Consider the following 57,243-nt stretch of genomic DNA (forward strand, 5'->3'; position numbering starts at 1 on the left):
CCGCTACTCGAACGAATGGCGGCAGCGCGCAATGGCTTACCTGGAGCTGGCGCAGCAATTCCTGCCTGCCGCATGAGGCTGCCATGAAGTCTGCGGCGCCCGCATCATGAAAACTCCGCCAGCGCCGTGAGGGAGCCGCCGCCATGCATGCGCCGGATGGCTTCGGCGAACAACGCAGCACTACTCAGCAATGACAGCTTTTGCCGCGCCGCGCCTTCGCCCAGGCGAAATGGCGGCACCGTATCGGTGACAGCGATGCGCTCGATCGCATCGCCCTCCAGCACCGTTGGCGCATCCGCCGTAAACAAACCATGGCTGGCAGCGGCATAAACCGTTGCCGCACCCTGCGCGCGACACGCGCGGGCGGTACGCACGAGGGTATTGCCGGTGCTGACCAGGTCGTCGACGATGAGCGCGATTTTGTCACGCACCTCGCCCACCAGCAGCTCGCCGCTGACTGTCCCGCCGCTACGGTATTTCTCGGCAAAGGCGGTACCCACAGGCTTGCCTGACTGATGCGACAGCAACTGGCGAAAACGCTCGACACGCTTGATCCCACCGGCGTCGGGCGAAACCACCACGGTTTCGCCCTCGCGCAAAAGCGGCAGGAAGTAATTGACGAACAGCTTGTTGGCTTCGAGGTTTTCGGCACGGATGCGAAAGGCATTCTGATACGCCGCGAGATTATGCACATCCATGGTCAGCACGGCATCGGTGCCGACCGCCTCGAACAGGGCCGCCAGATACCGCGTCGTCACAGGATCGCGCGGCTTGGTCTTGCGGTCCTTGCGCGCATAGGCAAGGTAAGGGACCACTGCCGTCACGCGGGCTGCGCTGGCATCCTTCAGGGCCCCGATAAAGAATAGGAGGCGGCAGAGCTTGTCGTTGCCGCTCTGGCGCGAATCGCCATACAACGAATGGATGACGAACACGTCACGCCCGCGCACATTGTCCAGCGGGCGCGCCTTGTGTTCCGCATCTTCGAATTCGCGTTCTTCGTGGGCGCTGAGGGGAATCCCAAGGTAGGCTCCGATACGCTCGCCGAAATCCTGGCTTCCCTCCAGCGCGAACAATTGCAGTTCGCTATCGGTATCCTTCATGCAAGCCGCCTCTTTCATTGCCGTCTGATGCCAATCCCATACTATGGCATCCGACGCCTGCGGCAAAAGCGTGCTGTGGCAAACCTGTGCGCTATATCAAGCCCGGCGTTGGGCAGCGGTCTTGTGATCTCCAACCCGATGAAGACCGCGCGGAATCAGCGCAAACGTGCGTTGCTGTCGAGTTGCCGTCGCTTGGGTTGTTCATGGCGCAATTTTTGCAAATCTGCCATTGCGCGGTTGGCGAGCGTGCGCGTGTTCAAGTCGCTTGACGATGCCAGTTGGGCAACCATGCGAATCGCTGAATCGAGCAGTCCGGCATGTGACATGCGGCGACGCTCCTTGACCGGACTCTCCGGATTTTTCTCGCGGCGCAGCGTGTCCATATTTTTATACCGGAATTAAGTTGTTTTTATTATAGCAACTATTGGCAACTAGCAAGAATTATTGTGATTGTGCTGCCTTCACGCGATGCCCGCACGGTATCGGCCCTGCCCGATACGCGGCCTGGCATCGCGCAAGCAGGTCAGGCATTTACCAAGGTTAAATCTGGCTTTCTTGCCAGCAAACGCCTCTCCACCGCCAGATCATCGTGTTCGAAAGCTTCAGCGCATCCCCGGTCGCAAAACCGGCGACCATCGCCCAACTGGTGATCGCAATACCAGCAGGTAGCGTTGGCTGCAGGAAACTTCGGGGTGGCATAACGATATTGTTGTTCGTTCATTGGTGTCTCCAGGAATTTTTTTTTGTGTCGGAGATGCAAGGTTACGGCGTGCGAAAACGAAGGCCATGATTTAAATCAACAGTCTGCCTTGACAGAAACGCGGAAGCCGGCAAACGGCAAATCGTCAGCCGCTGCTTATAATGAAAAATAATCTGGATGAATGACCGACGCAATCAGGGAGATTTTGCAGTCAGCAAGGAGCTTGCAATGGCAACAATGGATACTCCCCATACTGAGCGGCGCCACGTGCCGGATCGCCGTGCTGCGGCCACGCGGGGCGTGCAGACAACCGCCTGGACATCAACCCTGGATTGGGTCGCCATGGCGCTGATGATCATTGGCGGTCTCAACTGGGGCTTGGTCGGGTTGTTTGATTTTGACCTGGTCGCCTTCCTGTTCGGTGATCAGAGCCTGGTATCACGCGTCATCTATATGGCCGTTGGCTTGGCATCGGTCTATTCGCTTTACCTCGGCAGCAAGATGGCGGGTACCCAGGCATAAGCCCGGCGACACGCAGTCGGCTGCCTGAATGCGGATCGCCGGCGCGTGCGCTACCCATGGCAATTACCTGCGCAGTCAGCCATGCCAGCGACGCCGCCGGCAGCCAGCCGATCCCCATGCCCAGCCACCAGCCGTATTGCGCTATGCCAAAGATATAGGAAGCAAGAAATGTCAGGAGCGCAACAACCACCGCTAGCCGCCCGGCCATGGTGGAAAGATTGGAAACGGTGTACTGTGCGCATAGCCGGCAACTGCGCAAGACCGGCGCGGTTGCGACAACAGCCTGGGGCGCACAAAGTGATCCCTGCCAGTGCGTAGATTTTTTCATTGATGCCTCCCTTTGCCAGCCAGACAAAGCTGATGCAGTCAATGAGAGTGCATGAAAGGCAGAAAGTTTTCTTTAATTCATTGAGCAGGCTCAGTCGATTTGACTGCCGCTCGAGCAAAAGGCGAGGAAGCTTCAGCGATGCCTTGCAAACATCACTGTTGTCAGCAACACATTACAAGTAGGTGTGGATTGCCCAGGCGATGATGGCAATGCTGGATACGGCCGATGCGGCGATGCACAGCACTGCCTGGAGTTTATTGTAATTAAAATTTTTTCGGTCTATGGAGTCGACAAGGCCGGTCTCAGCTATCGACTGAATATTTTTCTGCATGACGCCTCCCTGAATCACAGCAACAATGGTGTTGATGATTATAGGCACTGATTTCGGCAGGTCAATAATCCAGTAGGCAACATTTCTCCCTTTATTTTCACCTAAATACGGCAAACTGGACCGCTTTATACTTTCCGCAGTATATTTATTACTTGCAGACCAACATTTTTTCTATAATTCAACCACTGCTGACGGGCTCTACCCGCTTGCAGATTTCTGGCGACTGTGCCGGTTCGGGCAACACCTTCTTTTAATCATGCCTACAATTTCCCTGCAGCTCCTGCTCCTCTGGCCTTTATCCGTCGTAATTGCTGCCTTGCTGTCCGTCATGGTCTGCGTTGCCGTCATTAATACCAGGACGAAACGACAGCAGCGCCAGGTGACCCTGCTCAATACCGTCATCCGCGACTATTTTCGCCACAGTGGCGTGGAAGTGAGCGTGGACAGTCTCCAGCGCGGCCCGGGCAATCGCTTCACAGCCTTTGTGGAATCCGAACCGATGAAGCGTTTTCGGCTTTCCCACATCATCGAAATGACCTTGCGCGCGCATATCGCGAAAACCTGCGGTCTCGAACTGGACAAAATCTATTGGCGTTTCCCCATCCGGGAGGCGGCAACCGCAGCAACAGGGACTGGCGCCGACAAGCCTGCCGACAAGTCAGGTGACGACTATATCAATGAAGGTTTGGTGAACTACCGGGATTTGCCGAAAGTCGATGTCAGTGAAATCCCCTGGGAAAGATTCGAAGAATTTGCCAACAGCGATCCCAACGCTCCGGCTGTCGCCGCAGCTTCCCCAAGCCAGTCCCGCTAGGCATCCCATTTCATTGCTGCCCGTGGTTTAAATCCGCGCGGCGCCATCACCACGTCCACGTTGTGCCCTCTCTGTGCCGGAGCAAGCTCTGCTTGCCGCGCCGATGTTGCTGCATGAACCATGTTCGCCTGCCAAGGTCGAATTCTCACTCCCCGCACATGGGCCGCCATCCCAATAGCATTTCCGAATGGAACTTCACCCTCGCATGCAGAGCACTGGCCTGGATCTTCACACGATGGATCCGGCGACCAGTCAAGCGCCAGCACAATCGCTGGATCCCCGCCCTGCAGGTCTGCCTGCCGGTGCCGATCCCTGGCACGCTGCCTGCGTGGGCATGCCGGATGGCTTTTTGCTGGGGGAAGTGAGCAAAGCCGCCAACCCGGGCAGCGAAGTGCGATTGCTCGACATGAACGAGACGTTCCGACGCCAGTTCGGCCTCGAGCCGCAAGGCCCCGCCACCGGCAAGCCGGCGAGGATGGGACAAGTGCCGGCGTGGCTGCGCCATTGCGCGCAAGTTGCCTGGACACAGGAATCCATGGTGATCGACCATCACGATCCGGCCAGTGGCCGCCAGTACGAGTTACGCGCCTACAGTCCGGCAGCAGGGCAGTTTGCGATTCTCGCACGCGACATCACGGCGCAACGGCAGGATAAATCAGACCTACTCGAGCGCGAAAGACACTGGCTGAATATCCTCTCCGGCTTGCCGGGCATGGTCTGGGTGGCGCGACCGGATGGCACCATCGAATTCATCAGTCGCCAATGGCTCGCCTATACCGGCCAGGATCCGACGGGCCAGCAGGGCGTCAACTGGAGCGTGGTGCATCCGGATGATCTCGAAGGTGCCAAGGCGGCATGGCGCAACACGGTACAGACCGGCCAGCCCTGGAACGTCGAATGCCGCTTTCGCCGGCACGACGGCCAGTATCGCTGGTTTTCCTGGCGCGGTACGCCGCTGCGCGACGATGGCGGCAACATATCGCACTGGTTCGGCGTGTGCTCGGATATCGACGAACTCAAGCGCGCCCAGGAAAAGCTGAAGGAAAGCGAACGCCGCTATACCACGCTGTTCAACAACCATACCGTGGCGATCGCGCACTATACGATACAGACAGACGCCAACGGGCAACCGGTCGATTATCTCGTCAACCGGGTCAATCCTGCATACGAGCGTATTGCCGGGATGAGTCATGCTGCTGTCGAAGGCAAAAAAATCACGGAAATCTTTCCTGACATCCGGAATAGCGCCTTCGATTTCATCGGTCACTTCGGCCGGATCGCACTGGGAAGCGGCGAAGGCAGTTTCGAAACAGTGTCGCCGCACCCTGGCGGACGCTGGGTCTCCATCTATGCTTACAGCCCGGCGCCCGGCGAATGTACAGCAATGTTCTTTGACATTACCGAACGCAAGCAGATGGAACAGGTGCGCCGGGAAACCGAACGTCGGCTGCAACTGGCGGTCGCGATCGCCCACCTCGGCTTCTGGGAATGGGAAGTCGTCAGCGATAAATGCTATTTTTCGCCCACCTGGAAAAAGCAGCTGGGCTATCAGGACCACGAAATCGCCAACCTGACTGAAGAATGGCAGCAACGCCTTCACCCGGAAGACCGCAAGCGGGTGCAGGCCGAAGTGGCGGCCTACCTGGCGCACCCCTCGGCGGATTACCGGCTGGAATACCGGCTGCGCCACCGCGACGGCAGCTATCGCTGGATGATTGCCAACGCCGTGCCGCTATCGCGTCACAGCAGGGAAGGCATCAAGCTCATCGGCACCCAGCTCGATATCACTGAAAACAAGCTGGCCGAACAGCGCGTGCGCGAAGCCGCGCAGCACGACCCCTTGACGGGCTTGCCCAACCGCGCCCTGATTTTCGAATACGCCGGCCACCTGGTCGCGGCCGCACAGCGCAGCCGCAAGCAGGGCGCGGTGCTGTTCATCGACCTCGACCGCTTCAAGCCCATCAATGACCTGTATGGCCACGAGATCGGCGACAAGCTGCTGCAGGAAGCGTCGCAGCGGCTGCTCAATTGCGTGCGCGCAGAAGACCTGGTGGGTCGCCTCGGCGGCGATGAATTCGTGGTGGTGCTGCCACACGCCGACGAGGAACATCCCGCTGCCACCGTTGCCCAGCATGTGCTGGAGGCACTCTCTGCGCCCTTCGAGATTGACGCCCTTGACCTGTCGGTCTCCGCCTCGGTGGGCATCAGCTACTTTCCCCAGCACGGCACCGATGTCGATACCCTGATCCATGCGGCCGACATGGCGATGTACCAGGCCAAGCAGGGTTGCCATGGCAGCGCCCAGGTGTATTCCAAGGCCATGAATGCGCGCTTCGATGCCGCCACGTCCATCGAAGCGCGGCTCAAGCGTGCGCTGGCGCGCGGCGGCCTGGTGCTGCATTACCAGCCCGTGATCGACATGCAGACCCGGCGCCTGACCGGCGTCGAAGCGCTGCTGCGCCTCTCCGGAGATCACGGCGAAATCATCGGCCCGGACCAGTTCGTGCCGGTTGCCGAATCTGCCGGCCTGATCGGCATCGTGGGGGAATGGGTCGCCACCGAAGCTTGCCGGCAGCATGAAGCCTGGTGCAATCAGGGCTTGCCGCCGGTGACGATCGCCATCAATGTCTCGGCCCTGCAGTTCCGGCAGCGCGGCTTTGCCAGGAAACTGACCGACATTATCCTGGACTCGTCGGTCGATCCGGCAAACATCGAACTCGAAGTGACCGAGAGTACCGTGATGGACAGCATGGAAGATGCAGTGACAATATTGAACAACATCCGCGCCGCCGGCATCCGCATCGCGCTGGACGATTTCGGCACGGGCTACTCCAGCCTGAGTCACCTGAGCCATCTGCCGCTCGACAAGCTCAAGGTGGACCAGTCATTCGTTCGACGCCTGGATCACGACCGCGCCAGCCGTGCCATCACCGGCGCCATCATTACCCTGGGGCGCACGCTCAATCTGGAAGTCGTCGGCGAAGGGATCGAATCGGAAGAAGCGCTGGATTACCTGCAGCAGAACGGCTGCAACCAGGCGCAGGGATTCTTCATCAGCCGGCCCCTGCCGGCGGCCGCCTTCGCCGAATGGTATCGAGCCCATCTTCACTAGGAGGCAACGCGGATTGTGACTGGCTGCATCCGGTCCGGCGCTCGCTCAGGAAGAATACCCCTGGCCGCCCCGCTCCCGTTCAACGGCAGCCAGATGCGCCTGCAGGGCCACCACCGCTGCGACCTTATTGGAAACCGTTGGACTGTCGTAAAACTTCGCCAAGGCATCCTGGATCGCGTCTGCGCTGCGAATAGCGTCCTGCGTCTGCATCGGCAGGCGCTTGCCGGCCTGTTCTGGCTGCGTGTACATGGTGTCTCCGGATTATTTGAGGGATGAATGCGGCAACCTGTAGCTGTCGCATTGCAACAGTGTCAAAAATCCCGGAACCTCAGGTCTTGATTTTTCTCAAATATTATTCTCATGAGTGCGCCACCCCACACAGGAACACCCTGCGCATACAATAGCGGCTGTTACACACTGGAAGTACCCCATGAACGCACCAGAAATTCGTCCCGGCCAATCGATTGAACTGCTGAAAGAACTGCACATCCTGACCCGCGACGGCAAGATGAACCAGGATAGCCGGCGCAAGCTCAAGCAGGTCTATCACCTGTACCACTTTATCGAACCCCTGCTGCAAGAAGTGCGCGCGGCGCATGGCGATGTCAGCCTGGTCGACCATGGCGCCGGAAAATCCTACCTCGGATTCATCCTGCATGACCTGTTCTTCAAGGACCAGCCCGGCGCCTCGCGTATCTTCGGCATCGAAACGCGCCAGGAGCTGGTGGAAAAATCGCGTGCGCTGGCCCAGCGCCTGGGTTTCTCCGGCATGGAGTTCCTCAACCTTTCGGTCGCCGAATCGATCGCCACCGACAAGCTGCCGGCCACCATCGACATTGTCACGGCGCTGCATGCCTGTAATACGGCAACGGATGACGCCATCCGCTTTGGCTTGCACAAGAAGGCCCGGTTCATGGTGCTGGTGCCGTGCTGCCAGGCCGAAGTGGCTTCCGTCCTCAACCGCAACAAGGGCAAGTCGCTCGGCAAGAATGCGCTGACGGAAATCTGGCGCCATCCCCTGCATACCCGCGAGTTCGGCAGCCAGATCACCAACGTCCTGCGCTGCCTGCAACTCGAGGCGCACGGCTACCAGGTCAGCGTGACTGAACTGGTGGGCTGGGAGCATTCCATGAAAAATGAACTGATCATCGCCCGCTACCAGAACCTGCCACGCCGCCGCCCGAGCGAACGCCTGCAGCAGGTGCTCGAAAATCTCGGCCTGGAAGAATTGGGCGAACGCTTCTTTGCGCCCACGCCTGCGGCCCCCTCGGCCGAACAGGCTGGTGAAAAATCTGCCGGGTAAGTTGTACCGGCGGTTTTTCACTGCTGACCCATTGCGCGGTGCAGCATGTCGCTCTGGCAGCACAAAAACAGGCCACAAGATCCTCTTGCGTGAAAATCCTCTGCAGCACCTGTGCTGCGGGGATGTTCATACGCGCCCGGGCAGACTATGATAGCGGGGAACCGGCGCGCCCGAGACACGCGCCAGAATGGCTGGCAAGACTACGATAACAACTAGGAGCACCATGCAAACGGCAGAGCACGAATTCACACGCGGCAGCGGCAAACGCATCAAGATCGTCAGCGCCCAGGACGCGGTCCGACTCATCCATTCCGGCAATACCGTCGCCACCGGCGGCTTCGTCGGCATCGGCGTGCCGGAAGAACTGCTGATCGCGCTCGAGGATCTCTACCTGTCGAACCAGGGCGAGAACGGTCAGTCGGCCGGGCCGCGCGACCTGACGCTGGTGTATGCCGCCGGCCAGGGCGATGGCAAGGAAAAAGGCCTGAACCACCTCGGCCACGACGGCCTGCTCAAGCGCGTCATCGGCGGCCACTGGGGGCTGGTGCCCAAGATCCAGCGCCTCGCCATCGACAACAAGATCGAGGCCTACAACCTGCCGCAAGGCGTCATCTCGCACCTGTACCGCGACATCGCCGCCAAGCGCCCTGGTCACCTGACCCGCGTGGGCCTGGGCACCTTCGTCGACCCGCGCAATGGCGGCGGCAAGCTCAACGACAGAACCAGCGAAGAGCTGGTGCGCGTGCTGCAGATCGATGGCGAAGACAACCTGCTGTACAAGGCCTTTCCCATCGACGTTGCGCTGATCCGCGCCACCACGGCAGACCCCGACGGCAACCTGACCATGGAGCGCGAAGCGCTGACCCTGGAAATGCTGTCGCTGGCAATGGCCGCGCACAATTCCGGCGGCATCGTCATCGCACAGGTCGAGCGCATTGCCGAGCGCGGCACGCTCAATCCGCGCCAGGTCAAGATTCCCGGCATCCTGGTCGATTGCGTGGTGGTGGCCGAGCCGCGCCACCACTGGCAAACCTATGCCGAGCCCTACAACGCCGCCTACAGCGGCGAATTGCGCGTGCCCTCCAACACCCTGAAGGCAATGCCACTGTCCGAACGCAAGATCATCGCGCGGCGCGCCGCCTTCGAGCTCTCCGCCAACAGCGTCGTCAACCTCGGCATCGGCATGCCCGAGGGCGTGGCTTCCATCGCCCACGAAGAGCGCGTGATCGACCTGTTGACGCTCACGACCGAACCCGGCGTGATCGGCGGCATTCCCGCCTCCGGCGTCAACTTCGGCGCCGGCGTCAATACCCAGGCGATCGTCGACCAGCCCTACCAGTTCGATTTCTATGACGGCGGCGGCCTCGACATCGCCTTTCTCGGCCTGGCCGAAACCGATGCCGCCGGCAGCGTCAACGTCAGCAAGTTCGGCGCCCGCCTGGCCGGCGCCGGCGGCTTCATCAACATCAGCCAGAATGCCAAAAAAGTCGTCTTCGTCGGCACCTTCAGCGCCGGCAAGCCGACCATCACCGTGCGCAACGGCCAGCTGCACATCGAAGGCAAGGATGGGCCATGCAAGTTCGTGCAAGCGGTCGAGCACATGACCTTCAGCGGGCAACTGGCGCAAAAGCTCGGCAAGAATGTGCTCTACATTACCGAGCGCTGCGTATTCGAGCTCACTGCACAAGGTCTGGAACTGGTGGAAATCGCCCCGGGCCTCGACCTCCAGCGCGACATCCTTGATCACATGGCGTTCGCCCCGCGCATCTCCGACGACTTGCGCACCATGGACGCGCGCATTTTTCAGGCAGACTGCATGGGCCTGCGCGACATCCTGCTGGAAGTGCCGCTGGAGCAGCGCGTGCGCTACGACCGCGTGCGCAAGACCCTGTTCATCAATTTCGAAGGCTACAACGTGCGCGACCTCGATGATGTCGAACACATCCGGCGCCAGGTCGTCCACGCGCTGCGCGACGTGCACCAGAAAATTGCCACAGTGGTCAACTACGACAATTTCTCCATCGACCTGGCGGCGGTAGATGCCTATGCCGACATGGTGAAATACCTGACCGACAAGTTTTATTCGGCCGTCACCCGCTACTCCACCAGCGGCTTCCTGCGCGCCAAGCTCGGGCCGGACCTGGCCAATCGCGAGGTGCCCCCGCATATCCACGAAAAGGCTGGGGCGGCGAATGCCGCCAGCGCGACCGGGCCTGAAGCGGATCAGGCATCGGCGGCTTGAGCGAAAATATTCCTGCTGCGCGCGTTGTTACCCGCCGGAAAATGGGATAATCCGGCGCGAGACGCCCCTGCCGAAAAATCAAGGAAGATTTCCGATGCCGCTTGCCGATCTGACCTGCCTGGTCGTGGAAGACAATGAATTCCAGCGCCGCTGGCTGGTGGCCATGCTGGCCAACCTCGGCGCCACCGGGGTCATTGAGGCCGCCGATGGCCTCACTGCCCTGGCGCTTCTGGAAGACCCGCAGCGCCATATCGACATCTGTTTCATCGACCTGAACATGCCCGGCATGGATGGCATGGAGCTGATCCGCCACATGGGCAAGAGCGCCAATCCGGTTTCGATCATCCTGGCCAGCGCGCTCGATCCTTCGCTCATTTTCTCGGTCGAATCCATGTCGCAGGCCTATGGCGTCAACCTGCTGGGCACGATCACCAAGCCAGCCACCCCGGAGGGGCTTGAAGCCCTGTTGCGCCGCTACACTGCCCCGCCTGTCCGGCTTCAGGCGACGACCGACCTGCCGGCAACGCCGACACTCGAAGATATCCTGCAAGGCTTGCAGGACGACCAGTTCGTGCCTTACTTCCAGCCCAAGGTGGAACTCGCCAGCGGCAAGGTCAAGGGCGTTGAAGCCTTCGCCCGCTGGGAACATCCGCAACTTGGCGTGATCGCTCCGCACGCCTTTATTCCGCAACTCGAAGCGAGCAGCCGCATCGACCTGCTCAGCTGGAGCATCATCAGGAAATCGGCGGCGGCCTGTCGCGCCTTGCATGATGCCGGCCATCCGATCGGCGTTTCCATCAACCTTGCCTCGCAACCGCTGGACGCACTGGAATTCGCCGACCATTTCGCCAGCTGCATGGCTGCGCATGACGTCGATCCCGCCAGCATCACCATTGAAATCTCTGAATCAGCCTCCAGGACCGAGCTGCCGGGTTTTCTGGAAAACCTGGCCAGGCTGCGCATGAAAGGCTTCGTGCTGGCAGTAGATGACTATGGCACGGCCAATACCAGCCTGCAGCACCAGTTGCGCATCCCGTTTTCCGAACTGAAGATCGACCGCTCCTTCGTGGTCGGCGCCGCCCGCAACGAAACGCTGGGCCTGGCACTGGCGTCCAGCCTGGAACTGGCGCAAAAACTCAAGCGCGAATCGACAGCGGTAGGCGTGGAAACGCGCCAGGACTGGGACTTGCTGCACAAGCTTGGCTGTACCAATGCGCAAGGCTACTATATCGCCAAGCCGATGGCCTTCAAGGCGCTTCCCGGCTGGATCGCGGAATGGTCACAGTTTTTTTAACATCACAGTTTCTTCTCACCGGCATTTTTAACAGCCGGCACCCGGCGTCCTGAGCATTGGCATGAAACCTGCTGCTTTCCTGTAAATATCCAGGAAACGGAGCTGCAGTGGCACAAGCCAACAATACCGATTCTCCTTTGGACTGCCTGATTGTCGGGGGCGGCCCGGCCGGCTTGACAGCCGCAATCTACCTCGGTCGATTTCTCCGTAGCGCACGCGTCATTGACGCAGGCAAAAGCCGGGCATCACTGATCCCGACATCGCACAATTATCCCGGATTCCCCGAAGGCATAAGCGGCAATGAGCTCTTGACGCGCCTGCGCTTGCAAGCCTGCCGATATGGCGCAACGATAAATCAAGGTATCGTGGAGAAACTGGAACACGATGCAAAAGACATGTTCATCGCCCACTACGATGGGCAAACTCTGGCGGCACGTACCCTATTGCTGGCAACCGGCTCTGCCGATATCGAGCCGGCCCTGCCGGATTTTGATAATGCCATTCGCCGGGGATTTTTGCGTCATTGCCCGATATGCGATGGCTACGAGGTACAGGGACAAAAAGTCGGCATCTTTGGCATGGGCGATAACGGTGTAAAAGAAGCGCTTTTCATTCGCCGCTACACGGACGATCTTACATTGATGACTTTAGGTAATGGCGACAAATTAAATGAGCAGCAATGCAAACTTTTATATGAAGCAAACATCAAACTGATCGAGGATCCGATCTCTGAAGTGCAAGTTTCCGGGAAGCAGATTATTGGGTTAAAGGTGAAGGACGGCCAGGCACTCCTTTTCGATACCTTGTATTCAATGTTGGGCTGCATGGTGCTTTCCGGCATTGCCACCCAATTGGGTGCCAGATGCGATGAGAGCGGCAACCTGATTGTCAGCCACAACATGGAAACCTCGGTTGCAGGCTTGTTTGCTGCTGGTGATGTCGTGCATGGACTTAGCCAGATCTGTGTTGCTGCAGCTCATGCAGCTATTGCAGCAACTGCGATCCATCACCGCCTGTCTTAAAACATAGTGGAGGAAATTTATGACTGCACCCCGTAAAGTCGCACCGCAAGCAAAGCCGGCACAGAAGGAAGTAAATTCTTCGAAATTACCCTCATCGCAAGGTGATTCACCTCAGGAAATTATCCCCAAGGATATTTCCTCCAGGGATGCATCCTGGGCAGATTTACACGAAAGGAAAACCACCTCGGACAATCCGGACGAACGTACCGAGGCATTGCTGGATGAGGCCGTCGATGAAAGCTTTCCGGCCAGCGATCCCGTTGCGGAATTGCCGAGCACACAGGGCAGTCAGCAATATTGCGCCGGCAATGACGAGGAAGAAGAGTCACTGGACCACGCCATTGAAATGACGTTTCCCGCCAGCGACCCGATCGCGATCCCAAGCAGCGAAGAGCTGCACCATGAGAAAGACCTCAGGAAAAGCAAGCCAAACCGGGCGACCGCACCGGCTCGCTGATGCATGAAGCCCTGCTGATTGCCTGAAATTTTGCAATCAGCGGGCCTTTTTCCTTCTTTTCTTCCGTGGCACCCCCACGGCCTCGCCCCATAATTCTGCCATCTGCCGGCTGCCCTGCGCCATCATGAGGGCGGTCTGGCGGCGCGCTTCGGCCGTCGCGCGGCTGCGCGCCGCACCGGCAACCGCATTCGCCCCGCTCAGCCACATACTGAGAAAGGGATTTTTCTTGGTCCAGGGGTTTTTCATTGATCCTCCACTTTCCTGAAATTCACCCAAGCAAGGGCACCGGATCGATGATCCTGACCCACTTTGCAAATTAGACCCCTTCCTGCCAGAACATTCCCGGACTTGAAAAGAAAGCGACATCCGCGCACGGTTTGCGTTATCCGTTAGCCGCCAGGCAAATGTTTATGCTAGCCTTGCCGCTGGCCAGATGTAATTGCTGTTTTTCAAGTTATGCGGCCGTCATTTCGACCCGACCATGTATACCCAATTTTTCCAACTCAAACAGGTACCCTTCTCGATTGCGCCAGATCCGCGCTATCTGTTCATGAGCGAACGGCACCGCGAGGCGCTGGCCCATTTGCTGTATGGCGTGGGCAGTGGCGGCGGCTTCGTCCTGCTGACGGGAGAAATCGGCGCAGGAAAAACCACCGTGTGCCGCTGTTTGCTGGAGCAAATCCCGGAAAACTGCCATGTCGCTTATATTTTCAATCCGAAGCTTTCGGTCGGCGAATTGCTGCAATCGATTTGCGAGGAATTCCGCATCGAGCCGGGCGCCCCAGCAACGGCAGAGGCCTCGGCAAAAGCCTGCGTCGATGCCCTCAATGCCTACCTCTTGCAAAGCCATGCAGCAGGCAAAAATAATGTCCTGATCATCGACGAAGCGCAAAACCTGACACCGGAAGTGCTGGAACAATTGCGCCTGCTGACCAATCTGGAAACCAGCGAACGCAAACTGCTGCAAGTAATCCTCATCGGCCAACCGGAATTGCGCGCCATGCTTGCGCGCCCGGAACTGGAACAGTTAGCCCAGCGCGTGATCGCCCGCTATCACCTGGATGCGCTGTCGCCGCAAGAAACCGCTGGCTACATCCATTACCGCATGTCGATCGCGGGTGCCGCTGCGCTGCACCCCTTCCCGGCGGCGCTGATGCCGAAGATACACCGCCTCACGCGCGGCATCCCCCGGCGCATCAACCTCTTGTGTGACCGTGCCTTGCTGGGCGCTTATGCCGCCAGCCGCAGTGAAATCACCCCCGCCATCATCGAGCAGGCAGCCCGCGAGGTTTTCGACGTCGACAACGGAACAACCGGTGCGGCCGCGAGGCACTGGCAGCTGGCAATCGCAGGGATTGCCGGCGCAATGCTGACGGGCGCACTCGCCTGGGCCTGGCAGCTACATGGCGCCGCCCCTGACCCGGCGGTGCAAGCCGTTCTGGCTGCACAAGCGGGAAAGTACAAACTGTCGCACGACATCTCCACAAATTACGCATGGCAGCGCGCGGGGATGCCCTCGCCTGCCCGTACGCCGGTCGCAACAACGCAGGCGCTGGCTTCGACAGAGCTTGCCCCCTTGCTTGTGGAAGCAACACAAGACCAGTCCGCAGCCTTCCGCCTGCTGGGTCAGTTGTGGGGCATCGCGCTGGGCAAGGATGACCCGTGCGCCGCGGTCCAAAGCCGCAACGTGCATTGCCACACCAGCACAGGCGGCCTGGCAGAACTTCGCCTGCTGAACCGGCCCGCCATCCTGAAGCTGCAAGACGACAAGCAACGCAGGCATCATGCGCTGCTGACGGGTTTAAGCGACACCAAAGCCGAATTGCGTTTTCCCGGCAGCGAACAAGACCGTGAAGTCGATCTCAAGACTTTGCAAAAGCATTTCAAGGGTGAATTCGTAACCTTCTGGCGCGCGCCGCCAGGCTATAGCGGCAAGATCAGTCCCGGCCATACCGGCGAAACCGTCGACTGGCTCAGTGCCCAGCTGTCCCGCATCGACGGTGGCGTCGAATCTGTGCCGGGCCAGGCTTTCGGCGTCACCATGGCGCGCGATGTGCGGCAATTCCAGAAAACGCATGGCTTGCAGCCAGATGGCATCGTCGGCGCACGTACACTGATGTTCCTGAACAGTGCCGCTGGCGTCCCGGAACCGCACCTGCAGATACACCCGCCTCTCACTAACACACTGGCAGGAGAGTGACGCGATGTCCTATATTCTCGACGCTCTGAAAAAGGCCGAAGCCGAACGCCATATCGGCCAGATACCCGGCTTGCACGTCCAGCCTGCAGCAGCCTTGCCCCGCGGCTCCGCCCCGGCGCACAGCAACAAGGTGCTGATGGTCATTGCCGCAGTGCTGGTGGGCGTTGGCGTGCTACTGGCATGGCTGCAGCCCTGGCAGTCGCAGGCGACGCAATCCAGCCAGGTGGCCGCGACACAACCCGAGCCGGCTGCGCCCACCGGCGCGCCCACAGCCGTCTCGTCGACCCCTTCCCCGTCACCGCAAATTGTCGTGGTCACCCCGCCGCCAGAACTACCCAAACCGGTTGAACGCGACGCGGCCAAACCTCGCAGCCCGGTGACACCCCGTCCGCGGGAGACAGCAAAATCAGCGCCCGCCTCCACCATGGCAAAGCCATCGGCAGTGCAGCCACCGTCGCCAACAGTCTCCGGCGGTGCTACTGCCAGCGACCTGCGGCTCAGTACCGCACTCACGCCGGAAGCTGGCGTATCGTCCCCCGGCGAATTGCCGGAACAAATCCAGCGCGAATTGCCGGCCCTGGCGATCGGCGGCTACATCTATTCCGACAATCCGCGCGAACGCCAGTTACTCGTCAACAAGCGCTTGCTGCATGAAGGTGCCGAAGCCGCGCCGGGCGTCCGACTGGAAAAAATGCTGCCCAATGCCGCCGTCTTCAATTACAAAGGCTACCGTTACCGGCTTTCCTATTAATGGCGCCAGCGGAAATACCAGGATTTATTGACTCTCCAAACTGCCAGTTGCCTTGATAGCACTTTAATAATACTATTCATGCAAGGCCAATTTGAGCGCTTGGCAAGGCAATCATCGATTCCTGTTCATCGATGTCGCTGTAACTGATCATAATTTGTTATTATTAACAATTATTTACACATCTTCCCGCTGGCTGTGCAGGTGGGCTTGATTATTGAACAAGCAAGTTGAACATGTAAGGCGGTAGGCTTATGTACAAGAAAATCCTGATTCCGACCGACGGTTCTGAAATTTCCAAGGCGGCTGCCCGCGCAGGCGTCGAATTCGCCCAGCAACTGGGGGCCGAGGTTGTCGGACTGTTTGTCGCCCCGGAATACCAGTACCCGGTCTTTATCGAAATCATCCCGCCCAACTTCCCCTCGGAAGACGAATACCTGATCTCGATGCGCAAGCTTGGCGAGCTTCACCTGCAAGTCATTGCGGACGCTGCACAGGCCGCGGGCGTGCCATCGTCGGGGATCACGATTTTTTCCGACGTCGCCGCACGCGAAATCGTCCACACCGCCGAACAGCAAGGCTGCGACCTGATTTTCATCGGTTCGCACGGCCGCAGCGGCTGGGGCCAGGCGCTGTTGGGAAGTACCACCACGAAGGTATTGTCTACCTGCCAGATTCCCGTTCTGGTCTACCGCATAACAAAGCATGCCGGCAACGCACAAGACAAGCAATAACATGATCCGTATCGTTATTGCCGATGATCACACGATCATGCGTGAAGGCTTGAAGCGCATCCTTGATGGCGCCGAAGACATCGAAGTCGTGGGTGAAGCCGTCGACGGCTTCGAAGCGCTCTCGCACGTGCGCCGGGGTGGCTTCGACCTGTTAATGCTGGACTTGTCCATGCCCGGGCGCAGCGGCGTCGAACTGATTCGCCAGATCAAGGATGAGTCGCCCAAACTGCCCATCCTGATCCTGACCATGCACGAAGAAGACCAGTATGCCATCCGTGCGATTCGTGCCGGTGCCCGCGGTTACCTGACCAAGGAAAGCGCGGGCACCCAGCTCTTGAGCGCCATCCGCAAGGTAGCGGCTGGCCGTCCCTACATCAGTATCGAGGTTGCGGAGCAACTGGCCATGGATGCCATGCCATCCAACGAAGATTTTCCGCACAAAAAACTATCAGACCGCGAATTCGAGGTCTTCAGTTTATTGGTTGGCGGCAAGACCATCGGCGAAATCGCCGACCTTCTGCATCTCAGTGCCAAGACTGTCAGCACGCACAAGACCCGTATCCTGTACAAGATGGATATGCATTCGCTCGCTGAAATGGTCCAGTACGCAGTTGAGCACCGCCTTCTCACGCCGCTCAAAATTTAATCGTTAAATTTCCGAACGGCATTTGCGACGTAGGAAATCACCTACATCACCACTCTTTATCCTACGAGCCTATTCAGCGCTCACCGATAGCAAATAACCCCCTCCCCCCCCATACTTTCTCTCAGTAATTGGCGCATTTGACCCAAGTATTTCCATAGTATTGGAGTGGTCTTGGACAGCTTGTATCCCTCGGCGGAGTCAACAGGTTTGACCCGCCGCATTGATCAGGCTCTGCCCGAATTGCGCCTCATTTACTGCCAGCAAACCAGGCGACATCCTGAGTCAACAGGTTGTTCCTGGTCGGCAAACGGAAGCGCACCGTAAAGAGCGCAAAGAACGCAGTTGCGGATGGTTTTTTTCGAACGAATCAAGGTACCGATCCCCAGAAAATCCCGCAGCGACTGCAAGATTGGCGGCAATTCCTCAGGGTTGTCACAGTAACTGTATGTATTTTTGGAACAGGAGATGCCATGCTGTCCTCGCCCCCCTCTGAAATTCGGATCGAGCCACCACAACCAGTCTCGCATTTGTCGCCGCACGAAACCGGCTGGCAGCGCCAGGGAAAACTCTGGTCAAATTTGAAGGAATTATGCGAACTGCTGCGGATTCCAGCAGCAACGACCCTGGCCGACGACGAATTGCTGTTCCAGCACGTACAATTCAAGACCGGGCAACGCGTGCATACCATCGGCCAGGCGTTCGACAGCCTGTATGTCGTGCATTCCGGCTTCCTGAAAACCGTCCTCATCGATGAATTCGGCAATGAGCAAGTGCTGAGCTTCCCCATGAAAGGGGATTTGTTCGGCGTTGACGGCATCCACACCAAGCACCACGCTTCGGAAGCCGTAGCCCTGTCGAACTGCGACCTGATCCTGCTGCCCTTCAAGAAGCTCACGGCGCTCGGACGCACCCATGCCGAATTCGAGCATGCCATGTACAGCGTCATGAGCAGGGAGCTGGTGCGCGAACAAGGCATGGTCAGCATGCTCGGTGCCCTTTCCGCCGAAGCGCGTGTCGCCCGTTTCCTGGTATCCCTGTCGGATCGCTATGCCGAGATGGGTTATTCCAGCAAACTCTTCAACCTGCGCATGACGCGCCATGAAATCGGCAGTTATCTGGGCCTGACGCTGGAAACAGTCAGCCGGACCCTGTCGGCATTCAATGAAATCGGCCTGATCAGCGTCGACCAGCGCTCGATCGGCATCAAGGATATCGATTCGCTCAAGACCTTGCGCCGCCTGCCGCCGTCCAGTTCACGCGCCAAGCAGCTCGCAGCGCGCAAACTGAAAGCTGCAGGCAACGGCCAAATGGCATCCGCCTGACGCAAAAAAAAAAGCCCTGCCTGACGGCAGGGCACTTTTTCAGGATTTATTTGCGCTTGCCATTGTGATGCGCCGTGCTGCGCTTTTCCCGCCCGGCCGTCATTTCGTCGACAGCGTCATCCACGGCTTGCTCGGCATGTTCGTATCCTGCACTGGCGGCGTTCTCGAAGGTATTTCTCGCAGTTTCCATATTCCGGTTTGCGGCAGATGCTGCCTCCCGGAAAGCCGACTGCCAGGCAGTAAACATCCCCGTTAATGGATTGGCGGCGATCGGATTGTAAGTTTCCTGCTCGCTGGTATCCTCCGGCGCGATCCCTGCTGCAAAATCCGGGGCAACCCCACTACCCACCTGCTCCACGTAGCTGCGCATCGACTTGCCGATTTCGGATTGTACTTCGGTGAATACCTTCATGAGATCACGCTGATAATTCATGGCGCGATCCGGGCGCAGCGAAAAAAACTTGGCCTGCGCATCCGCCGCACCTTGCGGATCGCGCACCGCGACCAGCGACTGCACGAAGCGTAACTGGTCGGTCCAGGCACGATGCGACGCTGTCAGTAATACATGGTCGATTTTTTCAGCGCCACTGAAAAATGCATCGGCCAGGCGTCGCGACGCTTCGAGTTGCGTCTGATACATATTCGTCATCGGAGTGTACATATTTTGCATATTCCAACCTTGCATGATCCTTCTCCTTGGCAGTTGAGCGCAGGATTCCGCCTCAGACCCAAGTCGCCTGTACGGATCCATGACGCGTGCGACAAGCCGGATAGTGCCGCAGCCAGCTTCCCTAAATCCTTCATTCTGGCAGGCCCGGACCAATCATCCTTGAGCACGCGCAAAGCGATCCCTATGCTGCCAGCGCGACCACTGCTGCCAGAAATGCGGTATAAATCAGGCAATACAAGTGGTTCAACTGAACCGCTTTCACCGGCAAAAATCAATTACGAAGGAGATGGACATGGCTTACAAAACAATCGTGGTGCAGCTGGATGACTCCAGTCACTCCGTCGAGCGCACCCGCATTGCCGCGGCGCTGGCCAGAGCGCATGACGCCCACCTGATCGGCGCGGCGGCAACCGGCATTTCCCGCTACGCTTTCCAGGGCGGTGCCACGCTGCCGCCTGACCCCAACCTGGCGATCCACATCGAGCAGCTGCGCGAGCGCGCCGGGCGCGTGCTTGACCAGGCCGAGCCGCTGGTGCTGGCTGAAGGCCTGCCAACATTCGAAAAACGCCTGGTGGACGACGATGCTTCCGGCGGGCTGAGCGAACTGGCGCGCTACAGCGACCTGGTGGTGATCGGTCAGTTCGACCCCGCTGCAACCGTCGCAATGACCCTCTCGGACTTCCCCGAATACGTCGTTTTCACGGGCGGGCGCCCGGCCCTGATCATTCCGCATACCGGCACGTTTGCCACCGTCGGCAATCGCGTTCTGGTGGCTTGGGATGGCGGGCGCTCGGCCACCCGCGCCGTCACGGATGCACTGCCGTTTCTGCGCCAGGCCGAACTGGTCCAGGTTGCACTGTTCAACCAGCCGGGCGCCGACGCCAGTGCCCCACTTGCCGGGGAAGATATTGCACTGTACCTTGCCCGCCATGGCGTCCGCGCCGAACTATTGCCGAACAAGCCCACCGACAACGTCGGCGATGCCCTGCTGTCACTGGCGGCAGATCTTGGCACCGACCTGATTGTCATGGGCGGGTACGGTCATTCGCGTTTCCGGGAAATTCTCCTCGGCGGCGTAACACGCACGGTGCTGACTGCCATGACGATACCGGTACTGATGTCGCACTAAACATAAAAACGACGACTGAAGTAAATTTCGCAACTATTTTCTTGATTAGGAGTAATATTTCTATTGCCGACTTGTCATAGTACCCACGGACCAATGCGGGAGTCGGCGAGAGCCTGTTTCCATTCCTGCAAAGAACGAGAGAGACCATGCATCTGGATCCGTTTGGCATCGGCAGCACCTTTTTCAAGATCCAGCAAGCCTGGCTGCGGCACCCGCAGCAGCAACTGGAAGCGCAACGCGAGTTGGCGGCGAGCTTGTGGATGCTCAACCTGAATGCGCTGACCACGATGGTCGGCGGTGGCGGCAAGAATACGGAAAAAATCGCGGACGGCGATGAACGCTTCCAGGATCCCGAATGGCAGGCAAACCTGGGCAATTCGCTCATGGTGCAAAACTACCTCGCCTACACCCGCTGGCTCGAGCGCGCCGTCTATGACTCGCCCGGCGCAGACAGCAAGGATCGCCATGCCGCGGCATTCTGGACCCGCCAGTGGTTCAATGCCCTCGCGCCCAGCAATTTCTTCCTGACCAATCCGGTCGCCATTCACAAGGCCATGCAAACCCGTGGCGCCAGCCTGGCCAAGGGCATCGAGCACTTCATGGCCGATGTCAAGGCGGGCGACGTGCAAATGATGGGCAACGACCCGGCTTTCGAGGTTGGCAAGAACATCGCGACCACGCCCGGATCGGTCGTATTCCGCAACGAACTGTTCGAATTGATCCAGTACCATCCGGCCGGCAAAAAGGTGCGCGCCATGCCAATCGTGATCACGCCGCCATGGATCAATAAGTTCTACATCATGGACTTGAACGAGAAAAAAAGCATGGTACGCCACCTGGTTAATGAAGGATTCACAGTCTTCATGATCAGCTGGAAAAATCCGGGTGCCGACATGGCCGATAACACCTTCGAGAAATATCTGCTGAAGGGCATGCTGAAGGCGATTGAAGCGGCTTGCGCGATTACCGGCGCGCCAAAGGTGCATGCTATCGGCTATTGCATTGGCGGCACCGCCCTGACTGCGCTGATGGCGCTGCTGAACAGCAAGTTCAAGCCGGCCCAGGTCCCCGTGGCGCACTGGACCCTGCTGGCTTCCCTGGCGGATTTCTCCCGTCCCGGCGAAATCGAGGCTTTCATCAACGAGCACAGCCTGGCGACCATCGAGCAGCTGATGGAAAAACAGGGGTTCCTCGACAAGAAGCAACTATCGTCCGCATTCCGCCTGCTGCGGCCGAACAGCCTGATCTGGCATTACGTGGTGCACAAGTACCTGTATGGCGAAACCCCGCCCTCGCTGGATGTGCTCTACTGGAACAGCGACAGTACCCGCCTGCCACGCGCCATGCATCTGTTCTGCCTGCGCCAGTTTTATGTCGATAACAACCTGGCGAAAAAAGATGCCATCGTGCTTGATGGCCAGAAAATCGATCTTGGTCGTATTACCCAACCCTTGTACTCAGTCGGCACCACCGAGGACCACATCACGCCCTGGGCTGGCACCTTCAAGACTGCTGCCCTGGTCAAGGGTCCGGTGCGCTATGTCCTGTCGACATCCGGCCACATTCTCGGCATCATCAACCCGCCCGGCCCTACGTCCAAGCGCGAGTACTGGGCCGGCGAGGCTGGCGGGGTCACCAATAGCAAAACCTGGCTGGCCGAGCAAAAAAAGGAGGCCGGTTCCTGGTGGACCGACTGGTGTAGCTGGCTGCACGAAGGCTGCGGCCCGCTGCAAGCGCCCCCTGGAATTGGACTGCCCGACTATCCGGTCCTTTGCGACGCGCCGGGTACCTATGTGAAGGAAACCTGATATAAGATGACAGTTTGCCCACCTGCGGATCGTCATCCCATGTCACAACGCCTGACCATCATCGTCGCCATCGACGCCCAGCGCGGCATCGGCCTGAACAATGCCCTGCCCTGGCGCCTGCCGGAAGACCTGGCCTTTTTCAAGCGCACCACCACCGGCCATCCCATCATCATGGGGCGCAAGACTTTCGATTCGATCGGCAAGCCCCTGCCCAACCGCCGCAACATCGTCATTACCCGCAATCCGGACTGGCGCCATGATGGCGTCGAGGCGGTCGGTTCGCTGGCAGAAGCGGCCCAACTGGCAGGCGATGGCGAAGCCTTCGTGATCGGCGGCGCGCAAATCTTCGCCGCGGCCTTGCCGCAGGTGCAGCGACTGATCGTGACCGAGATCGCCAAGACGTTTGCCTGCGATACTTTCCTGCCGGCCTTCGATCCTGCGGCATGGCGCGAAACGGCGCGGGAAAGCCATCATTCCGAAGCCAACGCCTGCGATTTCGCCTTCGTTACCTACGATCGCATTTGAATTTCCCCCACCGTTGCCGCATATCTGCGACAATCCCGTTTTTTAAAACGGCAGGGCCTTTCCCGCGCACCGGCGCGCCCTGCCTTTCATGACCGCATTTTTACAGGCTGCTGGAGTCCTCGATGAAATTCCGTTTCCCAATTGTCATCATTGACGAAGATTTTCGTTCCGAGAATACCTCGGGCCTGGGCATTCGCGCCCTGGCCAACGCAATGGAGCAGGAAGGCATGGAAGTCGTCGGCGTCACCAGCTACGGTGACCTGTCGCAGTTCGCCCAGCAGCAATCGCGCGCATCCGCCTTCATCCTGTCGATCGACGACGAGGAATTCGGCGGCGGCACCGACGACGAGGTCGAAACCGCGCTGAAATCGCTGCGCGCCTTCGTCGAGGAAATCCGCCACAAGAATGCCGACATTCCGATCTACCTGTACGGTGAAACCCGCACCTCGCGCCATATCCCCAACGATATCCTGCGCGAGCTGCATGGCTTCATCCACATGTTCGAAGACACGCCGGAATTCGTCGCGCGCCACATCATCCGCGAAGCGAAGTCTTACCTGGACAGCCTGCCGCCGCCATTCTTCCGCGCGCTGGTGCATTACGCCCAGGATGGCTCGTATTCGTGGCACTGCCCCGGCCACTCCGGCGGCGTGGCCTTCCTGAAGTCGCCCATCGGCCAGATGTTCCACCAGTTCTTCGGCGAGAACATGCTGCGCGCCGACGTCTGCAACGCCGTCGAGGAACTCGGCCAGCTGCTCGACCATACCGGCCCGGTTGCGGCCTCCGAGCGTAATGCCGCGCGCATCTTCAACGCCGACCACTGCTACTTCGTCACGAACGGCACCTCCACTTCCAACAAGATGGTCTGGCACTCGACTGTTGCGCCAGGCGACATCGTAGTGGTGGACCGCAATTGCCACAAGTCGATCCTGCACTCGATCATCATGTGCGGCGCAATCCCCGTGTTCCTGATGCCGACGCGTAACCACCTCGGCATCATCGGCCCGATTCCGCTGGAAGAATTCACCCCCGAGAGCATTGCGCGCAAGATCGAGGCCAACCCGTTCGCCCGCGAAGCGGTCAACAAGAAGCCGCGCATCCTGACCATTACGCAATCGACCTACGACGGCGTGGTCTACAACGTCGAGACGCTGAAGGAAATGCTGGACGGGAAGATCGACACCCTGCACTTCGATGAAGCCTGGCTGCCGCACGCCACCTTCCACGACTTTTACAAGAACATGCACGCCATCGGCAAGGACCGTCCGCGCGCCAAGGAATCGCTGATCTTCTCGACGCAATCGACGCACAAGCTGCTGGCAGGTCTGTCGCAGGCATCGCAAATCCTGGTGCGCGAATCGGAAACGGTGCAGCTTGACCGCGACACCTTCAACGAAGCGTACCTGATGCATACCTCGACCTCGCCGCAATACGCCATCATCGCCTCGTGCGACGTTGCCGCGGCCATGATGGAAGCCCCCGGCGGCACTGCCCTGGTCGAGGAAAGCATCCGCGAAGCGCTGGAATTCCGCCGCGCCATGAAGAAGGTCGATGCCGAATTCGGCCAGGACTGGTGGTTCAAGGTCTGGGGGCCCGACACGTTCGCCGAAGACGGCATCGGCACCCAGGACGACTGGATCATCCGCGCCGAAGACGACTGGCATGGCTTCGGCAAGCTCGCGCCGGGCTTCAACATGCTCGACCCGATCAAGGCAACCGTGGTCACCCCTGGCCTGTCACTGGACGGCACCTTCGGCGACACCGGCATCCCGGCGTCGATCGTGACCAAGTACCTGGCCGAGCACGGCGTCATCGTCGAAAAGGCCGGCCTGTACTCGTTCTTCATCATGTTCACCATCGGCATCACCAAGGGCCGCTGGAACACGCTGCTGACCGCGCTGCAGCAGTTCAAGGACGACTACGACAAGAACCAGCCGATCTGGCGCATCCTGCCGGAATTCGCCGCTGCCAACCCGCGCTACGAGCGCATCGGCCTGCGCGACCTGTGTCACCAGATCCACGACATGTACAAGTCCTACGACGTGGCGCGCCTGACGACCGAAATGTACCTATCCGACATGCAACCGGCGATGAAACCCTCCGATGCGTTTGCCAAGATGGCGCACCGCGATATCGAACGCGTGGCCATCGATGCGCTCGAAGGCCGTGTCACGGCCATCCTGCTGACGCCCTACCCCCCCGGCATTCCGCTCTTGATCCCGGGTGAACGCTTCAACCGGACCATCGTCGATTACCTGCGCTTTGCGCGCGACTTCAACGAGAAATTCCCGGGCTTTGAAACCGACGTGCATGGCCTGGTCACGCGCGAGGTGGATGGCAAGCGCGGCTATTTCGTGGACTGCGTCAAGCAGGACTGAAGGTCGGACAGGAGTGCGGTGCGTCAGGCGGTCTGACACCGCGACCACCGCACAGTCTCTCCGCACATATGCCGCCTCCTGCACCTGCGCATGCTTGATTGCCAGCATCATTAATTCATGGCAACATAAACTTGATATTTTCCGACAAAACCCGATAGCGTCCCCCAAGCCTGTCCGCGAGTGACATCAATGGTCTTCGTCATCGGGGCCAGCGAATACAACTTGGGCGCAAGGAGAGCAATATGGCACAGAGATGGTCTTTCATGAGGCTCGCGGCCTGCCTGCCGTTCTTGTTAGCCGCCTTGCCATCGTTTGCTGCAAATGCCGGGCGAACGCTTGACCTCGATGGCTGCGAATCGCAGTTCGAGGCATACCGGCAAAATGCCCTGACCGTCCGACGGGAACGGCTCGCAAGGGCACGGTCCCATGCCACGCCGCGCCCCGACAACATTGCGAAGCTGGAAAAGGAAGTTGCCGAGGCCCAGAACGTGTCGGGCGGGGACTTTTTCGGATCGCTAGGAGGAGGCCCGAATCCCGGGCACATGCATTCCTTCCTGCAGACATTGCCCCAGGCCGAAGTACGACGAAGGCAAAAGCAGGAAACTGACATGCTTGCCTTTCTGAAGGCAGGCGACTACGAACGCTATGAATCCATCAAGGGCGCCAGGCCGACCGGCCCCGCCGAAGCAAGCTATTTGCAGGCAATGTCCATGGCCCATCTCTGCGGCTATGATGCGCGCATGACCCAGTTGACCGGGAAAGCCCCGCCAGCTCGCGAAAGCATGACTGCGGCAGACACCATGGAGAAAAACACCAGGACCGACGCTCCAGCGCGCCAGGGTGGCGGCTGGTCTCCCAAGGAATGTGATGCAAGAAACCTGCAACTCATCGCCATCAAGATTCCTTCGAACGCATCGATTACCACCAGCACGGAAACAGTCATGTTCATAACCAGGACCGTCATGGACATGCTCGATGGAGGATGTCCGGGCGTAACCCCCGAACAGCGTATCTCCGAACGCCAGCACCGCCAGGAGCAGTACGCGGCAGCCGAACAGGCATGCAATGCCGTGCAATCCGGCGGGCGCCGATGTGTCGCGAGAAACCACTTCGGGCCGGGGGGCGCGCCTCAAGCTGTAGCGTCTGGCGCCAATGACTGTGAAGACATCAAGGCCGACGCATTGGCAAAAATGCGGAAGCTTAATACCAGCTTCCCAGAACCCGAGCGGTTCATTGCAATTCGGGTCGGGCATCACCCGCGGGAAGCTGAAGCGTGCCGGCTCGCGCAACACCACGCCAGGTTCACATTCGATACAGAGGGCCGATACCGTAAGGAATACGAAGACTTAAAAAACGACAGCTTCAAGCGTACGTGGGCCAGCTACCCATCTGACCTTGAAGGCAAAGCGCGCGCCCTTGACCTCGCCATGGCGAATTCGGCCATTGGCAAAGTTGAGATTTGCTCAGCTTGTGGCCGGGCGGCGGTTCCCAGCGGCACTCCGGGCACTGCGACTGGCGCGGGAGACGCGCGTCGTCCTACCCCATCGGCGCCGAGCAGCGACTGGGAAACCAGCCCGGGCATCCGTCGATAAGGCGATCATCCATTATCAACAGGTTCACTTTGGGATGCTGAGCCGTTTCCGATTACCTTGCCTGGACTGCCAGCGAAGGGACATGACGGAACTTCAAGTGCATGGCGCTGAAAATTTGCACATTACCATGGCCTGTAAAACATGCATTCCGACAGCCCCGGCTATAGTGAGACCGCGAGCTTGCCATGACGCCATCCGGAATAATAAATGACAGAAGATGGCAAGCCAGCATCGAGCGTGGCGTATAACATGTTGCGTAGCGCGTCAAAAGCTGCCATCGATTCTGTTTTATCGCAAGACGACGCTCCGCCTTAAGGTGCCCAATTAAAGATTAGCGCAGATCAAACCCGCCCAACTACAGGAGTTTGCGATGGCACGAATGATGTGGACGATAAGCTTGGTCGTGAGCAGCGTAACGATACTGGCAGGATGCGCAAGCCCGGAGCCACCGAAACCGAGTGCAGAGGCAATGACCTTTTTTGTAACGAGCGCCGGCCCCGGCAAGGGTGGCGACCTGGGAGGCCTCGACGGCGCGGATATGCACTGCCAGTCGCTCGCCAAGGCAGCGGGCGCCGGCCATCGCACCTGGCGCGCTTACCTGAGCACCCAGGCTGCCGCGCTGAATGATCCGAAATTCGTCAATGCCCGTGACCGCATTGGCGCCGGCCCGTGGCAGAATTTCAACGGCATCGTGATTGCCAGGAATGTCGACGACCTGCACTCGGCTAACAACAATGTGACGAAACAGACCGCATTGGACGAGAAGGGGAACATCGTCAATGGCCGAACAGAAAAGCCCAACAACCACGATATCCTCACAGGCACACGCCCCGACGGCACGGCGTTTCCCGGTGCGCCATTTGGCGATATGACGTGTGGAAACTGGACCAAGGGTGGCACTGGCGACTCGGCAATGCTGGGACATCATGACCGTGCCGGCCCCATCGAATCTTCATGGGCCGCCTCATGGAATTCGTCCCATCCCTCCCGAGGATGCCATCCCGAGGGATTGCAAAGTACCGGTGGCGCCGGACTGCTCTATTGCTTTGCTGTGAAATAAAATTTCGGGTTTGGCGACAAGGGCCCAGGTCGGCGTTCAACGCGGCCTTCTGCTGCCGGACAGAGACGAGATTTGAGTAATGTATGATTAGCGAGCCAGAAGGATAGACGCCTCGGCAATTCGCCTGGGCAAGCCGTCTTGCAATCAAGGAGCTCAACATGGGATTTTTCAGCAATATTCTTGCGAAACTGGGCATCGGTAAAAATAACGAAGCTACGGCGGCTCCCGCCCCAGCCCCGAACGAAGCGCCATCAACGGCAACACCCGCAGCCCCGGCACCAGGCGCCGCACCGGCACCTCAGGCAGTGCCCCTGGTTGATGTTGTGGGGCAACTTGAGCAGCGCGCCGCTGCGAATTCTCAAAAATTGAATTGGCGAACTTCCATTGTTGACCTTCTGAAACTTCTTGATATCGATAGCAGTTTGGCGGCGCGCAAGGAACTGGCGACCGAATTGGGTTGCCCGGCTGACCTGATGGGAGATTCGGCAAGCATGAACATCTGGCTGCACAAGACCGTGCTCGCGCGCATCGCTGCCAACGGCGGCAACGTTCCTAAAGACCTCCTGGACTAAGCCAGCGCCTTCGGCACACACCCTTCATTCAAAGGAGCAGACACATGCAGATCACTGACATTCTTGCCCAAATGGGCGGCCTTCAGTCCATGGCCCGGGAACTGGGCGTAAGCGAATCACAGGCGGCAAGCGGCGCCGAAGCGCTCATTCCGGCCATCCTCGGCGGATTCAAGAAACAGGCGCAGGAACAGCCCGCCGGCATCGATGGACTCGGCGGTTTGCTGGGACAACTCGGGGGCGGCGGCTTGCTTGATCAAGTACTCGGGCCGCAGCCGACCGATGTCAGCCAGGGCAATGAAGTACTCGGGCAAATTTTCGGTTCCAAGGACGTCAGCCGGGCAGTGGCACAGGACGCCGCCTCGCAGTCCGGGCTCGACCCGTCCCTGCTCAAGAAAATGTTGCCGATAGTGGCGATGCTGGTGACGGGCTACATGGCAAAACAGGGTGGCGCGGCGGCGCAGGGCGGTGGCGGGCTCGGCGGCCTTGGTGGCATCGGCGGCATGCTGGGCGGCCTGCTGGGGGGGCAGAGCGCCACGGGCACGACTCAGGGCGCGGGCGGTGGATTTGCCTCAATGCTTGACATGAATGGCGACGGCAATGCGCTCGATGACATCATGCGCCTGGCTGGAAAGGCGCTGCGCTAGCGCTTGCGCAAGCCTGGCACGCCTCGTTAATCCGAGCCTGGCCGCTCTGTAAAAGATCTGGCGCTGGTGTACCGCATGGTGCGCCAGCGCCCTCTCCTCGCCGTCAAGCAGCAACGCCCCCCTTCCCGCCAACTTGGCACGCCGTTGTGGCTTTTCCCTTGTTGCGCATGCAACCTGACCAGATGTAGACTGGCGGCAACATTTACAATGGCTGCCTCGGTAATTCCTATGGGCATGCACCTTTAATTTGCATTGTTTGGGGCAAAAAATGTCTGATATTTCAATGGAGTCCGCAGCCAGCGCCACTGTCTACAAGACGTTGCTGGAATCGACCAAGGCCATCCCCTGGAAGATCGACTGGAACACCATGCAGTTTGCCTATATTGGCCCGCAGATCGAGCCCTTGCTGGGCTGGTCGCCGCAGAGCTGGGTAAGCGTGCAGGACTGGGTGGATCGGATGCATCCCGACGACCGGGACAAGGTCGTGAATTTCTGCGTCTCGCAATCCAAGGCTGGAGTTGATCACGAGGCGGATTATCGCGCGATGACAAAAGATGGTCACTACGTGTGGATCCGCGACGTGGTGCATGTCGTGCGCAAGGAAAATGGCGAAGTTGACGCGCTGATCGGCTTCATGTTCGATATCAGCGAGCGCAAGCAGAATGAAGAAAAGCTGGCGCAGTTGCAGAAAGAACTGGAAGCGCTTTCTTTCAAGGATGGCCTGACCGGAGTGGCCAACCGCAGGATGTTTGACGCCGTGCTGCAAACGGAATGGGCGCAGGCGCGGCGCAACCAGGAACCGCTTTCACTGATCATCCTCGACGTCGACCATTTCAAGCAGTACAACGATTGCTACGGCCATCTCCAGGGCGATGAATGCCTGAAGCGCGTGGCCCAGACGATGGCGGCCTCCGTGCAGCGGCCGCGCGATTTCCTGGCCCGCTTCGGCGGCGAGGAATTCGTGATCGTATTGCCGGAAACGGATGCAGGGTCGGCGCGCAAAGTCGCCGAGCGCTGCCTGGATCTGATCGCCCATGCACGGATCCCGCACGCGGGAGCGGGATCCGGCCAGATCCTGTCCGTAAGCATCGGCGTCGGCACGACCATTCCGGGGCCAGACGATGAACCCAAAGCGTTTATCGACCAGGTGGACAGCCAGCTATATCAGGCCAAGCGCAATGGCAGGAACTGCATCGTCTGACGACGCTGCCCGGCGCCCCGCCGCCTGATCGGCTCAGTCCTCGGGCTCCGTGACCGGCAAGGACTGCCTTCTCGCCAGACGCGGGCGCGATGCAAGCCGGCTCACCCGGTATGCCGCCCGTTTGACTGCGCGGTCGATCGCGTTATACATATTTTCCTGCACTTCCCGGATGACCACTGCCGGCATGCCCGGCATCGATACCGACACCTGGCACTGCATGTCGCGTCCCCCGCGCGGGCCGTTCAAGTCGCGCAGGCGAACGGCGATTTCAGCGATTTTTCCACCCAGCGGTGCAAATGCGTGGCGCAGGCGCCGCTCGAGATATTCGCGCAGTGAGGGGGTAAGAGAGAATTGTGGAGCAACCATATGAACTTGCATAACACCTCCTTTAAGAAACGGGTTCATGACGAACCGCGTTAAGGCCATTGTTGTACAAGCAAACTTCCCGTGGAAGCGGGGTTAACCTGAGTGCTGCTTCAGGAAAACGGAAGGAAGTTTTTGTCAGTTACGCTTGCGAAAATGAATCTCTTCAGTACCTCGATTTAATCAAGGCAGGCGCCGTGCGGCATATTAGCGTGTATATGCTGTGACATTTGCGGGCCGTGTTTGCGCCTGCAACCTTGGCCTCAAGCTGCAATCTGAACAGGAGCGTTGGCATGGAAAACAATCCCGTTGTCTGGTTCGAAATCTATGTCCAGGATATGGAACGCGCACGGAAATTCTACGAAACAGTATTGGCCGTAACGCTTGAGCGCCTGAATGCACCCGCAGGAGAAATGTGGGCATTTCCAATGGAAATGAACAAATCGGGCGCAGGCGGTAGCCTGGTGAAAATGGAAGGCGTTCCCTCGGGAGGCAATAGTACGCTGGTGTATTTCGGCTGCAAGGATTGCGCAGTCGAGGCAGCCCGCGTGTCCCCATCCGGCGGGAAAATTCAGCGTGAAAAAATGTCGATTGGCGAATACGGCTTCATCAGCCTGGTGCTCGATACCGAAGGCAATATGTTCGGGTTGCATTCAATGCAGTGATCGTGCGCAACGCATTTTATCCGCGCCGTCATACGGCGGCGAGCAATGTTGTTTACAATCTGCAAGTAAACAATGATTACTTTTGCCGCCCGCCATGGATCTTGAAGTCGCCCGCAATTTTCTGATCGCCCTGTCGATCGGTGCCCTGATCGGCATCGAGCGCGAAAAGAAGCGCGGCGCCGAACCGGGCCGTTCAGTCGGTGGTATTCGCACCCATATCCTCCTGGCGCTGATTGGTGCGGCTTCCGCCTGGCAGGCGCGCGAGTTGGCGATGGACTGGATTTTCGTGGTCACGCTGGCCGTGGTCGGCATTGCCGTCGTGGCCAACCAGGCCAGCAACCGCATCCGCGATCCTGAGAATGCCTCGGGATTGCTGAGCGAAGTCGCGGCACTGGCGTCCTGCCTGCTGGGTGCCATGGTCGTGGTCGGGCATGCGACACTGGCCGTGGCACTTGCCGTCGCCACTTCAGCCGTACTGGCATACAAGCAGCCGCTGCATGGCCTGGTGGACCGCATCGGCGTGGATGACATCTATGCCGGCATCAAGCTGCTGATCGCCACCTTCATCGTCCTGCCGCTCTTGCCGGACGCAACAATCGATCCGCTTGGGGCAATCAATCCGCACAATCTCTGGTTGCTGGTCATCCTTATTTCCGGCCTGTCGCTGGTTGGCTACGTGGCCGTGCGCTGGGTTGGCACAACGCACGGCATTGCCCTCACTGGCATCACCGGCGGGCTTGTATCGTCCACCGCCGTGACCTTGAATTTTGCGCGTAGCAGCCGCCTGCAACCAGACCCGGCCCAGGCGCACGCGTTCAGTGCCGGCATCCTGCTGGCATGGCTGGTCATGTTTGTGCGCGCCTTGACGCTGGTGGCCATCGTCAACGCCAGCATGCTGCGCGCCCTCTGGCTACCCTTCGCACTGATGGGCGCGGTCACGCTGGTTTTTGCCGTTTGGCACTATCGCGCCAGCCTGCTCGAAAATGCCCCCGTTGAACAGCAAGGCGTTGCAGTTGCCAATCCCTTCAGCCTGGGTTCGGCAATCCGCTTCGGGGCCATGTTCGCCCTCGTCCTGGTGATCGTAAAACTGGCACAGGAGCACGCACCGGGGACCGGAGTATACGTCGTCTCGGCATTGGCCGGCTCGGTCGATATCGACCCCCTGATCCTGTCGGTTGCCAAGCAAAATCACGAAAATGGCCAACTGGCGCAAGCCGGTACCGCCATCGTGATTGCCATCCTGGCCAATACCGCAGTGAAATGTATCATGGTCGCCAGCATGGGCGCGGGGCCGATCCGCCGTCATATCGCCGCCGCCAGCGCTGCGGTGATGGCAGTTGGCCTGGCTGTCGCGTTGCTGGGTTAAGTTGCCAAATCGCATCTAGTACTTGTCGAGAAATCATACAAGGCCGTATTGCGGGACGGCGTTATCCAGTTTAGTTCCAATGAAATCAATAAGTTAAAATATTGGCATGAATTCTGCTTTAGTTATCAAAAGTAAATTCCTTTTTGATAATTTTTCACTGGAGCAAATTCATGTCTTTCCTAACCAAAAAATTGATTGCCAAGCTGGCCTTTGCAGCCAGCGCGCTGATTTCCGGCACGGCCATGGCTACGCCGGTCGGCCTCGAACTGGTATTGCTGGTCGATGTGTCCGGCAGTGTCGACACGAACGAATACAACCTGCAGAAAACCGGCTACGTCAATGCATTCAATAGCGCCGCTGTGCAAAACGCCATCCTGGGCAGCCAGGGCGGCGGCATCGCCGTAACCTACGTCGAATGGTCCGGCGCCGGCCAGTTCGTCTCCAAAGTGGGCTGGACCTTGATCGACAGCATTGCCAGCGCCAACAGCTTTGCCACCGCGATCAATGGCGTGACCCGTTCTTTCAACGGCAACACCGGCTTGCAATCTGCACTGTTTTCCGCCATTAACCTGTTCGGCACCGAGACCGGCGCCGCCGGCAACGGCTTTGAGTCGCTGCGTCAGGTGATTGACGTCTCCGGCGACGGCGCCAGCAATACCGGCCTGAGCGGCAGCGCCGGCCGCGATGCCGCACTGGCGGCTGGCGTGGACACCATCAACGGCATTTTCATTGCCGGCGAATCGGGTCTGTCTGCGTATTACAATAACTTCGTCAAGGGCGGCACCAATGCCTTCGTCTCGCAAGCTGACAGCTTCGACGACTTCGGCACTGCCATCCAGGGCAAGCTGATCAAGGAAATCACCAACGACGTGCCGGAACCAATGTCGGCCTTGCTGTTCGCCCTGGGCCTGCTCGGCTTTGGAATGGCCCGCCGCCGCAAGGACTGAGCCACTACCGCAGCAAAAAATAATGCCGCCCGGCGCTACGCCGGGCGGCATTTTTCATTAGGCGCAGCGACTGTAACACCCGAGCTCAACAGGCAGGCTTCAGGTCGTTGGCAGGGGCGCGCCGATCTCCCCTGCTACTTGCCCCCACAGTTCACTATTTTTCGCTTTGCTTTGACCTGGCGGGCCCATCCATACTCCATTCAAGCCAATCTTCACCGAACAGTTCAACCGGATGCATGGCGCGTTCGGAGCCGTTTCCACATGCCAATGAATGCGCCGGACAATACTTGTCGCAGCCCCAGCAAATTCTTTCAGGGTGTTTGGGGTGTAGTGCAATGACTTTTGCCATACTCGCTTTCGCAATCGATCAACCACCAGAGACGCATTCATCGACGCCTTGAGCGAACGCTCGCAGGTCATTTCTTCTTGAAAGAGAGTCGGGTATGCAGCTTTTCGATGTAACGCCTTTCCATATTTGCTCCCTGCAATAAATCCTATGGTTATCCCTGGCGCATTTCCTTAATCTAGCTTAAGAAATTCCAGGCTTGTCGACGAGGACTGGCGAATTTTCTAAAATCACAACGCATCTAAAGTCCGGTTCCAGGCAATAAGTAATGGTTGCGTTATCTAAAATTCCAAATGCATTTCGATATAAAACCTTGAACAATTTTTTAGAAATGTTTCCACATCGTCATCTGAGCGATAAATGCCGCAGCAAGAGTATTTGTTCAAGAAAAGCGAAAGCCACGAAACCTGCATCGGGGCGCTGAGGCCATTTGCGACGTTATTCAAAAAACGGGTGAACAAGGAGAAAGACGTGAATTCAAAAGAGCGCATCGTCCATGCATGCAGTTATCGTTGGATACTTCGCCGTGCAGGCGCTACCTTGTTCGCACTGGCTCTCGTGCTGACGGGTGGTTGCAGCCGCGAAACGCCCAAAGTCGAACCGAAAGCATCCGCACCAACTGCAACGACAACGATTGAGCTCAATTCACCGCCCGCGAAAGTTTCAACTGAAAAGCGCACCGGACCGTTCGCCGAAGGCGCCGCGCTCAATATGGGGGCTGCGCTCAAGCCGCTCGACCCATCGCCCGTCAAGACCATACGACTCGATACCACGCACAAAATCATCGAAATTGCTCCCGGCGTGAAATTTAGTGCGTGGACCTTTGGCGATCAGGTACCGGGCCCCACCATACGCGCGCGCGTCGGAGACAAAATCAAATTCGTCATGACCAACCGCAGCGACGAAGCCGTGCCGGGTGTGCAGTTTGCCGCGGCGCCGATGATGCATTCAATGGATTTTCATGCCGCCATGGTGTCGCCGCAAGACAAATACCGCTCGATTGCACCGGGCCAGACGATTGAATTCGAGTTCACCTTGAATTATCCCGGCGTCTTCATGTTCCATTGCGGCACGCCGATGATCCTGGAACACATTGCCTCAGGCATGTACGGCGCGCTCATCGTCGAGCCGCGAGAGGGTTACCCGACCAAGGTCGACCGCGAATACATCGTGACCCAGAGCGAGTTTTACGTGAAGCCCGATCCGCAAAACCGCAAGATCGATGGACAACCCCTGTATCTGCTCGATGGCGACAATCTGAAAAAAGCCATGCCCAGCTATACGGTATTCAACGGCAAGCATAACGGCATGGTCAAGCAGCCCCTTCCTGCCAAGCCGGGCGAACGCGTGCGCCTGTTCGTCATGAATGTCGGCCCGAGCAAAACGTCCAGTTTTCACGTGGTCGGCACCATCTTTGACCGCGTCTGGATCGAAGGCAACCCGAAGAACGAATTTCACGGCATGCAAACCGTGCTGCTCGGTTCATCCAACAGCGCCATTGTCGAGTTCATCGTCCCGGAAGCCGGGCAGTACATCATGGTGGACCATCACTTCGCCAACGCCTCGCAAGGGGCGATCGGCTTGATTGACGCCGGCCCCGCCAAACCGGTGGACAAAGGCGATCTCGAGCATCACAACATGCCGGCCACCTCCAGCCCTACAGATCCGGAGGCGGTGCAAGCGAAGCTCGATTTCGAGAGTAAATGTCTGGCCTGCCATTCGATCGGACGCGGCAAGAGGCTGGGTCCGGATCTGCTTGGCATCACCAAACGGCGCACCGACGAGTGGCTAACCAGATGGCTGAAGACGCCGGAGAAAATGCTGGAGACCGATGCCGACGCCAAGGCGATGCTGAAGGAGTTTAACAACGTTCCCATGCCCAACCAAAACCTCGGCGACAAGGAAGTCGCGCAATACTTGAAGTACTTCCACTGGATCGATTCCCAGCCACCGGGCGTCATCCACAGCGCCGAAGGAAGCCACTGATCATGCGAGCCTTCGTCTGTGCCGCCGGGTTCCTGCTTGCGATTCATGGGCCACCGGCCAATGCATGCGGCCACTGCGTGGAGGACAAGATCGCGGCAGTATATGACCATGTCATCGTGACCAAGGCCCAGGCCCAAGGGCATCCGGTGGCCTTCTTCGCCATCGATGGCGAGATTGTTCAGGACGAGACAACACGGCGCGCCATCGAAACCATGGTGCGCTCGACAAATGGCGTGGATCAGGACAGCGTGCGCGTATCGCTTGAACTGGCGTCGATTTCCTTTTCTTTCGATCCCAAGCGTGCCCGGATTGCCGCGGTTGTAAATGCGCTGGGAACCAGGCTTTCCAGCAAAAATCTGCGTCTGCTGGAATTGAAAATTCTGGACCATGCCCTTCCCCTCAAAGCCGTTCGCACCAGTCCTAGTTGAAAAATCGACTTTGGGGAGTTGCCGATACCGATTGGTAATTTGCCGTTGACGGTGAGTTCATAGTGAGCGCCGAGCGATTTTCTGTAGTTATCTCGAATTGATCAACAACGCCCTATTTGGATTCAGTTACATATATAAGGGCTAACAAAAAGTCAAAAAGGTTAAACGATGCCTGACATATTGATGCGCGGCCCATTGAAATGGGTCAGCTTATTGGTACTGCTATTAATGGCTGTTGCCATCTTCTATGCAGGATTCATATCGGTTAAATACTGGGCCGGCATCGGCGTTTGACGCAGAGGTATCGAAGCCATGAATAAACGCCAGACGCGCCTGTTTGCGATCGTATCGACTGCGATTGCGTCATTGGTTTTTCTTGCATTGACGATAGACACCCATCGCCAGGTCGCCAAGCTGACCAATGCGGAAAACATGACGAAAGAAGTCATCCTGGGCAAGGATGTCTGGCACAGGAACAACTGTATCAATTGCCATACGCTGTTTGGCGAAGGCGCCTACTACGCACCAGACTTGACGAAGATTACACAGCATCGCGGCGCGGCCTATCTGACGGCCTACATGAAGGACCCGTCGAAGTTCTACGATGAACAGAAACACCGACGCCTGATGCCGAAACAAAACTTGAACGATCAAGACATCAGCCATCTGATCAGTTTCCTGGACTGGGTCAGCAAGATCGATAATCAGGGCTGGCCACCCCGTCCCATTATCGTGTCCGGATCAGCCATCCCGGGTGCTGCATTAAGTATTGACCAGCAGACCAAACCCGCCGGCGCCGGTCAGCAAACGCCGCCAGGCGCCCGACCCGTCACCGCAGCCGACAATCCGATTGCCATTGGTGAATCCTTATTCCGTTCGACACCGCCGGCATGTTTCGCGTGCCATTCCGTATCGCCCGGGGTCAACCTCGCCGGTCCAAGTCTCGCCGGCATAGCGACCCGCACTGAAAAAACGATTGCCTCGCCAGACTATAAGGGCAGCGCGAAGGATCTTGCAGGATATATCAGGGAGTCCATCGTCAACCCCAGTGCGCATCTGGTGCCTGGCCCGACCTACTCAGCCAACGGTCAGTCGTTTATGCCAACAACGTATGCGAAAGATCTAAAACCCGAACAGATCGAACAGCTGGTCGCTTACCTGGCAACACTGAAGTAAACAATATTTAAATCGATCGAAGGCGATCTGTGGCCAGATGCTGGGCGCATAGGATACGACGGAGGCAAGCATGCGGTACAAGTCTCAGCAAGTTGCGTATTGGTATTTCGCGGTAGCCATGGTGTTATTCGGGCTCCAGATTGTCTTTGGCTTACTGTCGGCAACAAAGTACCTTGGACCTGATCCGTTACTGAATATCTTGCCGTTTGATGTCACCAAGGTCATTCATACCAACCTGCTCGTGGTCTGGGTATTGACTGGATTTATGGGAGCCACGTATTGGATCGTACCCGAGGAGTCTCGGAGCGAACTGCACAGCACGAAACTGGCTTACTACCAGCTCGGCCTCTGGGTACTGATGGGGGTAACAGCCGTTATCGGCTATCTGTTTCGTTACGGCACAGGGAATAAGCTCCTGGAACAGCCAATGCCTCATAAAATCGTCATCGTCGTAGTCATGCTGATGTTTCTTTATAACGTAGGCATGACTATCAAGCGCTCGGGACGATTCACGACCACGGAAGGTGTCCTGCTGCTCGGACTTGGGTCGGCGGCCCTGCTCTATCTGCCAGCGCTCATCAACTTCAACAACTACACAATCTCTATCTTCTACCGCTGGTGGACCATCCACCTGTGGGTGGAGGGTGTCTGGGAAATGATCCAGGGCAGTTTCCTTGCTTACCTCTTGATTCGCCTGTCGGGGGCTGATCGCGAAGTCATGGAAAAATGGTTATATGTCATCGTCGGACTGGTTTTTATTGCCGGAATATTGGGCACCGCACATCATTATTATTGGGTAGGCGTGCCGCATTACTGGCTGCCGGTCGGCGGATTCTTTAGTGCTCTCGAACCTTTAGCACTGATTGGCATGGCAATGTATGCATACTCGGCAATACGACGTTCAGGATTGGCGCATCCCAATACGCTGGCGCTGCACTGGACTATCGGTAGCGCCGTGTTTACCTTGTTCGGTGCGGGTTTACTAGGATTGGCGCACACTTGGCCGAGCGTTAATAAATGGACGCACGGCACCCTGATCACGGCAATGCATGGCCACGCTGCATTTTATGGCGCCTATGCGATGATTGTGATGGCCGTGATCAGCTACGCATTGCCGCTGATGACACCGGGCCGCAACGAACAGGGTTCCAAAGCCGGTTACTTCGCATTCTGGCTGCAGCTGGGCGGCATGTTCGGCATGACGATTTCATTTGCCACGGCAGGTATTGGCCAGGTTTATCTCGAGCGGATTCTCGGGATGGGCTACCTTGATACGCAGTTGAAAATTCAAATTCATTTCATCATGCTGATCATCACTGCGTCGCTTTTTGCAGTTGGCGTCATGCTTTTCATCTGGGATTTCTTCCGATATGCGCCGAAGTTCGAGACCATGGGGGATGATGCGCTAATCGATGGCAAATCCGGCATTATCAGGGCCGCGACATAATGCCACAGGCAACTGCAACTGGAGCTGTTTGATGAAAGCAACGGCGCCTGTGTCATTTGACGGTATCGCGGACACCGGCAACGCGCCTTACTATGTTGCCAGCGGTGATGAAGTGCGCATTTTCGAGCAATGCCATGTGCGTAATCTCGCCGTCATGCTGAAAGGCCCGACCGGATGCGGAAAAACCCGGTTTGTCGAACATATGGCCTGGCGACTTGGCCGGCCCCTGGTCACGATCTCGTGTCATGACGACTTGACAGCGAGCGATCTTATTGGCCGCTTCCTGATCCGGCATGACGGTACCGTTTGGCAGGATGGCCCGCTGACGCGTGCAGTGCGCGAGGGCGCAATCTGCTACCTTGATGAAATAGTGGAAGCGCGACAGGATACGGTTGTCGTTCTTCACCCGCTTACCGATTATCGGCGCAGCCTGCCACTCGATAAAACAGGCGAAATGGTCGAGGCTGCACCCGGCTTTCAGCTGGTGGTGTCCTACAATCCTGGATACCAGCGCATGCTCAAGGACCTGAAGCCGAGCACACGCCAGCGCTTTGTCGCGCTGGACCTGGCCTTCCCTGATGCGGAGCGTGAACTCCGCATCGTCATGCATGAAAGTGGAGCAGATCATCCGACCGCCCACGCGCTGGTCTCGCTGGGGCATCGACTGCGCCGCTTGCAGGACCGTGGGCTAGCCGAAGTGCCCAGCACCCGGCTGCTGATCGCCACAGCACGCCTGATCGCCAGCGGCATTTCAGTGCGCCAAGCCTGCTATGCCGCGCTGGTATCGCCACTGTCCGATGAAATGGCATTGGTGGGGGCAATGCGTGACCTGGTTGACGCCAGCTTCGTCTGATGCCGCGCACAGCCGCGATTGCCCGCAGCGCGCCAGAGTGAATCATGGCTGAAGCCGAAGACGTGATGATCGATGCGGCGCGCCACGCGACCATCTTCGCGCGCAATCTGTGGCGGCGGCACCATCCAGCTTCGACGACCAATCAGCAGGTACAACTGGCGGACGCTGCCGAGCGGCTTGGTCTGTTGATCATTGCCGTATTCGGTCAGGCATTTCCCATTCGGATATCGCAACCACCGGCCAGACTCACATTGCTGCAAGCGCTGGCGAAACGCCGCCAGGGGCCGTTGCATGATCACGCCCTTCCTGCAACCGATGGCTGCTCGATCTGGTTACCGCGCAGCGTGGGACTTTACGACACCGTTTCCGCCTTTGCACGCTATCGTGTACTGGCGTTGCAGCAGGCAATGCGCGCCGTGCGTGGCAGCGCCGAACAACTCACCTGTGGACTGACAACGGGCGAGCGTGAGGTATTCCTGCTGCTGGAAGCGGCGGCAGCCGATTATGCGCTCGTCAGGCGCTTGCCGGGATTGCGAGAATCGATTAACGCGTTGCGGCGGGAGGCACTGCTTTTGCGCCCCGTGCCGGAAAAATTTCCGGCATACCGGCGCCAGCTGGAAACGCTGGCAAGAACGGTGCTGCAAGCCGATTGCGGCGTGGCGGCGAATGGCATCGTGCTGGCGCAATCCTCTGCCCTTGTTGCTCAACAGGCAAAGGCCATCACCAGGACTCTTGCCTTCTCTGCGCAACCTGACTGCATCCTTCTCAAGGATACCTGGACCGGTGAATTACGTGCCCCCACGATCGCTCACGGAACGCGTCCTGTTCACGCCCGATGGAATCATCCGGAAAGCCATGTCACCAAGCCACCACGGCTTGGCCGGCTAGAGCGACGGCCGGAAGTCCGCGAGCCCAACGCCGATGAGGACGAGGAAAAGCAAGGCATGTTCATGGTGCAGACGGCACAGCCCAATGAACACGCCGAAGATCCATTGGGTATGCAACGCCCCACCGATCGCGAAGAGCATACCGCCACCGACGAACTCGCCGAGTCGCTTGCAGATCTTCCCGAAGCACGGCTGGTTACCACCCCGGGACGCCCGAAGGAAATATTGCTGTCGGATGATACGCCGGAATTTCACGGGAAGAGAAACAAGACCAATTCAGCCTCAGGCGCTGCAACCGTCAGCTATCCGGAATGGGATTATCAGGCAAGCGCCTACCTTGAACCGGGCGCAACCCTTCGTCTGGCACCAGCCGCGTTTGGCCAACAGAAATGGGTGGCAGCAACACTTTTCAAGCACCAAGCCATGCTCAACACCATCAGGCGACGCTTTGAAATGTTGCGCGCAAATCGTGTCCGGCTATCCAGGCAACTGGACGGGGACGACATTGACCTCGACGCCTATATCGACGGCTATGCGGATTTCCGTGCCGGACGATCGATGCCGCAAGCACTTTACCAGACGTGCCGTCCGATGCGTCGCGACATGGCGATCTCGCTCATGATCGATGTGAGTGGTTCAACCGACTCCTGGGTCTCGGACGATCGGCGCATTATCGACGTCGAGCGCGAAGCGCTGCTCCTTGTGTGCATCGCCCTTGATGGCATGGGAGAGCCGTACACGGTGCAGGCATTTTCTGGAGAGGGGCCTGACAATGTCTCAATCAAGACCATCAAAGATTTTGACGAGCGCTACGACAACGACATCGCACTCCGTATCGCTGCACTTGAGCCAGAACATTACACGCGCGCCGGGGCGGCGCTGCGGCACGCAACTGCATTGCTGATGCGCCAATCTGCTCATCATCGGCTGTTGGTTTTACTGTCGGATGGCAAGCCAAACGACATTGATGACTATGAAGGACGCTATGGCGTGGAAGATATGCGACAAGCAGTAGTAGAAGCACAGCTGCAGGGCGTCACGCCGTTTTGCCTGACGATTGACCGGCACGCTGCCGGATATTTATCCCAGGTTTTTGGATTGCGGCATTACGCGTTATTGCCAAAGCCGGAATTGCTGCCGACAGTGCTGCTCGACTGGATGAAGCGACTGATGACCGCATGAATCTTCAACTAGGCGTGCACCACCGGGGCCGACGCACAAGGTAGGGAGTATCAAGTTTTGGGTAAAGTAACACCTACTTGGCCTTGATACTTGCCGCCGCGGTCCTTGTACGAAGTTTCGCAAATCTCGTCGCTCTCGAAGAACAAGACCTGGGCGCAGCCCTCCCCGGCATAGATCTTGGCGGGCAGCGGCGTCGTGTTGGAAAATTCCAGCGTCACGTAACCTTCCCATTCCGGTTCGAACGGGGTGACATTGACGATGATGCCGCAGCGCGCATAGGTCGATTTACCCAGGCAAATGGTCAGCACGCTGCGCGGGATGCGGAAATACTCCACGGTGCGCGCCAGCGCAAAGGAATTCGGTGGGATGATGCAGACATCGCCCTTGAAATCGACGAAGGATTTTTCATCGAAATTCTTGGGGTCGACAATGGTGGAATTGATGTTGGTGAAAATCTTGAATTCATTCGCGCAGCGGATGTCGTAGCCGTACGACGACGTGCCGTAGGACACGATCTTCTGGCCATTGGCTTCGCGCACCTGGCCGGGCTCGAAAGGCTCGATCATGCTGTGCTGCTCGGCCATGCGGCGGATCCATTTATCGGATTTGATAGTCATTTTTTCTTTGCTCAATCGCTTAACAGTAGCGTAACAGCCGAATTTTACGTGAAAATCGCAAGATTTCTATAAAACAGTCAGGTTTTGGTAAAACCGCCAAGTTTCTATAAAACCGTAAGGTTTCTGCAAAAACAGGGCGATTCCAGGAAATATGCGCGTCAGCGCTCCGGCATTTTCTATCGCTGCAGCGTTTCCCATACTTTTTGCAGGCGCTTGGCGGACACCGGCATGGGCGTACGCAGTTCCTGGGCATACAGCGACACCCGCAACTCTTCCAGCAGCCAGCGGAATTCGGCCATTTTCGGATCGGACCGTGCGCCCTGCCCCTTTTGTGCCCGCTGCCATGGCTGGGCTACCTGCTGCCATTCCGCCATCAGGCGGGCATCGCGCGCCGGATCGGCGCGCAGTTTTTCAAGGCGCACATTGATGGCCTTGAGGTAGCGGGGAAAGTAGGCAAGCTGCGCATAATCGTTTTCGGCGATGAAACGCTTGCCTATCAATCCCAGCAACTGCGCCTGGATATCGGCCACCGCCTGCGGGTGTCCCTTGGCGCCCTGCAGCTTTTTCGGCAACGCATGGTATTCGGCAAGGATTTGCCCCGCCAGCCGGGCGATTTCGTTGACCAGCAAGCCCAGGCGCGCCTTGCCCTCATCCCGGCGCTGATTGAATTCGGCGGCATTCTTGGGCAGCGGCGCCTGCAAGCAGGCGCGCTCGAGGCCAGCCTGGATGATCTGGTCGCGCAATTCTTCCTGGGTGCCAAGGGACATGAATTGCATGCCCATCTGCTGCAAGCCGGCGATGTTCTTTTCCAGGTACTTGACCTGTTCCTTCAATTGCAGCGCAATCAGCCGCCTCAGGCCGGCATGGTGCACACGCACCGCTTCGTCCGGGTCATCGAAGACCTCGATGTCGCAATGGCCGCCCTTGTCCACCAGCGCGGGAAAACCGATCAGGGTTTGCTTGCCGCGCTGGATCTCCAGCAGTTCGGGCAATTCGCCAAAAGACCAGGTGGTCAGGTTTTGCTGGTCGATGGCGCCTGGCTGTCCTCCTGACGCTGCGGCACCGGGCTTGGCGGCAATGCCTGCCGCGACGACCTGTTTGCCGACACCAGAATTTGCGGCATTCGAGGAATGTGCGCTGGCGCCCGCGCCGTCAGCCGGCACAAACGTGGCAGCTTCGGCCAGGCGCTGAAAGCTCTGGCGCGCCTGGCCGCCAAATTCCCCCTGCAAGGCCGCGAGGTTGCGCCCCATCTCGAGCTGGCGGCCATGCTCGTCGACCACCTTGAAATTCATGAAGTGGTGGGCAGGCAGGGTCTCCAGCTTGAAGTCGGAAAGTTTTGTGACGATACTGGTCTGCTCGCGAATGTCGGCGATCAGGGCGTCCAGCAATGGCCCCTTGCCGAAACCAAGCGCAGCATGGGTGCGGTCGCAAAACCCCGCGGCATAATCCGGCAGCGGCACGCAGTGGCGGCGCAATTTCTGCGGCAGCGATTTCAGCAGCAAGTGGACCTTTTCCTTCAGCATGCCTGGCACCAGCCATTCGCAGCGCGCCGCAGAAACCTGGTTCAACCCATACAACGGCACTGCCAGGGTCACGCCATCGCGCGGCGAACCGGGCTCGAAGTGGTACGTCAGCGCCATGTCGGTGCCCGCGACGCTCATCGCCTTCGGGAAGACGTCGGTGGTAATGCCGGCCGCTTCATGCCGCATCAGGTCGTCGCGATTCAGGTGCAGCAGCTTCGGGTTCTGTGCCGTCGCATCCTTCAGCCACTTCTCGAAGGCGGCGCCATTGACGATCTCGGCCGGCACCAGCTTGTCGTAGAAGGCGAAGATCAATTCCTCGTCCACCAGCACGTCGAGCCGGCGCGACTTGTGTTCCAGGTTCTCGATCTCGCGCAGCAGACGCTGGTTGTGCATGAAAAATGGCGCGCGCGTCTCGTAGTCGCCATCCACCAGGGCGCCGCGGATAAAAATCTCGCGCGCCTCGGCAGGGTTGATCGCGCCGAAATTGATGCGGCGCTGGCTGTACACCACCAGTCCGTATAGCGTGGCCCGCTCGTAGGCCGAGACTTGCGCGGTGCGCTTTTCCCAGCGCGGGTCGCCCCAGGATTTCTTCAGCAAGTGCCCGCCGATGCGCTCCAGCCATTCCGGCTGGATCTGTGCAATGCAGCGGGCGTACAGGCGGTTGGTCTCGACCAGTTCGGCCGCCATGATCCACTTGCCCGCCTTCTTTGCCAGATGCGAGCCAGGCCAGACGTGGAATTTGATGGCGCGCGCGCCGAGATAGTACGGCTCGTCTTCTGCCTTGAAACCGATATTGCCGAGCAAGCCCGTCAGCAAGGCAACGTGCAGTTGCTCGTAGGTGGCTGGCGCCTCATTCATGCGCCAGCCCTGTTCGCGCACCAGCGTCAGCAATTGCGAGTGCACGTCGCGCCATTCGCGCAATCGCAATTGCGACAGGAAATTGGCGCGGCAATTGTCGGCCAGCTGGCGGTTGGTCTTTTTATGTTCGACGGCTTCCTCGAACCATTTCCAGATCTTCAGGTAGGAAACGAACTCGGATTTTTCATCGGCGAATTTCTTGTGCGCCTGGTCGGCGGCTTGCTGCGCCTCCAGCGGGCGGTCGCGCGGGTCCTGCACCGACAGGGCAGCGGCAATCACCAGCACCTCGGACAGGCAGGCATGCTCGCGCGCGGCCAGGATCATGCGGCCAATGCGAGGATCCAGCGGCAGCTTGGCCAGCTGCCGGCCGGTTGCCGTCAACTGGTTGTTGTCATCGACCGCGCCCAGTTCCTGCAGCAGCTGGTAGCCGTCGGCAATTGCCCGCCCCAGCGGCGGCTCGATGAAGGGAAAGGTCTCGACATCGGCCAGGTGCAGCGACTTCATGCGCAGGATCACCGATGCCAGCGAAGAGCGCAGGATTTCCGGATCAGTGAACTTCGGCCGCAGCAGGAAATCCTGCTCCTCGTACAGGCGGATGCACACGCCGGCGGCAACGCGGCCGCAACGGCCTGCGCGCTGGTTGGCGGCCGATTGCGCAACCGCCTCGATCTGCAGCTGTTCGACCTTGTTGCGGTAACTGTAGCGCTTCACGCGCGCCAGGCCGGCATCAACCACATAGCGGATGCCGGGCACTGTCAGCGAGGTTTCCGCCACATTCGTTGCCAGCACGATGCGGCGGGCATTGGATGTCTTGAAAACACGTTCCTGCTCCTGCACCGACAGGCGGGCAAACAGCGGCAGGATTTCGACATGCGGCGGGTGGTGCTTCCTCAGGGTTTCGGCGGCATCGCGGATTTCGCGCTCGCCGGGCAAAAAGACCAGCACATCGCCAGGACCGAGGCGGCACAATTCATCGACAGCATCTGCCACCGCATCCATCAGGTCGCGCTGCTCGCGGCCTTTTTGCGCTGCCGTGGGGGGAGCACCCGGCTTGGCGGCATTGCGGTCGGGCGGCTCCACCGGCCGGTAGCGGATCTCGACCGGGTACAGGCGGCCCGATACTTCAATCACGGGTGCCGGCTTGTCGCCGCTGGCGAAATGCCGCGCGAAGCGCTCGGCATCGATGGTGGCCGACGTGATGATGACCTTGAGATCAGGACGCCTGGGCAGCAGCTGCTTGAGGTACCCCAGCAAAAAATCGATGTTGAGGCTGCGTTCGTGCGCTTCATCGATGATGATGGTGTCATATTGCTTGAGCAACTGGTCAGTCTGCGTCTCGGCCAGCAGGATACCGTCAGTCATCAGCTTGACCGAGGCGCCCTTGGTCAGCGTGTCGGTAAAGCGCACCTTGAAGCCGACATGTTCGCCCAGGGGCGACCCCAGTTCCTGGGCAATGCGCTTGGCGGTGGCGGACGCCGCAATGCGGCGTGGCTGGGTATGGCCGATCAGGCCAGCCTGGCCGCGCCCCAGTTCCAGGCAAATCTTCGGCAATTGCGTGGTCTTGCCGGAGCCGGTTTCACCGGAAACGATCACCACCTGGTTGGCGCGCAGGGCGGCCGCAATCTCGTCGCGTCGGCCCGATACCGGCAATTCTTCCGGGAAGACGATCGGCGGCAAGGGATTGCGCACAGGCGCAGAAGCGGACGCGGGCGCGCTTGCGCGGCCGGGCTTGGGGCCCCGGGACGGCGCGCCCGTGGTATTTTTGGGAAGTTCAGGTGCAGACATGGCTGGGCGAATTATAATGCGGCCATGGAAAATCCGATTCAATTCGTTGCGTGGCTGCGTTCAGTTGCGCCCTATATCCACGCTTTCCGCGGCAAAACCTTCGTGGTCGCCTTCCCGGGCGAGCTGGTCATGGCTGGCGCGCTGCCGGTTCTGGCGCATGACTTGTCACTTTTGCACGCCCTTGGCATCAAGGTGGTGATCGTGCACGGCTCGCGTCCGCAAGTGGCGGAACAACTTGCGCTACGCCACGTGGAAGGGCGCTTTCACAATGGCTTACGCATCACCGATGTGGCGGCACTGGAATGCGCCAAGGAAGCGGCCGGCGAGCTGCGCCTGGATATCGAGGCCGCCTTCAGCCAGGGCTTGCCGAATACGCCCATGGCGCATGCGGCGATCCGCATCATTTCCGGCAATTTTGTCGTCGCCAAGCCGCTTGGCGTGATCGAGGGCATCGACTTCGAATGGACGGGCCTGACCCGCAAGATTGCCTACGAGACCATCAACCCCATTCTCAACAATGGCGGCCTGGTCCTGCTGTCGCCACTGGGCTTTTCGCCGACAGGTGAAGTCTTTAATCTGACCCTCGAAGACGTGGCGGTGGCTGCGGCAACCGCACTACGCGCCGACAAGCTGATTTTCATTACCGAGACGCCGATGCTGACCGACGCCGCCGGCACGGAAATGCGCGAACTGTCGACGCACCAGGCCTCGGCCGTGCTCTCGTCGGAATGCCTGCCGGCCGATTCGGCCTTCTATCTCGAGCATGCCATGAAGGCGTGCCGCAACGGCGTGCCGCGCGCGCATATCGTGCCGTTTGCCACAGATGGCTCGGCGCTGCTGGAATTGTTCACCCACGATGGCATCGGCACGATGATTTCCAACGAAAACGTGGAAAGCCTGCGCGAAGCCACCATCGAGGACGTCGGCGGCATCCTGCAGCTGATTGAACCCCTGGAAGCCGATGGCACCCTGGTCAAGCGCGGACGCGAACTGATCGAGCGCGAAATCAGCTATTTTTCGGTGATCGAGCATGATGGTGTTATCTTCGGCTGTGCCGCGCTGTATCCATTCCCGGCAGACAAGATGGCGGAGATGGCTTGCCTGATCGTCAATCCCGAGGTGCAGGGCCAGGGTGATGGCGAGCGCCTGCTCTCGCACATGGAAAACCGCGCGCGCGCTGCCGGCATCAAACAGCTGTTCGTGCTGACCACCCGCACGGCGCACTGGTTCCTCAGGCGCGGCTTTGTCGCCGCCACGGTCGATGACCTGCCCAAGAACCGGCAACTCATGTACAACTGGCAGCGCAAGTCGCTGGTATTTATTAAGAAACTTTAAGGAAAAAACATGGCACGTACCGTTCACTGTATCAAGCTCGACAAGGACGCCGAGGGGCTGGATTTTCCGCCGTACCCGGGCGAACTGGGCAAGCGCATCTATGAAAGCGTCTCCAAGGAAGCCTGGGGCGGCTGGCTCAAGCACCAGACCATGCTGGTCAATGAAAACCGCCTCAACCTGGCCGATGCGCGCGCGCGCAAATATCTGGCGACGCAAATGGAAAAGCATTTCTTTGGCGACGGTGCCGATGCGGCGCAAGGCTACGTGCCGCCAAGCGAATAAGTATTCAGGCTTTTACATAAAAAAGCCCGCCGATGCACGCGCGGGCTTTTTTCATTATGGAAGAAATTATTGTTTGTAAGTTCAGTGCATCAAGGCGAGGGCAACCGGAATGGCTCGCAATGCATGGCGAACACCAACAAACAAATTTGCCATATCCATGACCAGTACAAACATTATGGCGTGCAGGAGGTACTCTTTGCCGCCGAAAACAAGCAGCACTTTCTGAGCCGCCTGGCGCACGGCTGTTATTTGGGTAAAAAACATCTGGACAGCCAGCGCCAGCAAAAAGCCACCAAGCACATCGCTGGGATAATGATAGGCAAGATAGACCCGTGGCAGTGCAATGGCGAACAGTGTCCAGGCAAGGGCTGCCACGCCAAGGCGCTTGTTGCTGCAGGCGATAGCAATCGCAAGCGAAAAATACATCGTTGCGGTATCACTGGGAAAGGAGTTCAAATGCGTCAGCGAATCCGCTGTCGTCCATATTGACATATCGATCGCGGGCGCGATTTGTTTGTCGAGGTGCGTATCCAAAAGCGGCCGCACATGCACCATCAGTGAATGCTGCAAGAATACTGATGTCAATGTTGCCACGCAAGTTCCGACCAGCCCGCATAACAAGATCTCCCGATTCCTGCTGGATGCGTCCATAAACCAGGCGGTCCACAGCAGAAAGAAAATTACTGTTCCTCTTAAGAACAAATCATCTGCAATCGTATGGACGAGTTTGTCGATCAGCGGCCATTGACCAATAAGCCCGTTGAGCAAGTGGAATAGTGCAGCGTCGAGATCCGCGAGCATTGGGCTCTTTCATTATCCAGTAAATACTATTGGACAATGCTCGCCAGATTACAACGTTGATATCTAGCAAAACAGTTTTGAATTGTTTCAGTTAGAAAATACGCCCCTTGCCGGCGAGGGCATTTCGATCACCAGATTGATTCAATTTTTTATTTGAAAATTCAAGCCGCCTGCCTGCGATCTGACACCAATCTCCGGGCCAGGCTCAATAGGTGAATTTCTTCACGCCATCAGCCATGCCCAGCAGGCCGACATCGGCGCCACGGCGGGCGAACAGCCCCACCGTGACCACGCCGACGATATTGTTGATCTGCGCCTCCAGCACCACCGGGTCGGCGATCTGCAAGCCATGCAAATCGAGGATGTAGCAACCATTGTCGGTCAGCAGAGGCTGGCCGTCTTTCAGGCGCAGGCGCGGCTCGCCACCCAGTTGCGCAAGCGCGCGCGCCACAGACGCATGCCCCATCGGTATCACTTCGACCGGCAACGGGAATTTGCCCAGCTTGTCGACCAGCTTGGAACCGTCGGCGATGCAGACGAACTTGCCCGCGACGGAAGCAACAATCTTCTCGCGTGTCAGCGCCGCGCCACCGCCCTTGATCATGGCGCCGGCGGCGGTGATCTCGTCGGCGCCATCGATGTACACGGGCATCGAGACGACATCGTTGAGATCAAAGACTTCGATGCCATGCGACTTCAGGCGCGCCGCCGTGGCTTCGGAGGACGCGACCGCACCCTTGATCTTGTGCTTGATCTTGCCAAGTTCATCGATAAAGAAATTGGCGGTGGAACCGGTGCCGACCCCGACAATTTCACCTTCCACGACATATTCGATGGCGGCACGTGCAACCGCCTGCTTGAGTTCGTCCTGAGTCATGTCTGCTCGCAAATGGGAGAATCCACTATTTTAGCGCAGCGCGCTGGCTTGTCGCGCCAGCGCAGTGATGGCGGCCCAGTCGCCGGCATGCAGCGCCTCTTTCGGCGTCAGCCAGGACCCGCCCACGCAGGCGACATTTTCCAGCGCAAGAAATTGCGGCGCGCTCTCCAGTGTGATGCCGCCGGTCGGGCAAAACAATACATCCGGCAATGGGCCTGCCAGGGCTTTCAACATGCCCACGCCGCCCGCCGGCACCGCCGGAAACAACTTCAATTGCGCAAAGCCTGCCTCGCGCGCAGCCATGACCTCACTGGGTGTCATCACACCGGGTAGCAGCGGCAGGCCGGAGGAGCGGGCAGCATCGACCAATGCACCAGTCAACCCGGGAGAAACCCCGAAGACCGCGCCGGCATCGCGCGCCGCGGCGAACTCCTCGGGCCGCGTCAGGGTGCCGACGCCGACAATCGCCTGCGGCACCTGTTCGGCAATGGCCCGGATGGCGGCCAGGCCATGCGCGGTGCGCAAGGTAATTTCGAGCACCCGGATGCCGCCGGCAACCAGCGCTTGCGCCAGCGGCACGGCTTGTTGCGGTTCGTCGATGGCGATCACGGGAATCACCGGCGATGCGCGCATAATGTCGGTCAACTTCATGGCGGCGAGTTTCGTTGCGGTCGGGGTCATCAGGGGCAATCTCCTGGTCAGCGTTTCTGGACAATCATGGTGTCGCGATCAGTGAAGGGTGTGTCTTCATCATTGAACGGCTCGCCCGCATCGGCACCCAGCGAATTGTTCTCGAACTCGGCCGCCAGAACCGGCGGCAGCCCAAAGGTCGCGCCGCCCTCCTCGGCCGTACTGACCGTACGGCGGAACATCGCGAACAGCTCGCGCCCCATGCCCACTTCGTTGGGCGACATGTCCACAGCCTCAGGCACGCGTGCTGCCCATTGCGCTGCCGGCACCTGTGCTTCGAGCAAGCCGTTCTCGGCATCGAGGCGGATCATGTCGCCGGTTTTGACCAGCCCGAGCGGGCCGCCGGCCAGCACTTCCGGCGACACATGAATCGCCGCCGGCACCTTGCCGGAGGCCCCCGACATGCGTCCATCGGTGACCAGGCCGACATGGTAGCCGGCATCCTGCAGGCTACCCAGCGCGGGCGTCAGGGAATGCAACTCCGGCATGCCATTGGCCCGCGGCCCCTGGAAGCGCACGACTGCAATGAAATCGCGCTCAAGTTGCCCTGCCTCGTAAGCCTGCATGAAAGCGTCCTGCGAATCAAAAACAATGGCAGGCGCCTCGACCAGGCGATGCTGCGGCTTGACTGCAGAGACCTTGACCACGGCGCGCCCGAGATTTCCCGACAGCAGGCGCAGCCCGCCTTCGGGTGAAAACGGTTCGGCGACCGGGCGCACCACGTTCAGGTCGCCGCTCACGGCGGGCGCAGGCTTCCATACAGCAACGTCATCTTCCAGCAAGGGTTCGGCGCAATGCGCGCGCAGGCCCTGACCGAGGACGGTGGTGACGTCCTCATGCAGCAAGCCGGCATCGAGCAGCTCGCGGATGACAAAGGGGGTGCCGCCGGCGGCATGAAAATGATTCACATCGGCATCGCCGTTCGGGTAGATCCGCGCCAGGAGCGGCACTACGTGGGAGAGCGCATTGAAATCATCCCAGTCGATGATGATGCCGGCGGCGCGTGCAATGGCCACCAGGTGCAGCGTATGGTTGGTGGAACCGCCCGTGGCGAGCAGCGCGGCGATGGCGTTGACGATGGCCTTTTCATCGACCACGTGCCCGACCGGCAGGTATTGCTGGCCCAGCGCCGAAATTTCGACAGCGCGGCGCGCCGCCGCACGGGTCAGGGCATCGCGCAGCGGCGTATTGGGGGAAATGAATGCCGCACCCGGCAAATGCAGCCCCATGACTTCCATCAGCATCTGGTTACTGTTGGCAGTGCCGTAGAAGGTACAGGTGCCTGCCCCATGATAGGACTTCGATTCCGCCTCAAGCAACTCCTCGCGACCAATCTTGCCTTGCGCATACAGCTGGCGCACCCGCGACTTTTCAGGGTTGGACATGCCGGAGGTCATTGGCCCGCCAGGGATAAAAATGGCGGGCAGGTGGCCGAAATGCAAGGCGCCAATCAACAGACCAGGCACGATTTTGTCGCAAATACCGAGATACACCGCGGCATCGAACATATTGTGCGAGAGGGCTACAGCTGTTGCCATGGCGATGGTGTCGCGCGAAAACAGCGACAGTTCCATCCCTGCCTGGCCTTGCGTAATGCCGTCGCACATGGCGGGCGTGCCACCGGCAAATTGCGCCACGCCGCCGGCTTCGCGCACTGCCTCCTTGATCAGCGGTGGAAAATGCTCGTAGGGCTGGTGCGCCGACAACATGTCGTTGTAGGCAGAGATGATTGCCACCGAGGGGCATTTCAGCTGCTTGAGCTTTAACTTGTCGTTCGGCGGGAAAGCCGCGAAGCCATGGGCAAGGTTGGTACAGGACAAGGAGCTTCGATGCGCCCCCTGGTGCCGGGCAGTGTCGAGCCGATGCAGGTAGGCACGACGATTAGCTTGACTGCGCGTAACGATTTTTTTGGTTACTGCAGCTACAGTAGGGTGAATCGACATGGCAAAATTATCCTTGGCTAAGCCGAATTGAAATTTTACTACATTGCTGCAATCCATCCCAAAGAGCTCGGCATCCATTGAGATTTCCCATGCCAGCCACGCCTGCCGTCAGGGAAGATGTTACAGCATTCTCATTGCGCACAACGACGCGATCGCATCATCCAGTAGTAAATTTACTTAAAAGTATTGTATATTTATCCCACTTATCAATTCGTCACATGCCCCAGATGCCTTTTACCGCCACCGCGGCCAATGCGGCCCTGATGGAGCACCATACTCTTGCACGTGGTTGGCAATTGCGCGACCTGTTCGCGCAGGATCCGGCACGTGCACAAACCTTGTCACTCGAAGTGGCCGGCCTGTTCCTGGATTATTCCAAGAACCGCCTCGACCGCTCCACTATCGCGCTGCTGGTGCGCCTGGCCCAGGAATGCGGCGTCGAAAAGCACCGTGAGGCCATGTTTGCCGGTGAGCGCATCAACACCACCGAACAACGCGCCGTCTTGCATACGGCCCTGCGCGCACCTCGCGGACAATCCTTGCGACTCGACGGCGTCGACATCAATGCCCAGGTCCACGCCGTACTCGACCGCATGGCTGCCTTTTCCGAACGGGTACGCACCGGCACCTGGCGCGGCTATTCGGATTTGCCTATTACCGATATCGTCAACATCGGCATCGGCGGCTCCGATCTCGGCCCGAAGATGGCGTGCCAGGCCCTGCGCCCGTATGTGCATCCGCGCCTGACCCCGCACTTCATTTCCAACGCCGATGGCCACGACCTCGCTGCCCTGCTCCCGCACCTGAATCCCGCCACCACACTCTTCATCGTTGCCTCCAAAACGTTTACCACGGCGGAAACCATGATGAATGCGCAGACGGCACGAGCCTGGTTCCTGCGCCAGCATCCGCATCCCGCCGACCTGGAAAAACATTTTGTTGCGGCATCGACCAATACCGAGGCGGTGCAAGCGTTTGGCATTGCCCCTGAAAATATGTTCCCCTTCTGGGATTGGGTCGGCGGCAGGTATTCACTCTGGTCGGCGATCGGCCTGCCCGTCATGCTGGCAATCGGCGCCGAGCGTTTTACGCATATGCTCGCGGGCGCCCATGCGCTGGACCGCCATTTCCAGCAAGCGCCACTGGTGCAGAACATGCCTGTGTTGCTGGCATTGATCGGGATCTGGAATCGCAATTATTTCCATGATGCGACCTTGTCGATTGCGCCCTACCACGAAGACTTGAAACACTTTCCTGCCTACCTGCAGCAACTGGAAATGGAAAGCAACGGCAAGCAGGTGAACCGTGATGGCGTGCCACTGGAAGCCTGCACCTGTCCCGTTATCTGGGGTGACGTCGGCACAAATGGGCAGCATGCCTATTTCCAGCTGCTGCATCAGGGATGCGATATCGTGCCTGTCGATTTTATTGCAGCCTTAAAACCCAGCCATGATTTCCCCGGCCACCACACGGCCTTGCTGGCAAACTGCTTCGCCCAGTCGGAAGCATTAATGCTCGGAAAAACCAGCGATGAAGCCCGAAACGACTTGCGAGCCGAAGGGAAATCTTCAGAAGCGATTGCCGCGTTGTTGCCTCACAAGATTTTTCCTGGCAATCGTCCCAGCAATACGCTTTTGCTTGATGAATTGTCGCCCGCCAGACTTGGCGCCCTGATTGCGCTCTATGAACACAAGACATTCGTGCAAGGCGTTATCTGGGGCGTCAACAGCTTCGACCAGTGGGGCGTAGAACTGGGCAAAGTGCTGGCAAAAAAAATTCATGCGGAACTGGCTGATGCGAGCGTATCTAACCAGCATGACAGTTCCACCCTCGGCTTGATTGCACGCGCCCGGGCCGTTGCACCCGCAAAGCCGGATGGCGGCAATATTTCGCGCGCCGAGCCATTTCCCTAGAAACGTCCCCATCATGGCACTGGCTGATTTCGATATCGTATTGTTTGGCGGCGGCGGCGATCTGGCAATGCGCAAGCTCTTGCCCGCCCTGTTCGCGCGCGAGCGCGCCAGCCACCTGCCGCCGCAGGCGCGCATCATTTGCGCCGGGCGTCATGCGTGGAGTCTGGAAAAATTCCTGGAATTACTGGAACAAAATGCCCGGCCACACATCGAGGCCGCAGCTACCGATCCGCAACGCTGGCAGGCATTCTGCAAGCGAATCCGGTATGTCGGCCTGGACGCAACCGACCCTGCCGCCTATGGGCCGCTGGTTGCCGCCATGCGCGCCGATCCGGAACTCGTCCGGGTGTTCTACATGGCAACGCCCCCCAGCCTGTTCTCGCAGATTTGCCGCAATCTTGCGCAGGCCGGACTTGCCAATGCCCAATCCCGCGTGGTGCTGGAAAAGCCGCTCGGGCGCGACCTCGCCAGCGCGCAGCAAATCAATGCAGAAGTCGGCAAGATTTTTGCCGAGTCGCAGATCTACCGGATCGACCATTACCTCGGCAAGGAAACGGTGCAAAACCTGCTGGCGCTGCGTTTCGGCAATGTGCTGTTCGAACCCCTGTGGCGGCGCGAATGGATTTCGGACGTGCAAATTACCATCGCCGAAGAGCTGGGCGTAGGCAACCGCATGGAATACTACGATACCGCGGGCGCCCTGCGCGACATGCTACAAAACCACTTGCTGCAACTGCTGTGTATCGTGGCCATGGAGCCGCCCCTGAGCGTACAGGCCGATTCGGTGCGCGATGAAAAACTGAAGGTATTACGCTCGCTCAAGCGCTTCAGCCCTGCCACGCTGGCGCAAGACGTCGTGCGCGGTCAATATCGCGCCGGCCATGTCGACGGCGTCGCAGTTCCAGGTTACCGCAAAGAAGGCGCACCCACCGATTCTCGCACCGAAACCTTTGTCGCCGTCAAGGCCGAAATCGATACCTGGCGCTGGGCCGGCGTGCCGTTTTACCTGCGCACCGGCAAACGCATGGCCGACCAGCTGGCCGAGATCGTGGTCCGCTTCAAGGCGGTACCCCATTCGATCTTTGCCCAGGCGTCCTCGACCTTCCAGCCGAATTGCCTGGTGATCCGCCTGCAGCCCGATGAAGGCCTGCAACTGAACCTGATGGCCAAGACACCGGGCGACCGCATGCGGCTGAAACCGGTTGAACTGGAACTGGATTTTCGCGAACAGTTCAAGATGCCGCGCATGGAAGCCTATGAACGCCTGCTGCTGGATGTCCTGCGCGGCCAGCTGACCATGTTCATGCGCAGCGACGAACTGGAGGCCGCCTGGGAGTGGGTCGAGCCGATCCTCAATTACTGGGAACAGGAACAGACCGAGCCACAGCCCTACAGCGCCGGTACCTGGGGGCCGGCCGCCGCCAGCGCCCTGATCGGCCGCGACGGCTTGCAGTGGCGCGAAGAAGTCCTGCCTGAGATGTAAGGCACGCATGCTCCTGGAATCGATACGCACCCAGCTCGCCACGCTCTCGCGATCCGAGAAAAAAGTTGCGCTTGCCGTCCTCGACAATCCGACCCTGGCGGTCGCGGAAAACATTACCGCACTGGCGCGCAATGCCCAGGTATCCGAACCAACCGTGGTGCGCTTTTGCCGCGCCATCGGCTATGACGGCTGGCACGAATTCAAACTGAAGCTGGCGCAAACGCTGGCGCTTGCGCTGCCCGGCACCGATGAAAGCCTGGCGCCCGACGACCTTGCAGCCGACCTGGTCGGCAAGATCTGCAGCCGTTCCATCAACGCATTGCTAGACTTGCGCAACAACCTGCAGGCCGAACCCATCCAGCGCGCCCTCGACATCCTTGCGCGCGCCAACAAGATCGAATTCTATGGCCAGGGCACCTCGGGCATCATCGCTGCCGATGCGCAACACAAATTCTTCCGCTCGGGGGTGCCAACGGTTGCTTATTCGGATCCGCACATCCACAGCATCTCGGCATCGCTTTTGAATCCCGGCGATGCGGTGGTTGCCATTTCGCAGCGTGGTGGCAGTTCCGCACTGCTGGGTTCCGTGCGCCTGGCCCGCAAAAGCGGCGCCGATGTGATTGCCCTGGTGCCCAGCGGCACCCCGCTGGCGGAACTGGCCACCGTGCTTGTGCCCATCGATCTCAGCTTCAATGCCGACCCTTACACGCCACAGTCGGCACGCCTGGCGCACCTGGTCGTCATCGATATTCTCGCCGTCGGACTGGCATTGAAGCGCGGACCGGAATTCCGCAAGAAAATGCTGAATGCGCAAAAAGCCTTGCAAAAGCTCGACATGCCTTTCGACACCTTCCTTTAATTGATTTAAAGCAAGCATTTGCTACGCCTGTCCAAAAGCTGACCAGCACGCGACAAGGATTGCGTACAATAAGTGCTTGCCTTGCCGCTTTCTTTCTTATTTTCATGCCATGAACCAGCTCGAACAACTCAAGCAATTCACCACCATCGTTGCCGACACGGGCGATTTCCAGTCGAT

Annotated in this window: 53 protein-coding genes (2 of these 53 cut by a window edge); 38 read left to right on the top strand and 15 right to left on the bottom strand. The window is 58.8% G+C overall.

The annotated features are described in order from the left end of the window. Positions 1-76, top strand: the 3' portion of a protein-coding gene (locus tag EKL02_RS13855) for a hypothetical protein (protein WP_128902592.1). 947 nt of this gene lie to the left of the window's left edge; 76 of the gene's 1,023 nt are visible here — the last part of the coding sequence; the start codon falls outside the window, past its left edge; the stop codon is at positions 74-76. Between the two features lie 28 nt (positions 77-104). Here EKL02_RS13855 and EKL02_RS13860 read toward each other — a convergent pair whose 3' ends face one another. The 3 genes from EKL02_RS13860 to EKL02_RS13870 form a co-directional block, all read right to left on the bottom strand. Further along, complete coding sequence (locus EKL02_RS13860; protein WP_128902593.1) at positions 105-1,100, bottom strand: ribose-phosphate pyrophosphokinase; 996 nt, start codon at positions 1,098-1,100, stop codon at positions 105-107. A 155-nt stretch (positions 1,101-1,255) separates the two neighbouring features. Continuing rightward, positions 1,256-1,483 (bottom strand): hypothetical protein, encoded by a 228-nt coding sequence (locus EKL02_RS13865; RefSeq protein ID WP_128902594.1) that lies wholly within the window; start codon positions 1,481-1,483, stop codon positions 1,256-1,258. Positions 1,484-1,623: 140 nt separating this feature from the next. After that, the gene (locus tag EKL02_RS13870) at positions 1,624-1,821 is read right to left on the bottom strand and encodes a hypothetical protein (protein ID WP_128902595.1); all 198 of its coding nucleotides are present in this window, start codon (positions 1,819-1,821) and stop codon (positions 1,624-1,626) included. A gap of 216 nt (positions 1,822-2,037) precedes the next feature. On the opposite strand from EKL02_RS13870, the gene EKL02_RS13875 reads away from it, so the two are divergent. Then, positions 2,038-2,322, top strand: coding sequence for a DUF378 domain-containing protein (locus EKL02_RS13875; RefSeq protein ID WP_241687721.1), 285 nt, complete (start codon positions 2,038-2,040; stop codon positions 2,320-2,322). A gap of 500 nt (positions 2,323-2,822) precedes the next feature. On the opposite strand, the gene EKL02_RS18280 is transcribed toward EKL02_RS13875, so the two are convergent. Then, positions 2,823-2,981 (bottom strand): hypothetical protein, encoded by a 159-nt coding sequence (locus tag EKL02_RS18280; protein WP_164932023.1) that lies wholly within the window; start codon positions 2,979-2,981, stop codon positions 2,823-2,825. Positions 2,982-3,237: 256 nt separating this feature from the next. Here EKL02_RS18280 and EKL02_RS13880 point away from each other — a divergent pair, with 256 nt between their 5' ends. Both EKL02_RS13880 and EKL02_RS13885 read left to right on the top strand, forming a co-directional pair. Then, positions 3,238-3,795 (top strand): hypothetical protein, encoded by a 558-nt coding sequence (locus EKL02_RS13880; RefSeq protein WP_128902597.1) that lies wholly within the window; start codon positions 3,238-3,240, stop codon positions 3,793-3,795. 187 nt (positions 3,796-3,982) lie between these two features. Then, positions 3,983-6,907 carry an EAL domain-containing protein gene (locus tag EKL02_RS13885; protein ID WP_128902598.1) on the top strand — a complete coding sequence of 975 codons (2,925 nt, stop codon included), beginning with the start codon at positions 3,983-3,985 and terminating at the stop codon, positions 6,905-6,907. Between the two features lie 45 nt (positions 6,908-6,952). Here the strand turns inward: EKL02_RS13885 and EKL02_RS13890 are convergent, their stop codons facing one another. Continuing rightward, entirely contained in the window at positions 6,953-7,156 is a 204-nt protein-coding gene (locus tag EKL02_RS13890) for a hypothetical protein (RefSeq protein ID WP_128902599.1), read from the bottom strand. 181 nt (positions 7,157-7,337) lie between these two features. Here EKL02_RS13890 and EKL02_RS13895 point away from each other — a divergent pair, with 181 nt between their 5' ends. From EKL02_RS13895 to EKL02_RS18410, 5 genes are all read left to right on the top strand, one after another. Continuing rightward, entirely contained in the window at positions 7,338-8,210 is an 873-nt protein-coding gene (locus EKL02_RS13895; protein WP_128902600.1) for an SAM-dependent methyltransferase, read from the top strand. A gap of 223 nt (positions 8,211-8,433) precedes the next feature. Then, entirely contained in the window at positions 8,434-10,452 is a 2,019-nt protein-coding gene (locus EKL02_RS13900; protein ID WP_128902601.1) for an acyl CoA:acetate/3-ketoacid CoA transferase, read from the top strand. A gap of 94 nt (positions 10,453-10,546) precedes the next feature. After that, complete coding sequence (locus EKL02_RS13905) at positions 10,547-11,746, top strand: EAL domain-containing response regulator (RefSeq protein ID WP_128902602.1); 1,200 nt, start codon at positions 10,547-10,549, stop codon at positions 11,744-11,746. A 107-nt stretch (positions 11,747-11,853) separates the two neighbouring features. Continuing rightward, the gene (locus EKL02_RS13910; RefSeq protein WP_164932024.1) at positions 11,854-12,768 is read left to right on the top strand and encodes an NAD(P)/FAD-dependent oxidoreductase; all 915 of its coding nucleotides are present in this window, start codon (positions 11,854-11,856) and stop codon (positions 12,766-12,768) included. 19 nt (positions 12,769-12,787) lie between these two features. Further along, positions 12,788-13,225 carry a hypothetical protein gene (locus tag EKL02_RS18410; RefSeq protein WP_206732400.1) on the top strand — a complete coding sequence of 146 codons (438 nt, stop codon included), beginning with the start codon at positions 12,788-12,790 and terminating at the stop codon, positions 13,223-13,225. Positions 13,226-13,261: 36 nt separating this feature from the next. On the opposite strand, the gene EKL02_RS13920 is transcribed toward EKL02_RS18410, so the two are convergent. Then, positions 13,262-13,471: a hypothetical protein gene (locus tag EKL02_RS13920; protein WP_128902604.1), complete on the bottom strand. Its 210-nt coding sequence runs from the start codon at positions 13,469-13,471 to the stop codon at positions 13,262-13,264. Positions 13,472-13,706: 235 nt separating this feature from the next. Between EKL02_RS13920 and EKL02_RS13925 the strand changes: the two genes are divergently transcribed. The 5 genes from EKL02_RS13925 (at position 13,707) to EKL02_RS13945 (ending at position 18,875) form a co-directional block, all read left to right on the top strand. Continuing rightward, positions 13,707-15,425, top strand: a complete 1,719-nt coding sequence (locus EKL02_RS13925) for an ExeA family protein (RefSeq protein WP_128902605.1) — start codon at positions 13,707-13,709, stop codon at positions 15,423-15,425. A 4-nt stretch (positions 15,426-15,429) separates the two neighbouring features. Beyond that, entirely contained in the window at positions 15,430-16,176 is a 747-nt protein-coding gene (locus EKL02_RS13930; protein ID WP_128902606.1) for a general secretion pathway protein GspB, read from the top strand. Positions 16,177-16,427: 251 nt separating this feature from the next. Continuing rightward, the gene (locus EKL02_RS13935) at positions 16,428-16,907 is read left to right on the top strand and encodes a universal stress protein (RefSeq protein ID WP_128902607.1); all 480 of its coding nucleotides are present in this window, start codon (positions 16,428-16,430) and stop codon (positions 16,905-16,907) included. Between the two features lies 1 nt (position 16,908). Further along, positions 16,909-17,553 carry a response regulator transcription factor gene (locus tag EKL02_RS13940; RefSeq protein ID WP_128902608.1) on the top strand — a complete coding sequence of 215 codons (645 nt, stop codon included), beginning with the start codon at positions 16,909-16,911 and terminating at the stop codon, positions 17,551-17,553. Between the two features lie 470 nt (positions 17,554-18,023). Then, complete coding sequence (locus EKL02_RS13945; RefSeq protein ID WP_128902609.1) at positions 18,024-18,875, top strand: helix-turn-helix domain-containing protein; 852 nt, start codon at positions 18,024-18,026, stop codon at positions 18,873-18,875. A 46-nt stretch (positions 18,876-18,921) separates the two neighbouring features. On the opposite strand, the gene EKL02_RS13950 is transcribed toward EKL02_RS13945, so the two are convergent. Beyond that, a complete protein-coding gene (locus tag EKL02_RS13950) occupies positions 18,922-19,515 on the bottom strand; it encodes a phasin family protein (RefSeq protein WP_164932025.1) in 594 nt (197 codons plus the stop codon). A gap of 322 nt (positions 19,516-19,837) precedes the next feature. On the opposite strand from EKL02_RS13950, the gene EKL02_RS13955 reads away from it, so the two are divergent. The 9 genes from EKL02_RS13955 (at position 19,838) to EKL02_RS13995 (ending at position 30,454) form a co-directional block, all read left to right on the top strand. Continuing rightward, positions 19,838-20,674: a universal stress protein gene (locus tag EKL02_RS13955; protein ID WP_128902611.1), complete on the top strand. Its 837-nt coding sequence runs from the start codon at positions 19,838-19,840 to the stop codon at positions 20,672-20,674. Positions 20,675-20,820: 146 nt separating this feature from the next. Further along, positions 20,821-22,482, top strand: coding sequence for an alpha/beta fold hydrolase (locus EKL02_RS13960; RefSeq protein ID WP_128902612.1), 1,662 nt, complete (start codon positions 20,821-20,823; stop codon positions 22,480-22,482). Positions 22,483-22,521: 39 nt separating this feature from the next. Beyond that, positions 22,522-23,007 carry a dihydrofolate reductase gene (locus tag EKL02_RS13965; RefSeq protein WP_128902613.1) on the top strand — a complete coding sequence of 162 codons (486 nt, stop codon included), beginning with the start codon at positions 22,522-22,524 and terminating at the stop codon, positions 23,005-23,007. A 122-nt stretch (positions 23,008-23,129) separates the two neighbouring features. Then, positions 23,130-25,385 carry an arginine/lysine/ornithine decarboxylase gene (locus tag EKL02_RS13970; RefSeq protein WP_128902614.1) on the top strand — a complete coding sequence of 752 codons (2,256 nt, stop codon included), beginning with the start codon at positions 23,130-23,132 and terminating at the stop codon, positions 25,383-25,385. A gap of 242 nt (positions 25,386-25,627) precedes the next feature. Then, complete coding sequence (locus EKL02_RS13975; protein ID WP_128902615.1) at positions 25,628-26,977, top strand: hypothetical protein; 1,350 nt, start codon at positions 25,628-25,630, stop codon at positions 26,975-26,977. A 469-nt stretch (positions 26,978-27,446) separates the two neighbouring features. Continuing rightward, positions 27,447-28,037 (top strand): hypothetical protein, encoded by a 591-nt coding sequence (locus EKL02_RS13980; RefSeq protein ID WP_241687722.1) that lies wholly within the window; start codon positions 27,447-27,449, stop codon positions 28,035-28,037. 158 nt (positions 28,038-28,195) lie between these two features. After that, a complete protein-coding gene (locus tag EKL02_RS13985; protein WP_128902616.1) occupies positions 28,196-28,609 on the top strand; it encodes a DUF3597 domain-containing protein in 414 nt (137 codons plus the stop codon). A gap of 44 nt (positions 28,610-28,653) precedes the next feature. Then, positions 28,654-29,253, top strand: a complete 600-nt coding sequence (locus EKL02_RS13990; protein WP_128902617.1) for a DUF937 domain-containing protein — start codon at positions 28,654-28,656, stop codon at positions 29,251-29,253. 268 nt (positions 29,254-29,521) lie between these two features. Beyond that, a complete protein-coding gene (locus EKL02_RS13995) occupies positions 29,522-30,454 on the top strand; it encodes a sensor domain-containing diguanylate cyclase (protein WP_128902618.1) in 933 nt (310 codons plus the stop codon). A 33-nt stretch (positions 30,455-30,487) separates the two neighbouring features. Here EKL02_RS13995 and EKL02_RS14000 read toward each other — a convergent pair whose 3' ends face one another. Further along, positions 30,488-30,832 (bottom strand): HPF/RaiA family ribosome-associated protein, encoded by a 345-nt coding sequence (locus EKL02_RS14000; protein WP_128902619.1) that lies wholly within the window; start codon positions 30,830-30,832, stop codon positions 30,488-30,490. A 278-nt stretch (positions 30,833-31,110) separates the two neighbouring features. On the opposite strand from EKL02_RS14000, the gene EKL02_RS14005 reads away from it, so the two are divergent. The 3 genes from EKL02_RS14005 (at position 31,111) to EKL02_RS14015 (ending at position 33,795) form a co-directional block, all read left to right on the top strand. Next, entirely contained in the window at positions 31,111-31,482 is a 372-nt protein-coding gene (locus EKL02_RS14005; protein ID WP_128902620.1) for a VOC family protein, read from the top strand. A gap of 94 nt (positions 31,483-31,576) precedes the next feature. Further along, positions 31,577-32,848 carry an MgtC/SapB family protein gene (locus EKL02_RS14010; protein ID WP_128902621.1) on the top strand — a complete coding sequence of 424 codons (1,272 nt, stop codon included), beginning with the start codon at positions 31,577-31,579 and terminating at the stop codon, positions 32,846-32,848. Between the two features lie 170 nt (positions 32,849-33,018). Further along, positions 33,019-33,795 (top strand): DUF1194 domain-containing protein, encoded by a 777-nt coding sequence (locus tag EKL02_RS14015; RefSeq protein WP_128902622.1) that lies wholly within the window; start codon positions 33,019-33,021, stop codon positions 33,793-33,795. Between the two features lie 154 nt (positions 33,796-33,949). Here the strand turns inward: EKL02_RS14015 and EKL02_RS14020 are convergent, their stop codons facing one another. Beyond that, positions 33,950-34,144 (bottom strand): DUF3079 domain-containing protein, encoded by a 195-nt coding sequence (locus tag EKL02_RS14020; protein WP_128902623.1) that lies wholly within the window; start codon positions 34,142-34,144, stop codon positions 33,950-33,952. 357 nt (positions 34,145-34,501) lie between these two features. Between EKL02_RS14020 and EKL02_RS14025 the strand changes: the two genes are divergently transcribed. The 6 genes from EKL02_RS14025 (at position 34,502) to EKL02_RS14050 (ending at position 42,100) form a co-directional block, all read left to right on the top strand. Next, the gene (locus EKL02_RS14025; RefSeq protein ID WP_128902624.1) at positions 34,502-36,127 is read left to right on the top strand and encodes a multicopper oxidase domain-containing protein; all 1,626 of its coding nucleotides are present in this window, start codon (positions 34,502-34,504) and stop codon (positions 36,125-36,127) included. A gap of 2 nt (positions 36,128-36,129) precedes the next feature. Further along, positions 36,130-36,555 (top strand): hypothetical protein, encoded by a 426-nt coding sequence (locus EKL02_RS14030; RefSeq protein WP_128902625.1) that lies wholly within the window; start codon positions 36,130-36,132, stop codon positions 36,553-36,555. Between the two features lie 312 nt (positions 36,556-36,867). After that, positions 36,868-37,731, top strand: a complete 864-nt coding sequence (locus EKL02_RS14035; RefSeq protein ID WP_128902626.1) for a c-type cytochrome — start codon at positions 36,868-36,870, stop codon at positions 37,729-37,731. A gap of 70 nt (positions 37,732-37,801) precedes the next feature. Beyond that, positions 37,802-39,178 carry a cbb3-type cytochrome c oxidase subunit I gene (locus tag EKL02_RS14040; RefSeq protein ID WP_128902627.1) on the top strand — a complete coding sequence of 459 codons (1,377 nt, stop codon included), beginning with the start codon at positions 37,802-37,804 and terminating at the stop codon, positions 39,176-39,178. Between the two features lie 31 nt (positions 39,179-39,209). Further along, entirely contained in the window at positions 39,210-40,031 is an 822-nt protein-coding gene (locus tag EKL02_RS14045) for a CbbQ/NirQ/NorQ/GpvN family protein (RefSeq protein ID WP_128902628.1), read from the top strand. 44 nt (positions 40,032-40,075) lie between these two features. Further along, positions 40,076-42,100, top strand: coding sequence for a VWA domain-containing protein (locus EKL02_RS14050; protein WP_128902629.1), 2,025 nt, complete (start codon positions 40,076-40,078; stop codon positions 42,098-42,100). A 50-nt stretch (positions 42,101-42,150) separates the two neighbouring features. Here EKL02_RS14050 and dcd read toward each other — a convergent pair whose 3' ends face one another. Further along, complete coding sequence (gene dcd, locus EKL02_RS14055) at positions 42,151-42,717, bottom strand: dCTP deaminase (protein WP_128902630.1); 567 nt, start codon at positions 42,715-42,717, stop codon at positions 42,151-42,153. A gap of 176 nt (positions 42,718-42,893) precedes the next feature. Next, entirely contained in the window at positions 42,894-46,883 is a 3,990-nt protein-coding gene (gene hrpA, locus EKL02_RS14060) for an ATP-dependent RNA helicase HrpA (protein WP_128902631.1), read from the bottom strand. 24 nt (positions 46,884-46,907) lie between these two features. Here hrpA and argA point away from each other — a divergent pair, with 24 nt between their 5' ends. Next, positions 46,908-48,218: an amino-acid N-acetyltransferase gene (gene argA, locus EKL02_RS14065; protein WP_128902632.1), complete on the top strand. Its 1,311-nt coding sequence runs from the start codon at positions 46,908-46,910 to the stop codon at positions 48,216-48,218. Between the two features lie 9 nt (positions 48,219-48,227). Continuing rightward, positions 48,228-48,500, top strand: coding sequence for an oxidative damage protection protein (locus tag EKL02_RS14070; RefSeq protein WP_128902633.1), 273 nt, complete (start codon positions 48,228-48,230; stop codon positions 48,498-48,500). Positions 48,501-48,581: 81 nt separating this feature from the next. Here the strand turns inward: EKL02_RS14070 and EKL02_RS14075 are convergent, their stop codons facing one another. The 4 genes from EKL02_RS14075 to edd form a co-directional block, all read right to left on the bottom strand. Beyond that, complete coding sequence (locus EKL02_RS14075) at positions 48,582-49,301, bottom strand: phosphatase PAP2 family protein (protein WP_128902634.1); 720 nt, start codon at positions 49,299-49,301, stop codon at positions 48,582-48,584. A gap of 205 nt (positions 49,302-49,506) precedes the next feature. Further along, positions 49,507-50,178: a ribose-5-phosphate isomerase RpiA gene (rpiA, locus tag EKL02_RS14080; protein ID WP_128902635.1), complete on the bottom strand. Its 672-nt coding sequence runs from the start codon at positions 50,176-50,178 to the stop codon at positions 49,507-49,509. 30 nt (positions 50,179-50,208) lie between these two features. Then, on the bottom strand, positions 50,209-50,829 hold the full coding sequence (gene eda, locus EKL02_RS14085) for a bifunctional 4-hydroxy-2-oxoglutarate aldolase/2-dehydro-3-deoxy-phosphogluconate aldolase (RefSeq protein ID WP_128903514.1): 621 nt from the start codon (positions 50,827-50,829) through the stop codon (positions 50,209-50,211). A 47-nt stretch (positions 50,830-50,876) separates the two neighbouring features. After that, on the bottom strand, positions 50,877-52,811 hold the full coding sequence (gene edd, locus EKL02_RS14090; protein ID WP_128902636.1) for a phosphogluconate dehydratase: 1,935 nt from the start codon (positions 52,809-52,811) through the stop codon (positions 50,877-50,879). Between the two features lie 218 nt (positions 52,812-53,029). Between edd and pgi the strand changes: the two genes are divergently transcribed. The 4 genes from pgi to tal all read left to right on the top strand — a co-directional run. Then, entirely contained in the window at positions 53,030-54,724 is a 1,695-nt protein-coding gene (pgi, locus tag EKL02_RS14095; RefSeq protein WP_128902637.1) for a glucose-6-phosphate isomerase, read from the top strand. A 13-nt stretch (positions 54,725-54,737) separates the two neighbouring features. Further along, positions 54,738-56,207 carry a glucose-6-phosphate dehydrogenase gene (gene zwf, locus EKL02_RS14100; RefSeq protein ID WP_128902638.1) on the top strand — a complete coding sequence of 490 codons (1,470 nt, stop codon included), beginning with the start codon at positions 54,738-54,740 and terminating at the stop codon, positions 56,205-56,207. A 7-nt stretch (positions 56,208-56,214) separates the two neighbouring features. After that, complete coding sequence (locus EKL02_RS14105) at positions 56,215-57,066, top strand: SIS domain-containing protein (protein WP_128902639.1); 852 nt, start codon at positions 56,215-56,217, stop codon at positions 57,064-57,066. A gap of 109 nt (positions 57,067-57,175) precedes the next feature. Then, positions 57,176-57,243, top strand: the 5' end (the start) of a protein-coding gene (gene tal, locus EKL02_RS14110; RefSeq protein ID WP_128902640.1) for a transaldolase. 868 nt of this gene lie beyond the right edge of the window; only the first 68 of its 936 coding nucleotides appear in the window; the start codon lies at positions 57,176-57,178; the stop codon falls past the right edge of the window.

The organism is Janthinobacterium sp. 17J80-10, from assembly GCF_004114795.1.
In the GTDB taxonomy this organism is placed as follows: Bacteria; Pseudomonadota; Gammaproteobacteria; order Burkholderiales; family Burkholderiaceae_D; genus Paucimonas.

What these genes read in the sequence shown, in the direction of transcription:
- EKL02_RS13980 (WP_241687722.1), top strand. Translation starts at nt 27,447, where the DNA reads ATGACCTTTTTTGTAACGAGCGCCGGCCCCGGCAAGGGTGGCGACCTG.
- EKL02_RS13995 (WP_128902618.1), top strand. Translation starts at nt 29,522, where the DNA reads ATGTCTGATATTTCAATGGAGTCCGCAGCCAGCGCCACTGTCTACAAG.
- EKL02_RS13945 (WP_128902609.1), top strand. Translation starts at nt 18,024, where the DNA reads ATGCTGTCCTCGCCCCCCTCTGAAATTCGGATCGAGCCACCACAACCA.
- EKL02_RS13865 (WP_128902594.1), bottom strand. Translation starts at nt 1,483, where the DNA reads ATGGACACGCTGCGCCGCGAGAAAAATCCGGAGAGTCCGGTCAAGGAG.
- EKL02_RS14045 (WP_128902628.1), top strand. Translation starts at nt 39,210, where the DNA reads ATGAAAGCAACGGCGCCTGTGTCATTTGACGGTATCGCGGACACCGGC.
- EKL02_RS13870 (WP_128902595.1), bottom strand. Translation starts at nt 1,821, where the DNA reads ATGAACGAACAACAATATCGTTATGCCACCCCGAAGTTTCCTGCAGCC.
- EKL02_RS14020 (WP_128902623.1), bottom strand. Translation starts at nt 34,144, where the DNA reads ATGGCAAAAGTCATTGCACTACACCCCAAACACCCTGAAAGAATTTGC.
- EKL02_RS14075 (WP_128902634.1), bottom strand. Translation starts at nt 49,301, where the DNA reads ATGCTCGCGGATCTCGACGCTGCACTATTCCACTTGCTCAACGGGCTT.
- EKL02_RS14035 (WP_128902626.1), top strand. Translation starts at nt 36,868, where the DNA reads ATGAATAAACGCCAGACGCGCCTGTTTGCGATCGTATCGACTGCGATT.
- EKL02_RS13860 (WP_128902593.1), bottom strand. Translation starts at nt 1,100, where the DNA reads ATGAAGGATACCGATAGCGAACTGCAATTGTTCGCGCTGGAGGGAAGC.
- EKL02_RS14070 (WP_128902633.1), top strand. Translation starts at nt 48,228, where the DNA reads ATGGCACGTACCGTTCACTGTATCAAGCTCGACAAGGACGCCGAGGGG.
- EKL02_RS14030 (WP_128902625.1), top strand. Translation starts at nt 36,130, where the DNA reads ATGCGAGCCTTCGTCTGTGCCGCCGGGTTCCTGCTTGCGATTCATGGG.
- EKL02_RS13930 (WP_128902606.1), top strand. Translation starts at nt 15,430, where the DNA reads ATGTCCTATATTCTCGACGCTCTGAAAAAGGCCGAAGCCGAACGCCAT.
- eda (WP_128903514.1), bottom strand. Translation starts at nt 50,829, where the DNA reads ATGAAGTTGACCGACATTATGCGCGCATCGCCGGTGATTCCCGTGATC.
- EKL02_RS13900 (WP_128902601.1), top strand. Translation starts at nt 8,434, where the DNA reads ATGCAAACGGCAGAGCACGAATTCACACGCGGCAGCGGCAAACGCATC.
- EKL02_RS18410 (WP_206732400.1), top strand. Translation starts at nt 12,788, where the DNA reads ATGACTGCACCCCGTAAAGTCGCACCGCAAGCAAAGCCGGCACAGAAG.
- EKL02_RS13965 (WP_128902613.1), top strand. Translation starts at nt 22,522, where the DNA reads ATGTCACAACGCCTGACCATCATCGTCGCCATCGACGCCCAGCGCGGC.
- EKL02_RS13895 (WP_128902600.1), top strand. Translation starts at nt 7,338, where the DNA reads ATGAACGCACCAGAAATTCGTCCCGGCCAATCGATTGAACTGCTGAAA.
- EKL02_RS14040 (WP_128902627.1), top strand. Translation starts at nt 37,802, where the DNA reads ATGCGGTACAAGTCTCAGCAAGTTGCGTATTGGTATTTCGCGGTAGCC.
- EKL02_RS13890 (WP_128902599.1), bottom strand. Translation starts at nt 7,156, where the DNA reads ATGTACACGCAGCCAGAACAGGCCGGCAAGCGCCTGCCGATGCAGACG.
- EKL02_RS13990 (WP_128902617.1), top strand. Translation starts at nt 28,654, where the DNA reads ATGCAGATCACTGACATTCTTGCCCAAATGGGCGGCCTTCAGTCCATG.
- EKL02_RS13935 (WP_128902607.1), top strand. Translation starts at nt 16,428, where the DNA reads ATGTACAAGAAAATCCTGATTCCGACCGACGGTTCTGAAATTTCCAAG.
- EKL02_RS18280 (WP_164932023.1), bottom strand. Translation starts at nt 2,981, where the DNA reads ATGCAGAAAAATATTCAGTCGATAGCTGAGACCGGCCTTGTCGACTCC.
- EKL02_RS13955 (WP_128902611.1), top strand. Translation starts at nt 19,838, where the DNA reads ATGGCTTACAAAACAATCGTGGTGCAGCTGGATGACTCCAGTCACTCC.
- EKL02_RS13920 (WP_128902604.1), bottom strand. Translation starts at nt 13,471, where the DNA reads ATGAAAAACCCCTGGACCAAGAAAAATCCCTTTCTCAGTATGTGGCTG.
- EKL02_RS13875 (WP_241687721.1), top strand. Translation starts at nt 2,038, where the DNA reads ATGGATACTCCCCATACTGAGCGGCGCCACGTGCCGGATCGCCGTGCT.
- argA (WP_128902632.1), top strand. Translation starts at nt 46,908, where the DNA reads ATGGAAAATCCGATTCAATTCGTTGCGTGGCTGCGTTCAGTTGCGCCC.
- EKL02_RS13905 (WP_128902602.1), top strand. Translation starts at nt 10,547, where the DNA reads ATGCCGCTTGCCGATCTGACCTGCCTGGTCGTGGAAGACAATGAATTC.
- EKL02_RS13950 (WP_164932025.1), bottom strand. Translation starts at nt 19,515, where the DNA reads ATGTATCAGACGCAACTCGAAGCGTCGCGACGCCTGGCCGATGCATTT.
- hrpA (WP_128902631.1), bottom strand. Translation starts at nt 46,883, where the DNA reads ATGTCTGCACCTGAACTTCCCAAAAATACCACGGGCGCGCCGTCCCGG.
- EKL02_RS14025 (WP_128902624.1), top strand. Translation starts at nt 34,502, where the DNA reads ATGCCGCAGCAAGAGTATTTGTTCAAGAAAAGCGAAAGCCACGAAACC.
- EKL02_RS13960 (WP_128902612.1), top strand. Translation starts at nt 20,821, where the DNA reads ATGCATCTGGATCCGTTTGGCATCGGCAGCACCTTTTTCAAGATCCAG.
- dcd (WP_128902630.1), bottom strand. Translation starts at nt 42,717, where the DNA reads ATGACTATCAAATCCGATAAATGGATCCGCCGCATGGCCGAGCAGCAC.
- EKL02_RS13880 (WP_128902597.1), top strand. Translation starts at nt 3,238, where the DNA reads ATGCCTACAATTTCCCTGCAGCTCCTGCTCCTCTGGCCTTTATCCGTC.
- EKL02_RS13885 (WP_128902598.1), top strand. Translation starts at nt 3,983, where the DNA reads ATGGAACTTCACCCTCGCATGCAGAGCACTGGCCTGGATCTTCACACG.
- EKL02_RS14105 (WP_128902639.1), top strand. Translation starts at nt 56,215, where the DNA reads ATGCTCCTGGAATCGATACGCACCCAGCTCGCCACGCTCTCGCGATCC.
- rpiA (WP_128902635.1), bottom strand. Translation starts at nt 50,178, where the DNA reads ATGACTCAGGACGAACTCAAGCAGGCGGTTGCACGTGCCGCCATCGAA.
- EKL02_RS14005 (WP_128902620.1), top strand. Translation starts at nt 31,111, where the DNA reads ATGGAAAACAATCCCGTTGTCTGGTTCGAAATCTATGTCCAGGATATG.
- EKL02_RS13940 (WP_128902608.1), top strand. Translation starts at nt 16,909, where the DNA reads ATGATCCGTATCGTTATTGCCGATGATCACACGATCATGCGTGAAGGC.
- EKL02_RS14010 (WP_128902621.1), top strand. Translation starts at nt 31,577, where the DNA reads ATGGATCTTGAAGTCGCCCGCAATTTTCTGATCGCCCTGTCGATCGGT.
- EKL02_RS13925 (WP_128902605.1), top strand. Translation starts at nt 13,707, where the DNA reads ATGTATACCCAATTTTTCCAACTCAAACAGGTACCCTTCTCGATTGCG.
- EKL02_RS14050 (WP_128902629.1), top strand. Translation starts at nt 40,076, where the DNA reads ATGGCTGAAGCCGAAGACGTGATGATCGATGCGGCGCGCCACGCGACC.
- EKL02_RS13975 (WP_128902615.1), top strand. Translation starts at nt 25,628, where the DNA reads ATGGCACAGAGATGGTCTTTCATGAGGCTCGCGGCCTGCCTGCCGTTC.
- EKL02_RS13970 (WP_128902614.1), top strand. Translation starts at nt 23,130, where the DNA reads ATGAAATTCCGTTTCCCAATTGTCATCATTGACGAAGATTTTCGTTCC.
- zwf (WP_128902638.1), top strand. Translation starts at nt 54,738, where the DNA reads ATGGCACTGGCTGATTTCGATATCGTATTGTTTGGCGGCGGCGGCGAT.
- EKL02_RS14000 (WP_128902619.1), bottom strand. Translation starts at nt 30,832, where the DNA reads ATGCAAGTTCATATGGTTGCTCCACAATTCTCTCTTACCCCCTCACTG.
- EKL02_RS14015 (WP_128902622.1), top strand. Translation starts at nt 33,019, where the DNA reads ATGTCTTTCCTAACCAAAAAATTGATTGCCAAGCTGGCCTTTGCAGCC.
- EKL02_RS13985 (WP_128902616.1), top strand. Translation starts at nt 28,196, where the DNA reads ATGGGATTTTTCAGCAATATTCTTGCGAAACTGGGCATCGGTAAAAAT.
- edd (WP_128902636.1), bottom strand. Translation starts at nt 52,811, where the DNA reads ATGTCGATTCACCCTACTGTAGCTGCAGTAACCAAAAAAATCGTTACG.
- pgi (WP_128902637.1), top strand. Translation starts at nt 53,030, where the DNA reads ATGCCCCAGATGCCTTTTACCGCCACCGCGGCCAATGCGGCCCTGATG.